Below are 57671 nucleotides of genomic sequence, written 5' to 3'. Positions count from 1 at the left end.
GGCCATGAAGACGCTGGCCATGCTGGATAATACCAGTACCGAGGTGGATGGTGTGCACGGCAATCAGGCCGCTGACGGCTCTCTCTATTACAGCGAGAGGCAGTGGGGGGGGCTGTCGTCCAAAGAGTGGCAGCCTACCCCTGCTGTACCCGGCGGCAACGCCACGCAGGTGACGGACGCCAACGGCTTGGAAGCCGCCTTTGAAAGCGGCTTCACGCCTCCGGCGCTGTCCGACGCGGGTTCCGATACCATTACGGCGGAACGTTCCGCCTCCTCCGGCATCATCTACGGTGACGTGTTGAATACCGACGAGCTGCTGCGTGGGTTGCATACCACTCTTGGAGAGTCTGATCTTGCGAGCACCCTGCCCGCTTACGGTTCCGGTTCCGCAGTGTTTGACTGGCTGGAAAAGAATGCTGAGGCTGATGCACTCGCGAACACCGCCTATGAGGACTGGTCGCAGGACAAGACCAAGGAATATATTCTCCAGCACCATACGGAGCTGGGGTATGAAACCAGAGTGGGTGCCGACGGCAACTTCTATCTGGTGGACCTGGACGGCAATGTCTGGAACCTGGATGGGACGGAGGCAAATGTCAGGCTGGATGATCTGACGGGCCGCGCAGGCGGTGACGACGCCATCACCGGCAGCGCGCACAACGACGTCATCTTCGGTCAGGAAGGCAATGATGTCATTCATGGCGGCGCGGGCCACGACATCCTCCACGGCGGTACGGGCGACGATTTGCTCTTCGGCGACGGGGACACTCTTAACAATGCGAACCTGCTCGACGACCTGGCTACCTATCTGGAAATGTCTTCTGACGACCCGGCGGGCATCATGAGTAAAATCCGTGGGTTGGACGCCCCCTCTCTCGAGGGGCTTGCCAAGAAGGTGGAAGAGTTTGAATCGCCTGCCGACGGCAATGATCAGTTGTACGGCGGGGAGGGCGACGACATCCTCTTCGGCATGGGCGGCAACGACCAGTTGTTCGGTGGTTCCGGCGACGACTACCTTTTCGGGGGCGGCGGCGATGACTACCTGGACGGCGGGTCCGGAGAGGACAAGCTCTACGGCGGTTCCGGCAGCGACATCCTGGTGTACGACTCCAATGACTACCTCGTGGACGGCGGCGAGGGCATCGACTTCCTGGTGGGGAATGGGGCCACGGCTCCAATACTCCACAATAATGGGCAGCAGTATGTGGAAAACATCGAGGTCTTCATTGATACCGGGATGGATCTGCAAAGCATGGAGGATCTGAAAGATCAGCTCGGCATTGCCGTCGAGGATGGAAAGGTCACGGGCCTGGATGCTGACAGTGGCTGGAACCGCTCTACTACTGTTACCGCTCCCGACGGCTATGCGGCCTATGAGCATTCCGGCAGCGGCGGCAGTGTCGATGCGACCATTCTGGTCGCCACGAAGGTCATGGAGAGCGACAACGGCTGATTGCCGGGAAAGGGTCGGGGCGGCCGTTGTCGGCCGCCCCGGCGGATCATCTGATTTTTGGGGACACTATGCGCATCCTCTTTCTCAATGATACCTTTCCGGGCAGGTACGGGACGCTTGCCGCCTGTTTTGCCGCGAACCCTGAAAACGAGGTTCTGTTTGCCTCCAGTTACTGCCGCCAGGGTTTTTCCCTGCCGGGGGTGCGCCGGGTATTGCTGAAAAATACCCGCGAACGCGGACAGGGCAATGGCAGTGATGCGTTCGAGCAGGGGTGGGGCCGGGCTCTGAAGGTGGGAAAACTGACATTTTCATCTCTTCGGAAACTGCGGGAGACGGACTTCACGCCGGATATGGTCCTGTCTTCATCCGCCAAGGGACATGCGCTTTTTTTCAGACGGGTCTTTCCGGAAGCGTTTCTTGTCACCTACCTGGACGACTCTTTTTCCTCCAGCAGCGCGGTGGACCGCTATTCGGACAAAATGCTGCTGCACCATTTCATGCAAAGCGCCAGTCTGACGCAAAGCCAGGCTTTTTTTGTCTTCTGCGAAGGTCAGAAAAAGTATTTTCCAAGTTTTATGCGGAATGCCATTGAAGTCGTTCCCGTTTCTGTGGATACGGATTTTTTTTCCGCAACGCGCGCCGGACCGTTTTATCACGAAGGCGTGAATCTTTCCGCCATGCCGGAGCTGGTGTCTTTCAGTGTGACAAGCAGGAAATCCGCGCAAGATACGGCGCTGTGGTCCCTGGTTATGGCGCTGCTGGTCCACCGCCCGCAATGTCATGTCGTTCTGAGCTGTTGCGGCGCGGAGACCCGTGCGCAGCTTGAGACCGTGGCGTCGCGTCTGTGCGGAAAAGAGGCATCCCGTCTGCATGTCATGGGCTTCCTGCCCCTGCGGGAGTATCGGGATCTGTTGTGCGCGTCCACTGTTCATGTTCGTCTTGAGACGGCGGACGTTCGTGAGGGTGAACTGCTTGAAATCATGAGTTGCGAAACGTTGCTGCTGACTCCTCACCAGGACGGAACCGCCGGACTTCTGAGGCACGGCGAAAATATGTTTATCTGCCCGCCAAGCGACCCGGAAGAGCGATATCGCTGCATTTCCGATCTGCTGGAAAGGCCCGAGATCCTCGGTGTCCTGCGGGCCAACGCCCGCAAGACAGCGCTGGCTTTTCGTCGGCAGGATATTCTGCCGCGCCATGTCACGCGCCTGATAACAGCATATCGGCAGTGGAAAAATAAAAATTTATGCAGCGCCTTCTGAGGCGTCTCCAACTGCTTCACCATACATCGGGGCCTTTCTTACAGGCCGGCCCGGCGGTTGATCAGTGAATCGGCCTGCACTTGTTATGGGAACGGAAGCTGATCTTTTGAGAGAACGGCATCAGTTATTGTAATTTTTCAGCAAAGCGCCTTACTGAAATGTTGATGAACGGCATGCCGTTGCGACGCGGAACTGACGGACCCCGTCTGTTCCGGCGGTAATGTGGGCCATGGGGGTCGGCATGCCATCAGCGGGAAAGCCACCAAACGGTTTTTCCATATAGGAGCGAATCGTGAAGCGACTCTTCCTTTTTCTTTCCGTTCTGATTTTGCTGTTCCCCATTGCGGTCCCGGCGGCGGAAGCCGCCTACCCGCCGCCGCCTCCGCCCGGCCAGCCCATAACCGTCGAGGACACGGTGTACGGCGTTCTGCGCACGCACCGCAGTTTGCGCGGCATGCTGGAAAATCGCCAGGTGCTGGAGCATGAGGTGGACCGGGCCAAAGCCGGTTTCGGTCCGCGCGTGGACGTCACCGGCCGGGCCGGCGGCAGCATTTTGAGCGATTCCACCACCAGAGGCCAGAATCTGGACGAGCAGATGTGGGGCCTGGCCGGTGTCAGCGCCAAGCTGGTACAGCCCATCTGGGACGGCTTCGCCACCCGTTCGCGCGTGCGCAGCGCGCAATCCACTCTCGATTCGGTCAAGTCGCGGGTGTTCGACACCGCCACCTCTCTTTCCCTGGACGGCATCATTGCCCATATTGACCTGCTGCGCCGCCGTACCATCTACGAGTTGTCCGAGAAAAACGTGGCCCAGCACAAGGCCATTCTGGGGCAGGCCCAGGACCGCGCCAATATGGGCGCGGATACGGCGGCCGATGTGAGTCAGGCGCAGTCGCGCCTTCAACGCGCCCTGTCGAGCCTTTCCGAAGCCAGGGCTTCCCTGTTGGTGGCCGAGGAGACCTACACCCGGCTGACCGGCATGCCGGCCATCGGCAAACTGACCCCAGTGACCATGCCGCCTGAAATCTTCAAGGGCCCTGAACCGGTTTTTGAGCTGGCCGAGAAGAACAATCCCAAGCTGGCGGCCTACATGCAGGACATCCGGGCCGCCAGGGCCGAGCGGGAACTGGCGGATTCCGCCTTTTACCCCACCTTCAACCTGGAGGCCGGGCCGGACTATACAGACCGGGGCGGCAGCAGCGACCGCTGGATCTACAGCTTCGACGTGCTGGGCACCGTGCGCTGGAACATCTTTAACAGCGGGGCCGACCTGGCTGAACGGAAGGCCGCTTCGGCGCGCATCCGCCAGTCGCGTCAGGTAATGTACAACTACGCCGATGATCTCAAGCTGGATATCGAGAGCACCTGGACCAACTATCAGGCCGCCCAGGAGCAGTACAAGCATTACTCCAAGGCCATCGAATACAATAAATACACCCGCACCGCCTATCTGGAGCAGTTCCAGATAGGCAGGCGCAGCCTGCTGGACGTGCTGGACACGGAAAACGAGCTGTACAACTCATCCACTCAGGCGGAAACCGCGCGCGGCAATATCCTGGTGGGCGCATACAGACTATGTGCGCTCACCGGCAATCTGCTGCCGCAGATGTCCGTAAACACCGGGCCGCTGGGGCAAAAGCCTCCGGAGGACCGCGAGGATCCGCGCGAGGTGTTCGCGCCCGGTTGGTTCAAGTAAGAGGGATTCAGCCCGGCGGTGCACATCGCCGGGCTGAATCCGGATGTTGCGGGAACGGCCGCGCGCAGCCGATGAATCCGAGGCGTGCGGGCTGGGGTATTGCGCGCCCGCTCAAAGGCGGGCCACGCTGCATTACGTGGTATCGTCTTTCTCCCGAAAGGCGCGGGTTTTCGGCGGGGAGATTGATGGCGTGCGACGGGCATGAAGCGTCGGGAGCGCTTTCGCAAACCAGGCTGCCCAAAATGAAGCAGGCAATCATGACGTATGAAGAGTATTCAGCCCTGGTGATGGATGTCAGCGACTGCATCTGCTATATTGCGGATCCTGTCACCTACGACCTTCTCTATGTCAACCGGAAAGGGCAGAGGCTTCTCGGCCTGCCTGATGGGTTCCCTCAGGACAAATGCTACAGAATCCTTCAAGGCAAGGATTCCGTTTGCGAATTCTGTACCAATGCGCTGCTGTCGCCGGGGCGTTTTCATACATGGGAATTCTACAATCCGAAACTTGCCCGCCATTTTTTTATCCGCGACACCTTGATCGAACATAAAGACAAAAAATTGCGATTGGAGTTCTGCTTCGACATAACCGACCGCAAGCGCGAGGAGATGAAGCTCAAGTCACGCCTGTCTCTGGAAAAAACCTTGGTGCATTGCATTTACACCTTGGCTGGAGAAAAAAATATCCGGCATGCCATGGACAGCCTGTTCTCCATCGTGGGGACATATTATAATGCTCAGCGAGTCTATCTTTTTGAATTCAATGAATCCAAGCAGACCATGGACAATACCTACGAGTGGTGTAGAGCGGGCGCGCCCGGCGAAATCGACAAACTGCAAAGCGTTCCACTGCATTACGCGACCCCTTGGATCAAGCGCCTCGAGACGGACGGGATCATTGTCATCAATTCGCTCAAGGGTGGACACGAATGGAATTTTATGGAGTGCCATGACGTGGAGCAGCAGGGCGTCCACAGCTTGATGGCTGTTCCTCTGCGCGCGGAGAAAAAGATCATCGGCTTTCTGGGGGTGGATAATCCTGCTGCCAATCTGGAGGACACCCGCCTGCTGCTCTCTCTCTTCCTTTCTTTGTGCAGGACCATCTGGAAAAACGTCGGCTGCTGAGCAGCCTGGAGGACATGAGCTATATCGACAAGCTGACCGGCCTCCATAATCGCAATAAGTATATGGCCGTCCTGGAGGCATTGAAAAACGAGCCTTCTTCCGTGGGGATCATCTTTGCGGACATCAACGGGCTGAAGGCAGTTAACGATACTTACAGCCATGAATTCGGCGACAGGCTCATCAAAAGGGCCGCCGAGATATTGCAAGGATTGTTCTCTTCCGACGTCTTCCGCATAGGCGGCGATGAGTTTGTGGTCCTGTGCCGTGGGATGGCGCGTCAGGTCTTTGAAGAAAAAATTAGGGAGCTATGCAGACAGAGAGAAGAGGAGCAAGGGGCCAGCCTGGCTGTCGGCAGCGCGTGGAGCGGGGATGGCCGGGATATTGCCAGGCAGCTCGCGGAGGCCGAGGAGCTGATGTATCAGGACAAGGAGCGTTATCGTCTGTACCGGCAGGGCAATGGGCAAAGATATAGCGCGGACAAGGCGCTGTCGCTGCAAAAGGATATCAGATCCGGCTGCCTTGTCGTGCACCTGCAACCACAGATTTCGCTGCTGGACGGGAAACTGATAGGAGCGGAAGCTCTTGTGCGGCGCAAAGACGCCGCCGGGAATTTTATTTTCCCCTCGCGGCTCATTCGTTTCTACGAAAAGCACGGCATAGTCAGGCATCTGGACTTGTTTGTGTTGGAAACGGCCTGCGCCTATCTGGCCAAATTTAAACGAAAAAACTGTTTTCTTCCGATTTCGGTGAATCTTTCTCATATGACGCTGGGCGAAGAAAATTTTGTGGAAAACATCAAAACGCTGTGCATAACATATGACACAGCGCCTTCGCTACTGTGTTTAGAAGTGACGGAACATATTAGAAAAATAGGAGAAAAACAACTCGAAGAGCTTATTTTACGTTTGCGCGGGGAAGGTTTTTCCATTTCTCTGAGCAACTTCGGTTCCGAATATTCCTCGTTGTCCCTTGCGGCAGGCATAGATTTCAGCGAGATAAAGCTCGACAAAACTCTGCTCAGGCAGATAACAAAATTTTCCAACCCCAGAGCCATGGAACGCTTGCTCAATATCTGTCGCCTTATGGATCAGGCAAAAATCCTGGCGGAGGGAATAGAGTCCGAGAAACAAAAAAATCTTCTGATTGAACATCAGTGTTTGTATGGTCAGGGCTATCTGTTCTCAAGGGCTATTCCAATTGATGACTTTTTGAAAATGTATGATGAACGAAATAAATCTGAACGGATCATCGCTGATTCTCAGAAAGATTAAAGCAAATTTTTTATTTTTGGTATTGAAAGGCCCGTGGTCTGACCAGGGGCATTTTTTTATGGAAGAGGCAGGCTCGAACCCGCACAACTCCGATACGGAGGCATGAAATACTCGAAAAGAGTCACGGCTGCCTTGAAAGTAGAATCATAGAGACGGCAAGTGTGCTTCCGGGTATCCTGCCTGACCCGGGATCAGGCAGATATTTCGCATCCGGCGCATAGAGGCGGGAAAAGATGAGCGTGGGGAACAATGCTGCGGCATAACCAGCCAGTCCTCCCGCGAGATTGCCCACGCCCGGCTGTTGTCTCCTGTCCGGGAACATTGGGAACTAACCGTCTTCATTACATCCGGGACACAGCGTTCAGCGCGATACCGGGGGTAAGCGCAGGGTCTGGCGGCGGTCCGCAATGCGACGATAGCGCTATTGCGCGGCCAGGGCGCGGAGAATATCGCCGAAGCTGTGGAGATTGCGCGGGGCAGCCGGAGCGGGCATTACGCCCCGTGGCATACAGGAGAACGGATTGATCCTGGGACACGAGCGACTGCCTTGAAAATCGTTCTGGTCCCGGCTATCATGATTCTTTACATCCGGGCCAGACGGACGCGCCGTAAGCTATTCCCGCCCGCGCGCCGTGGTCCCAGACTCTGAGGAGCCTATGAGCAACGAACCGGACAAGATTATTTATTCCATGATCCGCGTGTCCAAGCGCCACGGCCAGAAGGAAGTGCTGAAAGACATTTCGCTTTCCTATTTTTACGGGGCCAAGATCGGCGTGCTGGGCCTCAACGGCGCGGGCAAGTCCAGCCTGTTGAAAATTCTGGCCGGTGTGGACCAGGCCTTTGACGGCAAAACCGTGCTGGCCCCCGGCTATACCATCGGTTATCTGGAGCAGGAGCCCCTGGCCGGTGAAACGCGCACTGTGCGCGAAGTGGTGGAGGAGGGCGTCAGCGACCTTGCGGCCATCGCCAGGGAGTTTGAGGAAATCAACGCCAAATTCGCCGAGCCCATGGAGCCGGAGGAGATGGACGCCCTCATCGCCAGGCAGGCCGAAGTGCAGGAGCAGATGGACGCCAAGGGCGTCTGGGATCTGGAATCCCGCCTGGAAATGGCCATGGACGCCCTGCGCTGCCCGCCGGGCGACATGCCGGTGGAGCAGATTTCCGGCGGCGAACGCCGCCGCGTGGCCCTTTGCCGCCTGCTGCTCCAGAATCCCGACATTCTGCTCCTGGACGAACCCACCAACCACCTGGACGCCGAGTCCGTGGCCTGGCTGGAGCGCTATTTGTCCACCTTCCCGGGCACGGTCATCGCCGTGACCCACGACCGCTATTTTCTGGACAACGTGGCGGGCTGGATTCTGGAACTGGACCGGGGCCGGGGCATCCCCTGGAAGGGCAATTATTCCTCCTGGCTGGAGCAGAAGCAGAAACGTCTGGCCGGTGAGGAAAAGGCCGAGGCCGAGCGCCAGAAAACCCTGTCCCGCGAGTTGGAATGGATCCGCATGTCGCCCAAGGGCCGTCACGCCAAGGGCAAGGCCAGAATCAATGCCTACGAGGCCATGCTTTCGCATGAGAGCGAAAAGCGCGCCCCTGATCTGGAAATCTACATTCCGCCGGGACCGCGCCTGGGCAAGAGCGTCATTGAGCTCAAGGACGTGAGCAAGAGCATGGGCGACCGGCTGCTCATGGACAAAGCCGAGGCCCTGATTCCGGCGGGCGCCATTGTGGGCATCATCGGCCCCAACGGCGCGGGCAAGACCACCTTGTTCAAGATGCTGGTGGGGCAGGAGAAGCCGGATTCCGGCAGCCTGAGCGTGGGCGAAACCGTGGAGTTCGCCTATGTGGACCAGGGGCGTGAATCGCTCACGCCCGGCAAGACCGTCTATGAGCTGATCAGCGACGGGCAGGAGGCCATCCGGCTCGGCGGGCGCGAAGTCAACGCGCGGGCCTATTGCACACGCTTCAATTTCCACGGCGCTGATCAACAGAAAAAGGTGGACATGCTCTCCGGCGGCGAACGCAATCGCCTGCATCTGGCCCGCATGCTCAAGTCCGGGGCCAATGTGCTGCTTCTGGACGAACCCACCAACGATATCGACGTGAACACCATGCGCGCCCTGGAAGACGCCCTGGACAACTTCGCGGGCTGCGTGCTGGTTATCAGCCATGACCGCTGGTTTCTGGACCGTGTGGCGACCCACATCATGGCCTTTGAAGGCGATTCCAGCGTGGCTTTTTTTGAAGGCAATTTCACGGAGTATGAGGAAGACCGCAAAAAGCGCCTGGGCAAGGATGCCGAGACGCCGCATCGACTCAAATTCCGCAAACTGACACGATGACGGCCCGTTCGGCGTCTGACTGTAAAAGGCCGGGCGCGACGGCGGAAGCCGTGGAGGATCAATGTATACGACTATGACAATGGTATGGCGGCGGCCCGGCATTTTGTCCCGGGGCCTGCTGTCAGGCCTTCTTTTGGGCCAGCTGTTTTGCCTGTTCCTTGCCGGGCAGGCCGCGGCCGCCGAAAACGCCCCGGAGGTTCAAAACGCCCCGGCCACGTTGGCCAATCCGGTTTCAGCCCTGCTGTCGCCCGGCGGCGGGCTGCTTGACGTGGAGGAAAACGCGCCGGTCACGACCAAAGACGGCGTGAGCGTGCTGCAGTTTGTGATTCCCGGCGACGCGGAGAACCTGCAACTGGCCGTGCCCGGCCAGAGCGTGGCCCGCTGGAGCGCCGCGCCGCAGCCCCTGGAACAGGACGGCGGCCTGGCCCGGCTGCGCGAGGATCTGTTGGCCAAACGCGCCCGCCTGGCCGGGCAGCTGACCGCCGTGAGCGCGCGACTGGCGCTCTGGCAGGCCAAGCCGGAAACCATCACCCTGCAGGAGCTGGAACAGCGCGAAAGAAAAATGCAGGATGTGATTCCCGCCCTGGGCCGGGAACAGGCGGATCTGGAACGCCGCCTGAAGCTCCTGCAGCAGGAAGTGGAACGTCTGCCCGCCAGCCCGGAGCTGGGGCAGCGGATCAGCGTCACCCTGCAAAAGGCCGTGTCCGGCGTGGAGAAACTGCCTGTCCGCTACAGCTATACCTTGAGCAACTGCGGCTGGCAGCCGATCTATAATTTCAATGCCCAGCCGGAAAAGGGCGACGGCGATATCATCGACGTGCGGCTCATGGCCGAGGTCTGGCAGTTCACGGGCATGGACTGGCACAATACCAAGCTGACCCTGGCGACGCGCGGCAACGGCCCGCGCGAGCCCGCCCCCCTGCCGCGCTGGGTGGTGGATTCCTCCCCCAAGCCGGAGCCCAAGCCCGTGCCCATGGTTATGATGGCCCCGCGCAAAGCCGCTACCATGGATCTGGCCGCTGAAGACGGTCCCGCGCAGGCCAACGCGCCGGTGGACCTGGACGCCAGCGGCGTGTATGCCACCTGGACCTTGGCCGCGCGTGGCCTGCCCGAAGGCCGTTCGCGCCTGTTGATCACCGCCGACGCCTGGAAGGCCCCCCTGCAATGGCTGGCCCGGCCCAGCGTGGGCGACAGCCGCGTCTGGCTGATGGCTAAATATGTTCTGCCGCCGCAGCAGGCCTGGCCGGAAGGTCAGGCGGAATACAGCGTGGACGGCCAGAGCGTGGGCCAGGGCCTGTTCCGCCCGCGCGGCGGCGAGGCCACCCTTTTCTTCGGCGCGGACCCGCGTGTCAGCGTAACCACCACGGCGGACAGCAGAAAGCGCGGCGAAAGCGGCTTTATCGACAAAAGCAAGAACTGGACCTGGGCCTGGACCTACACTCTGACCAACAGCCACTCCAAGGCCCTGACCGTGCGTCTGGAGCGCCCGGCTCCCATGATCGTGGACCAGAGCGTTAGTGTGAGCTATGACGATACCCCGCCCTCCCAAAAGGACGAGAAGAAGCATATGCTCTTCTGGGAAGTGAAGGTGCCCGCCGACGGCAAGGCCAGCGTGCATCACAGCGTGACCATTTCGTCGCCGACCAAGCTGCCGTTGTTGCCTGACGCCCCTTAGGGGCTGTGCCTGAATGTGGCAGCGTTTCAAAGGCAATCTGCATTTAGAGCATTTCAACGTTGAAATGCTCCAACGCCGAACACGGTGAGGCGCGCCGCAACGCGGCGTGGATTCCGGAAAAAACCGCGTTTGTTGCCGGAATGATTCCTTTGAAACGTGTAGCGTTTCAAAGGCAATCTGCTTAGACCGATCAGCTTTCTCATTCTGTTTCCCGACGCGCGTCGTCCCTTGTGGGCGACGCGCGTTTTGCGTTTTCAATAGTGCCGGATCTTTTCCTTCGTCTTCCCCGTGACGCTCCCCACCGCCTTACATTTTGTAATCCGGACTTCATCGGAGGTTACAAAATGTAAGATTTTTCCACACCGGGGAAATTATATCTATTTGAAATACAACATAAATTATGTTTGGTACAAGCCTTGCTCAGAGTGGAGACGCGCCGGGCCGACGCCGGGCGCGATCACTGACGTAAGGAGGAATCATGTTTGTCATCTGTTTAGTGCTGGGGCTGACCGTCTTCGCCGGTATGGCCCTGCTGACCCTGGCCTGTGCCAAATTGTAAGAAGAAAATGGAGAGCATCATGTTGTATGTTTCGGGGCTGGCATTGCTGTTCTGCATTGCCTATCTCGTCTGGGTCATTCTGAATACGGAAAAACTGTAGGAGAAGGCGGCCATGCTGTATGTGTTTCTGCTGGTGGCGCTCTGCGTCGTCGTGTCCTGGCCCATCGGCAAGATGGCGACCTGGGCCATGAGCGATCCGGTTTCGGATCGCGGCTTCCGGCGTGCCGTCGAAAACCTGTTTGTGAAGTGCGGCGGCAATGTTGTCAGAGGGCAACAGAATTGGAAGCAGTATGCTTTGTCGATGTTGCTGTTCAACGCCTTGATTTTTACGTTCATTTACCTGGTGTTGGGCACGCAGCAGTGGTTGCCGCTCAATCCCGACGGCAAGGGCGCTCTGGAGGGCAGCCTGATCTTCAACACCACGGCTTCCTTCACCTCCAACACCAATTTGCAGCACTATTCCGGCGAACAGGCGCTCAGTTATATCGGACAGTTCGCCCTGATGTTTCTGCAATACCTGACTCCGGCCACGGGTTTGGCCTGCTTGGCGGCCCTGGCGCGCGGCCTGTCCGGCAAGGTGCTGATGGGCAATTTTTACGCCGACGTGATGCGGGCCACCTTTCTGGTGCTGCTGCCCCTCTGCCTGGTCACGGCCAGCATGCTGGTGCTGGGCGGCGTGATCATGACGTTTGACGGCTCCGTGGTCGCCCAGACCTTGGAGGGGGCCAAGCAGATTATTGCCCGTGGCCCGGTAGCGGCTTTTGTGACGATTAAGCAACTGGGCACCAACGGCGGCGGCTTTTTCGGGCCAAACTCCACGCATCCTTTTGAAAACGCGAGCTTTTTCACAAACTTCATCGAGACCATGTCCATCATCGTCATCCCCATGGCCTGTGTCTGGATGTTCGGGCGGCTTACGGGCCGCATGAAGCATGCGGCCGTGATTTTCGCGGTGATGCTGAGCCTGCTCTGCGTCAAGCTGGGTTGCGCCGTATATTTTGAAAGCGCGCCGTCCGCCGCCTTCCATGGCCTGGATATTGAGAACAGCTCCAATCTGGAAGGCAAGGAACTGCGTTACGGCACCAGCGGGGGACCGGCCTGGAGCATCATCACCACGGCCACCAGCAACGGTTCGGTCAACGCCATGCACGACAGCCTGAACCCGCTGGCCGGGCTCATGCCCATGATCGGCATGTGGCTCAACGTGGTCTTCGGCGGCGTGGGCGTGGGCTTCATCAATATGTTCCTTTACATCATCGTGGGCGTGTTCATCAGCGGCATGATGGTGGGGCGCACGCCGGAATACTTGGGCCGCAAAGTGGAAACACGCGAGATGAAGCTGGCTCTGCTGGCTATTCTGGCCCATCCCTTCTTCATCCTGGGCGGCACAGCCCTGTTCGCGGCCACGTCCTGGGGCGCGGATACCGTGGCCAACGCGGGCTTCCACGGTTTTTCCGAAATTCTGTACGAATTCACCTCCTCGGCAGCCAATAACGGCTCCGGCTTCGAGGGCCTGGGCGACAACACCGTGCCCTGGAATATCGCCACCGGCCTGGTCATGCTGCTGGCCCGCTATATTCCGATCATTCTGCCCCTGGCCATGGTCGGTTCCCTGGCGGCCAAGACGCCCGCGCCCGAAACCGCGGGCACGCTGCGCACCGACACGCTGCTCTTCGGCGGCGTGCTGCTGGGATGCGTGCTCATCGTGGGCGCGCTGCTCTTCATGCCCGTGGCCGTGCTGGGGCCCATCGCCGATCATTTGTCCGTCATGCGTTAGGCGCTGAGAATAGCTACTGTGGAGAAAGACATAATGGATACCGCAATGAATTATCAGACAGCGCAGGCCAAACTGTCCCGCCGCGCCGGACGCAAGGCTTCTCTTTTTGAGGCCGGTCTGGTGCGCACGGCGCTCGGACGGGCCTTTGCAATGCTCAATCCCGCGGCCATGATCCGAAATCCGGTGATGTTCGTCACGGAAATCGGAGCGGCCCTGACCACCCTGACCCTGATTCTGGACGTAACCGGGCAGGGGCCGGCCTTGCTGCCGGTGCCCTATACCCTGGCCGTGACCTTCGTTCTGTGGCTCACCGTGCTTTTCGCCAATTTCGCCGAAGCCCTGGCCGAGGCCAGAGGCCGGGCCCAGGCCGACAGCCTCAAACTCACCCGCGCCCGTACCCTGGCCCGGAAACTGGAAGGCGAAAAGCTGGTGGAAGTCTATTCCGACCAGTTACGTCAGGGCGACCTGGTCAAAGTGGAAGCCGGGGAGGTCATTCCCGTGGACGGCGAAGTGGTGGAAGGCGCGGCCAGCGTGGACGAGTCGGCCATAACCGGCGAATCCGCGCCTGTGGTACGCGAGGCGGGCGGCGACCGTTCCGGCGTCACCGGCGGTACGCGGGTGCTTTCGGACTGCATCCTGATCCGGGTCACGGCCCTGCCCGGCCAGTCCTTCCTGGACAGGATGATCGCCCTGGTGGAAGGCGCGGCGCGTCAGAAGACGCCCAATGAGCTGGCGCTCACCGTGGTGCTGGCCGGTCTGAGCCTGGCATTCGTACTGGTGACCGGCGCGCTCTGGCCCATGGCCCGCTATTTCAATGTCGAGCTGCCCATTCCGTGGCTGATCTCGCTACTGGTCTGCCTGATCCCCACCACCATCGGCGCGCTGCTGGCGGCCATCGGTTTGGCGGGCATGGACCGGGCCCTGGCGGCCAATGTGCTGGCCAAGAGCGGCAAGGCCGTAGAGCTGGCCGGGGACATCGACACCCTGCTGCTGGACAAGACCGGCACCATCACCATGGGCGACCGCCAGGCGTCGGAATTCTTTCCCCTGCCGGGCGTAAAACCCCTGGAACTGGCCCGTGCGGCCATGTACGCCTCTTTCGGCGACCAGACCCCGGAGGGGAAGTCCATTGTTGAACTGGGCGGAAAGATGCTGGCCGACGAGGCTCCGCAGGAAGCGGATGCGACGGCGGGGGCCAGGGTCATTCCCTTTACGGCCCAGACCCGCCTGAGCGGCCTGGAACTGCCCGACGGCAACCTGTACCGCAAGGGCGCACCCGATGCCATCGAACGCCTGTTGACCAAGGAAGGCAAGGCTCTGCCGGACGGCCTCTCCAGTCTGGTGGCGACCGTGGCCCGCAGCGGCGCGACGCCGCTGGTGGTGCTGCACAACAGCAAACTGCTGGGCGTGGTCGCGCTGGCAGACGTGCTCAAACCGGGCATATACGGTCGTTTCGCGCGGCTGCGGGCCATGGGCATCCGCGTCGTCATGGTCACGGGCGACAATCCGCTCACGGCTGAGGCCATTGCCAGGGAAGCCGGCGTGGACGACTTCATCGCTGAAGCCAAGCCCGAGGACAAGCTTAACTACATCAGGAGGGAACAGGCCCAAGGTCGGCTTATCGCCATGATGGGCGACGGCACCAATGATGCCCCGGCCCTGGCCCAGGCGGATATCGGGGTGGCCATGAATTCCGGCACCCAGGCCGCCAGGGAAGCCGGCAACATGGTGGATCTGGACAGCGACCCCACAAAGCTTATTGAAATCATTGAAATCGGCAAACAGCTGATCATGACCCGAGGCGCGCTGACCACCTTCTCCATCGCCAACGACGTGGCCAAGTATTTCGCCATCATTCCGGCCATGTTCATGCTGGCCATTCCGCAGCTTTCGGCTCTGAACATCATGGGGCTGGCCTCGCCGCAAAGCGCGGTGCTTTCGGCCCTGATCTTCAACGCCATCATTATTCCGCTGCTCATTCCCATCGCTATCAAGGGCGTGAAGTACCGTCCCAGGAGCGCGGAGAGCCTGCTGCGGCACAACCTGCTGGTCTACGGGCTGGGCGGCATTCTGGTGCCTTTCGCGGGTATCAAGCTTATTGACATGCTGCTGGCCGGTCTGGGCCTGGCCTGATGTCCGACAATGATTGAGGAGAATGTCATGACGACTGAACTTACGGGAAATTGGGGCGCGCAGTTCGCGGCCTGCCTGCGCCTGATGCTGGTATCCGCTGTGATCCTCTGCGTGCTGTATCCTCTGGCCATCCTGGCCGTGGGGCGGACGTTCACGCCCTGGACCGCCGCAGGTTCCCTGCTGCTCAATGAGCGGGGTCAGGTGGTGGGCAGCGCGCAGATCGCCCAGGCTTTCACCAGGCCGGAATATTTCTGGCCGCGCCCCTCGGCCGTGGACTATGCCGCCAATGCCACGGGCGGCAGCAATCTCTCTCCGGCGGGCGACGCCCTGCGGGAACGCGCGTTGGAAAGCCTGAAAAGCCTGGAGGCCACGCCGCAGCGCAAGGTTCCGGCGGACCTGGTTACGGCCTCGGGCAGCGGCATGGACCCGCACATTACCCTGAAAGCCGCGCACTGGCAGGCGGAGCGCGTGGCCCGCGCGCGCGGCCTGAAACCTTCGGACGTGGTGGAATTGGCGGACAGCCTGGCCGAAACGCCCGGCGGCGTGCTGAACAGCGCGCCCCTGGTCAATGTGCTCAAGCTGAATATGGCTCTGGACCATCTAAGCGGCACGATTGACGCCGGGAGCATGTCCGCTCCGCTGGAGCAGGGACGGTAAGCAGCCTTGTCCGGGGTCGGGAGGTCGGATAGACTGAAATCCGGCCCGGAAGGTTTCCTTTCCGACCCGGCCGTTGATGCGGCATCTCAACGCTGATCTGCTCTGGACATGAAGACCGGAGGGACGGGCCGGCACCCGTCCCTCCGCAATAGTGAAACTCGGAATATCCGGGGGCGCTATGCGGGAATTTTCGGACGTGCTGGCGCGCAAGCGCGAAGGTTCGCTCAAAATATATCTGGGCTATGCGGCGGGCGTGGGCAAGACCTGCGCCATGCTTCAGGAGGCCCACAATCTGTTGCGGCAGGGCTTTGACGTGGTGGCCGCCTATGTTGAGCCGCACGAGCGGCCCGACACCCTGGCCCTTCTGGAAGGCATCGAAACCCTGCCGCCCCTGCGCGTCAGTCAGGGCGGAGCGGCTTTTCCCGAAATGGATGCGGAAGCCCTGATCCGTCGCGCTCCCCAGATCGCCCTGGTGGACGAACTGGCGCACACCAACGCGCCCGGCTCTCAAAGGGAAAAACGCTACCAGGACGTTCTGGAAATCCTCTCCCACGGCATCAACGTCATCGGCACCCTCAACGTGCAGCATTTGGAATCCGTGGCCGAAAGGGTGCAGGAAGCCACAGGCGTGGCCGTGCGCGAGCGCCTGCCCGACGCTTTTCTGGCCCGCGCGGACCAAGTGGTTACGGTGGACGTTTCCAAGGAGGATTTGCGCGAGCGCCTGCGCCAGGGCAAGATATACAAGCCGGAACAGGCCGAACGGGCTTTGAGGAATTTTTTCAGTTACGAAAACCTTTCCTTTTTGCGCGAACTCTGCCTGCGCGAAGCCTCGGGCGACCAGATGCGCAAAATCGAGGCCCAGGCCCTGCTTTCGCCGGAGGCAGAAGGCCATGCCGCCGAGGCTGTGATGGTGGCCATCAGCTCCAACCCCACGGACGCGGAAACCCTGATCCGCAAGGCCATGCGCCTGGCGAGCCAGATGGGATCGCGCTGCTATGTTGTCTATGTGCAGCGGCAGCGGGAGAGCCCAGAGCGGATCAACGCCGCCGTGCAGCGGGGCCTGCAGAACAACCTGCAACTGGCCGTGCGTCTGGGGGCCGAGGTGGTGGAGCTGGAGGGCGAGGACGTGGCCGAAACTCTGGTCAATTTTGCCAGCGCCCGCAATGTGCGGCATGCCTTTTTCGGCAAGTCCCGCCTGACGCCGTTGCGCGAACGCCTGCGCGGATCCTTTATCCTCAATTTTTTGTATGACGCGGTGGGAGTGGACGTGCATATCGTCAATCTGACTCCCAGAGAGGTTTGATGCGGAAAAGTCGGATCTTCCCGTGTGAATTATGTCCCCAGGCGGAAATGTAAAGCGTAAAAAGCATCTAACCAGTTGACGGCAATGGATATAACAGTTCTACCCACTCTGCACCGCCGCATCAGCCAGGCCACCCTCAAACTGGTACTGGCTTTTGGTCTGGTGGGCGTGCTGCTTTGCACGGGCTTTTTCTTTGCCGGGCGCGCGCCCGACTCGCTGGTGAGCCGGAATTACGATTCCGTGGCCCTGGCCAGGCAGATGTCCACGGCTCTGGCCGGTTGGCGTTTTCCGGAACTCTATGTCGGGAAGGACCGCGCTGCCTGGCAGGCCGAGTTTGAACTGGCTCTGGCCGGAGCGCGGGCCAATGTGACCGAAACGGGTGAACAGGCGGCGGTGGACGCCGTGGCCCGGAGCTGGAGCGAACTGTTGCTTGCCGGGCCGGAAGACGCGGATATGGGCTACAATCACGTGCGCATGCAGCTCAACGCTCTGGTGCTTCTCAACGAAGAGGGTATCCGGCAAAGGATCGCCGAGGGGCGCTGGTGGCGCGACATCGTGTTCACGGCGGGCGTTGCCCTGTTTCTGGCGTGCACGCTCTGGGCCTTTTTTCAGACCGACGCCATTGCCGCGCGCATTGCCCATCCACTGCGCCGCGCGGCCGAAGTGCTTCAGGCCCGTCCTCCCCTACGCAAACCCCTGCGCCTGCCCGCGCCGCAGACCTTGGAAGTGCGTATTCTGTTCGAGGAATTCACACGGCTCTGGGCGCGGCTCAGCCAACTTGACGCCGTGAATCTGAGCCGCCTGATTGCGGAAAAAAACAAGTTGGCCGTGCTGCTGGACGCCGCTGAAGACGCTGTGCTGATGCTTGGCCCCGGCGGCGCGGTGGAGCATGCCAGCAGCCGCATGCTGGCGCTGCTCGGGCTCACGTCCAGGGATGTGCTGGGTAAAGTCTGGGCGGATCTTTCAAGCACGGCTCCCAACTATCTGGCCCTGCGCGCCGTTCTGCACAGTGGTCTGACCGGCAGCCGGGACATTGCCCTCGCCGATCCGGAGCAGCCGGGCGACGCGCGCGGCACGGGGAGCGAGCGCTGGTTCTCGGCCCGGAGGCGGGTGGTGGAGGAGCCGGGCCGGGGTGCGCGTGCCGTGGCCGGGCCGAAGCAGACCCTGGGACAGGTGTTTTTGCTCACTGAAATCACGGAAAAGAAGCGGCGCGACGCCCTGCGCGCGGAAATGATGGATTGGATTTCCCACGAATTGAAAACGCCGGTGCAATCTCTGGGACTGGCCGCTGATTTGCTGGCCCGACGGCCTGAAAGCGCGGCGGACCCTGATCTATCCGCCCTGGTGGCGACCGTGCGGGAGGATGCCGCGCGTCTGCGCACTGTGGCGGCCCAGTTTCTGGATATCGCCCGCATGAGCCCGCACGCTCTGGAGCTGCGGCCCGCGCCGCTGGATCTGCGGGACTGCCTGCCGCGCTGGCTGCAACCCTTTGAACCGGCGGCCCGCGAGGCGGGCGTGACCTTGCACTGCGACGTTGCGCCGGGTCTTCCGCCTGTGTTCCTGGATCAGGAGCGTTTTGCCTGGGTGCTTTCCAACCTTGTGTCCAATGCCTTGCGCGCCGTGCCTGAGGGCGGCGCGGTCATGGTGGGCGCGGAGCTGGAAGGGGAGGGCCTTCTGGCCTTGCGGGTGGCGGACAACGGGCCGGGCATCGACGCGGAGCTGGCCGGACGCCTTTTCGAGCCCTTCTCGCATCGGCGCGCTGCCGGGCGGCGATTGAGCATCGCTGGTCTCGGTCTGGCCATCAGCCGGGCCATTGTGGAAGGGCACGGCGGCACACTGCACTACGCGCCCGCTCCGGAAGGCGGTTCCATTTTTACGGTATGCCTGCCTCTGCCGGAGCGGGAGGCCGAAACCGACGGAGGACGGGCATGACCGGAGATGACTCGGAACTGAGCGTCCTGGTGGTGGACGACGATGCGGCCATCCTGCGCACTCTGCTGCTGACCCTGAAAAGCCTGGGTTGTCGGGCCGTGGGCGAAAGCGGAGGCGAAGCGGCGCTGGCCGCTGTGGAGAAGCAGGCGCCCGACCTGCTGCTGACCGATATGCGCATGGAAGGCATGAGCGGGGTGGAGCTGACCGCCGCCGCGCTGGAGCGTCGCCCGGATTTGATCTGCGTGCTGATGACGGCCTTCGCCTCCTATGAAAATGCGGTGGAAGCCATCAAGGCCGGGGCATATGACTATCTGCCCAAACCCTTTTCCGCCGGAGAGCTGGAGCATCTGCTGCGTCGGGTTGGGGATCTGGTGCGCCTGCGGCGGGAAAACACCCGCCTGAGGCAGGCGCGGCACGGCTGGTTTGAGGGATTGACCTCTCCCGCCGCGCTGGACTTGCAGCGTTTGATGGACAAGCTGGCGCAAAGTGACGTTTCCGTGCTTTTTCAGGGCGAAACGGGCACCGGCAAAACTTCGCTGGCCCGCGAGCTGCACCGCTGTTCAGCCAGAAGCGACAAGCCCTTTGTGGAAGTGGTCTGTTCGGCTATCGCCGAACCCCTGTTCGAGTCCGAGGTCTTCGGGCATGTACGCGGGGCCTTTACCGGCGCGGTGCGCGACCGGGCGGGCAAATTCGAGGCCGCCGAGGACGGCACGCTCTTTCTGGACGAGGTGGGCGAGCTCTCGCCTTCCAGCCAGGCCAAGCTGCTGCGTTTTCTGGAAGACCGGGTCATTGAGCGGGTGGGGGACAACAAGCCCCTGCGCCTGGACGTGCGGGTGCTGGCGGCCACCAACCGGGACTTGCGAAGTCTGGTGGCTGAAGGGCGCTTCCGTGAGGATCTCTATTACCGCCTGAACATTTTTGAATGCCGCCTGCCGCCTCTGCGGGAACGCCGGGAGGACATTCTGCCTCTGGCGCAACGTTTTTTGCGGCAGGCCGCCGGAGAAAAGGCGGTTCCCGTGCTTTCCGGCGAAGCGCGCGACGCCCTGCTGGTTCATGCTTGGCCCGGCAATGCCCGCGAACTGCGCAATGTCATGGAGCGCGCCCTGCTGCTGGCCGAAGGTTCTGCGGTGCGGCGTGACGACCTGCCCCCGGCCCTGCAGGGCGTAGGCGGCGCGGCGAGCGGGGGCGCAACGGCGGATGAGACACGCATCCTGACGCTGGCCGAGGTGGAGGAGGCCCAGATCCGCAAGGTGCTGGGCCTGGGCGTGAGCATGGACAAGGCCGCGGCCCTGCTCGGCATCACCACGGTCACGCTCTGGCGCAAACGCAAGGAGTTGGGCCTGGATTGAGCCGGCCTGAACGGAGCGGGGCGGAAGCACGTTTCTCACGCGCTTCCGCCCCGCTTCAAAACCTTGTGGGGAGATACGGTTAAGCCTGTTTGGCGGCGGCCAGCTCGGCTTTAAGCTCCCTGGTCCGCAGGGCCACCTGCTTTTTCAGCTCATTCTGCCAGAGCCAGTTCAGGGCCAGGCAGAGCAGAATGGATTCCACCACAAAGAAGAATATCCACTGAAGATGGCGTTCCTGTCCGGCGGGCCGCTCCTGCTGGAGCCACTTCTGGGCCAGCATCTTCTGCTCGTCGGGCGTGATCTGGGCCAGGGCCGTGGAAATCACGCTGAACAGTTCCGGCCAGTCCTTGCGCACGGCAATGGCGTGGCCATAGGAGGAATCCACCTTGCCGGCGGGCTGAATCTGCATGATGCCGCCAGTCTGGATTTTTTCCAGCAGGTTGAATTCATAGTCGATGACGGCATCGGCTTCGCCGCTGGCGACCCGTTGCAGGGCCTCCAGGGTGTTGGTTACCGGCACGGCGATGATTTCAGGATGGAATTCCTTCAGGAAGTCATGCCAGGAATAGTTGTTGACCACCGCCACTTTTTTGCCCTTGAGATCCTCAAGGCCGATCTTGTCCAGGCCGCTGCCGCGACGGGTCATGATGATGCCCGGCATGTTGATGTAAGGCGTGGTGAACAGCATGTATTCGCTGCGGCGTCCCGTTTTGGCCGCGGCCATGAAGACGTCGATGAGCTTCTGGCGGGCCTGCTCTTCCGTGCTGGCCCAGTCCGTCAGCCTGCGCACCCGGAAGTCAAGGCCGGTCAGCTTGCTCAGCAGACGCAGGTAATCCCCGCCAAGGCCGGTGTAGCGGCCCCGCTCGTCGAACATTTCCAGCGGGTAGAAGTTGGGGTCCACACCCACGACAATGGCGGGATGTTCGGTGACCCAAGCCAGCTCCACCGGGGGAATCTGGTCCAGTATGGATTTTTTCTGCTCCATCAAGGCGTCCACCACGTCGGTCTTGTCGGCATAGGCGTCGGGAAAGAAAGCCTTTACCCCCAGAACGACCTGAATGGCGATGATGCACAGACCCAGGCAAAGTGTGAGCAGCAGACGCATATGGCTCTCCGCTTTTCTTTAGAGCATTTAACACTCTAGAACATTTCAACTTTGAAATGCTCTAACGCCGAACACGGTGAGGCGCGCCGCGAAGCGGCGTAGATTCGGGCAAAGCGACCGAAGGCAGCCCGAAGGGCTGTCCCCGTTGGCGACAACGGAAGCATACGGGGATCGACAGCAGCGATAACCGCGTTTTTTGCCGGAATGACCCCTTTGAAACGTGTGGCGTTTCAAAGGTAATCTGTTCTTGTTCGGGCGCGCGCCCCCGGCAGGGACAACCCCGCCGGAGTACGTTTCGCGCAAAAACACGGTTACGCCCTGAGGCGTTTGGCTACTGCTTGGTCACGGCTTGCGGCGTGACCATGTCTATATACTTGGACGTCACATAGGAACTGCCCTGAATTTCTTTGAGATTCTTCTCCGTGATCAGGCCCACGGAAGCGAAGAATTCGGCCAGTTCGCTCTGCCACTGCTGCACCTGGCTGGGGCCGGCCGACGTGCTGAACAGCTTTTTCTGGGCTTCAAGGTTGAAGAATTCATAGGTGTCGAAGTTGAGGTTGATCAGGTCCGCGCTGTAATCCTGACCGGCCCAGTCCAGATAGAATTTCTGGAACTGCTTGACGACCTCCTCGCGCGGGGCGGTCTGCAACCATTTGACGCCGCGCAGATAAAGGGCAAGGAAGTTCGTGGTCACGTCGGGATACTGCGTGGCGTAGGCGGTATTCGCCACCAGCACGATGGGCAGATGCTTGCCCAGGTCCTTGGGAGTGCCCACGGTTTTCCAGCCGCGCTTGTCGCCCACGAAGGTGAAGGGCGCCCAGAGCACCACGGCGTCGCCGATGTTGTAGTCAAAGGCGGTCATGGCCGGAGCCTGTTCCAGATTCTTGAGGACGATGTCCGATTCCTTGAGGCCCAGAGCGTTCAGCCAGAGGTGCAGGGCATAGTCGGCGGACGTCACGCGGGTGCAGAGGATGGTCTTGCCGCGCACGCTTTCAGGGCTGCCGTAGATATTGGGATATTCCTTATTGTAGCCTTTGGTTTTCAAGATGGGGCTGTCCGCGCGCACCATGACCGCATTGGCCATGGCTTCGTCGTTGCCCAGGCCGATGACGCTCATATTGTAGCGCAACGCGCCCAGCATGGCGGGCACGGCCCCGAGGCCGCCGAAAATCCAGCTTTTGGCCGGAAAGGCGCGCAGAGCATCGGCGCCGGAATCAAAAGCGTAGATCTGCAGGTCAATGCCTGCGGCCTTGTCCCAGCCCTGCTGCTTGGCGTACCAGATGGGGAAGGCTTCCTGACCGGGCAACCAGGCCGTGGGAACCTTGACCAGGTCGGCGGCTGCGGCGGGCAGGGCCGCGCCCAGACAGAAGAGGGACATCAGGACCAAGCTGAGACATTTTTTCAACCGCATAGACGTCTCCGTGTGGTAAAATGTTTTGCGGAAGTCGGTTATTGAACGGAGGCGGAAGGTTCCGACTCTTCTTCGTCAGCTTCCTTGAACAGCACCGGATAATCGCTTTTGCCGAACAGCAGGTAGCGCAGCCGGGAATGGGGAATATGCAGTAACTCCTCACGTCTGTTCAGATAGAACAGGCCGCCCAGACCCACCCAGATAAAGAGCATGATCCACGACGGCACGCTGATGGCCGCCGGAGAACTGGGGAAGACCAACAGAATAAAGCAGATGATGGAAGTGGCCGCGCCGATCAGGCAGACGGGCTTGCCCCAGCGGGCTTCGGGGATGTCGGGATTCTGGGCCAGATATTTGAAGGCGGTCAGGCTGGTGAACAAGTAGGCCAGGGCCGTGCCGATGGCGGACATGTCCACGATCCAGATCAGGGCGGCGCGGCCGAACCACGGCACGATGAGGCAGAGCGCCAGGGTGAAGATCACGCTCTTCCAGGGCGTATTGTAGCGGGGATGCACAGCGGCAAAGAAGTTGGGCAGGAATTTGCTGCGTCCCATGCTGAACAGTAGACGGGTGGTGGCCATGAAAAAGCCGTTCATGCCCGTCAGAATGCCCGCCAGCACCGGCACAGTCAAGGCCACGCCGCCCCAGCGCCCGAAGACCTGATCCGCTACCCAGCCGGTGGCCCAGGCGTGATTCTGGGCCAAAAGCTCCTTGTAAGGGATGAGCCCGGCCACGCACAAGGTTACAAGGGCGTAGATAATGGCGCCGCAAATGATCGAAAGCAGCATCAGATCCCGTGCCTTGTGCGGGGAAAAGGTGAATTCCTCGGCGGTCTGGGGGATGGTATCGAAGCCCACGTACAGCCAGGGGGTCAGGGCCAGCACCATCAGCACACAGGCCAAGGGAGAGCGGTCTTCGGCGAAGAATGGCTCAAGGTTGCTCCAGATGGAGGTCTCGGCCTGGATGGTGCCGAAGGTCAACACCAGCACACCAATGGTCAGGGCAAAGGCCAGAAAGACCTGGATGGCGCTGGCCGCGCTCATACCCCTGAAATTCATCCAGCCGAACAGCACCAGCACCGCGGAAACAAAGGCCAGCTCTCCCGCGTTGATGTCCCAGCCCGCGATAGTATAGAGGTAACCCACGTCGAAAACGCCGGGCAGGAGATAGCGTGTCAGGAGGATCATGGCCATGGCGTTGGCCGCGATGACGCAGATATAGCTGAGCACCAGGGCCCAGCCGCAGATGAAGGCGCCCTTGGTGCCGAAGCCCGCGTAGGCGTACGCGAACGCGCCACCGGCCACGGGGTAGGGTTTGATCAGAAAACTGTAGCTCAGAGCCACAATGCACTGGAACAACGCGCCAACAAAGAAAGCGATGATTGTTCCGATGGGACCGGCATCGGGCAGAAAGCGTATCCCCGGCAACACAAAACAGCCCCAGCCCACAATGGCACCCAAAGCCAGGGCCAGCACTTCGACGGGGCGAAGCGTTTTTTCAAGTTCTTCACGCCGCTCGCCCGCATGACAGTGCTTTTCTGAATCACCCATGCGCTTCCTCCTGCTCATTGTCTGGTTTTTAGGGCCAGTGTTTTTTCCGGCGCGGACGGGGCCGTAAAGCCCGGCCAAGCTCCGGCCGGATACGCTGCGGACGCCGCGACACGCTTTCAGCGTGGGCGTCGGCAACGCCGTTTTGCCATCTGGAACTACGCTCCATCCTGTAGGTTTATAACTATCTATTCTTCTATCTGGACGATCCGCCTTTGAAAACGGCAAATCGCTCTGCGCGGACTTTCGAAAACAGCGCTGTAACTTGTCCCCAGACGAATCCGCTTCGGTCGTTGCGATGAAGCAAAGGCAGCCGCAGGGCTTGCAAGCCATATGGGCAAAGACGGCATGGCTTCACGGCGGCTGAAGGCCGCACGACCGCGTCGCCGTTGAACAGTGATTTTCAGCGCGGCATACTTTCAAGTGCTGCGACGCCGTATTCTCTTTGAAGGCAGCGCCGGGATTCTGGGGAAAACGGATACGTGCCAAGCGCGGCCACTGATAATCTATATAAGCAATCCTTGTGCCAAATTGGACATGGCCCGGATGCCGTGCAATGGCGGCGGGTTATTCCGCCGGGCCTGTGCGGCGGGCGGATTTCCCGCGGCAAGAGTTGAGTTGATTCTGACTTATTTCCTTTCAAAGCCGTATTTTGCTGCGAGTCTATATTGACTTGTGATGCATAATTGACTTGTCCGTGCGGGCTGTTGTTGGGCGGATGCCCGCAAACGCGCCCAGCAAGCTGCCACGGATACTTTTTTTCTTTCTATGTACCCTCATAGCTGCTTTCCGGGCAAACAGCAATGCCGACGCCGATTCGTCCTGGACATGCCCGTATGCATGTATGTCCCGACAGGGAAGATTGCCTTCCGGCCATTTCTTGGGGGGATGATCGTCGCCCGGCTTGCGCCACAAGGCACTCGCCTTTTTGCAGGAACAGCATCAATGGAAATGTTCAGAACCGGCTGTGGCCATATGGCGCCGGTCGGAACAGCTCTGCGGGGATGAGGGACGCGGCCGTGCAAGAGCAGCCCAAGTGTTAAATGCTCTCATCGGATGCAGCGCGAATGAAAAAAAGAACATACTGGGCCGGAATTCCGACAGCCGCGCTACGGACTTTTTGCGGCAGGCATGCAAGTCGCGCGGGGAGGCGTTCCCCAAGAATACGGGCCGCGCATGCCGGTGAGCCGTCCACGGGGCGCGGCTCAACCCATGCGCAGAATCATGGCCCCGCCCATGACCAGCAGGATGGCCAGCACGCGGACGGCGGAAAGCTTTTCGCCCAGAAACAGCACAGCCATGATCATGCCGAAAATGACCGACGTTTCGCGCAGGGCGGCCACCAGGGCGATGGGGGCCACGGTCATGGCCCAGATGGCGATACCGTAGGAGCCCAGACCGGCCAGGCCGCCGCTGATGCCCACCACGGCCCGCTTGCGCAGGTAGCGCAGGTATTCCGTGCCATAGCGGGACAGCACGTAGAGGTGCAGGGGAAAGATGTTCAGGAAGAATATCCAGCAGGTGTAGCTCACGCCGTTGCCGCTGGCGCGCGCGCCGTAGCCGTCGGCAAGGGTGTAGCCCATGATGACGAAAGACGTGCGCAGGGAGTAAAGAATGCCTTTGAGGCTGGCTTTATGGCTGAATTTCTGTTCCAGGGCCAACGCCAGAATGCCCGAGCAGAGCAGCAACACGCCGCCCCAGCCGGTGAGGCTCAGCGGAACCCCCATAAAGCAGAGCACCAGGGCCGTGAGCATGGGCGCGCTGCCGCGCATGATGGTGTAGCCCAGGGAAAGGTCCGTCACCTTGTAGGCTTCGGCAATACAGATGTAATACGTCAGGTGGCAGCAGCAGGAAAGCGCCAGGAGGCCCCAGGCGCTTTTGTCCGGCACGGGCAGGAAAGGCAGAATGCAGAGCGCGCCCAGACCGCCGCCCAAGGCATTCATGGCGGACTCAAAAAGCTTGTTGTCCCCGCCTTTGACGATGATGTTCCAGGATGCGTGCAGCAGGGCCGCGCCGAGCACAAGAAGGATGATCTGGCCGGACATGGGAGGCGCTCCAGTAGGGGGATGGAACAAAAAAACAGCGGCGGGCCGGACAAGACCCGCCGCCGGCAGCGTGTTGCCGTCTAGTACCATGTACCACTTAAAACTTCGTTTTAGGTGGTAAGATCGCTTCGCTGAAAACGCGGTTTTCAGCTCGCTCACGGCGGCTTCGCCGCCGCGCCAGGCTTGCGCCCGGCGGTTAGTACCGTGCAACTTTAAGCGTTACACGGGACTAGATTTTTTCCAGCTTGTATTTGCGGCTGCCCATGCCGAGTTCCTCGCCGTAACTCAGCTGGACGTCGCCACGGGTGTTGGGCCAGCGCGCCGTGAACTTGTCGGGCGCGTCGCCGTCCAGTTTCGGGTCCAGGCTGGGGGCCTTGTTCACGAGGTCGAAACAGGCCTGATCCAGCGCCACGGGGTCAGTGGAGGCCAGAATGCCCAGATCCGGCACCAGGGGGGCGTCGCTCCAGGCCACGCAGTCGCAGTCCGGGGTGACGTTGAGCACGAAGTTGATGTAGCAGATCCGCTTCTGACGGCCTTTGACCACGCCGTAAGCGTATTCGGTCAGGCGTTCCATGAACGGGGTCATTTCCGTGGCCCAGTCAAGGCTGATGGCCTTGACCGGGCAAACCGTGATGCACTCGAAACAGCCGATGCAGCGGTTCACGTCCACCTGGCTTTTTTTCTTGCGCAGGCTCAGGGCCTTTTGCGGACAGGCTTTGACGCACTTGCCGCAGCCAACACAGGTTTTTTCGTCCACCTGCACGTGGGTGGCGTGCTGGTCCTTTTTGCCGGGTACCGAAGCGCCGCCCATAGCCAGATTTTTGATGGCGCCGCCGAAACCGGCCATCTCATGGCCCTTGAAGTGCGAAAGCACCACCATAGAGGGCGCGCGACGGATTTCAGTGGCGATATGAACGTCCTTGAAATGCTTGGCCTTGATACGCACGGGCACGTCGTTCTCGCCGTACAGGCCGTCGGCTATGATGACCGGGGCGCGCACCACCGAAGGGGCGAAACCGTGCAGATAGGCGGTCTGAAGATGATCCACGGCATTGTGGCGGCTGCCGGAATACAGGGTGGTGGTGTCCGTCAGAAAGGGCTTGCCCCCGGCGTCCATGACCTTGTCCACCACCTGGCGCACCAGGGAGGGATTGAGATGGGTGTCGTTGCCGTATTCGCCGAAATGGAGTTTGATGGCCGTGAGGTCATTTTTTTTGATGACTTTTTTCAGGCCCACGGCGTCGCAGAGGCGGGCCACCTTGGCGATTTTGCTGTCCTCAAGTGAACGGCTGTGCATATCCGCATAATAGACGGTGGCTGGCATACTATCCTCCCTCCATTGTTATGTTTGTTATTCTGGCATGATCGCCTGTTCCAGGCAAGCGAAGCGGAGAGGCGCGACGTGCCCCGGCGCGGGATCACCAGCCCCGGCAGCGGGGCCAGACAGCCGTGATTTCCCGCCCCCGGCAAACGTGGTAGGCGTCAAAAGCGGCGGCCGTGGCGCAGGCGTGCACGGGCAGAATACGCAGCAGGGTGCCCACAGGCAGAGGCGGGCACTGCCCCGCGCACGCGGCGATGATGCCGTGTTCCTGATTGGTTTCCTCCACGCGCAGTCCGGGCAGCGGCTTGCCGTCGGCATCGCAGACCAGGCCATACCCCTCCCGGGCGAAGCGCCCCGGCAGGCCCGTATCGCGCGACAGAGCCATCCAGCCCGCGTCCACCACCAGATTGCCGCTATCTTTCCGGCGGCCGATGACCGTGCAGAGCACGGACAGGGCGATGTCTTCCGGGCGGCAGACACCCAGACCGGCCATGACCAGATCCTGAAACATGTAGACTCCGGCCCGCACTTCGCTGACGCCCGTGAAATCCTCGCCGTAAAAAGCCGTGGGCGTGGAGCCCACGCTGACCACCGGGCAGGCATGCCCGGCCTCGCGCAGGCGTTGCGCCGCGCGCACGGCCGCGTCGCGCTCCTGCTCGGCCAGGGCCGCGAAAACCTCAGGGCCGGGATTGGGCAGATCGTAGGCTGAACCGGCGTGTGTCAGCACGCCCAGCAGGTTCTGCCCGGCCCCGGCCAGCAGGGCCGCAGTCTCCGTCAGCTCCGGGTCGTCCGGGCGCAGGCCGGAACGGTGGCCGTCGCAGTCGATTTCCAGCAGCAGATCAAAAATGTGTTTGCGCTCCCGGGCAAAGGCGGCCAGTTGGCGGGCGCTCTCCGCACTGTCCAGCAGCAGGGAGAGGCGTACCCCCCGCTGACGCAGAGCCAGAGCGCGCGCCAGCTTGCCCGGCGTGACGCCCACGGCGTAGCAGATGTCCGTGACGCCGTGTTCCGCGAAATATTCGGCCTCCGCCAGGGTGGAGACGGTGATGGGTCCCTGCGGGGAGACCATGCAGAGCCGCGCCACGTCCATGCTTTTGCAGGTTTTGCAGTGCGGGCGCAACGCCACGCCCAGAGCGCGCAGACGCTCGTCCAGGCGGGCGATGTTGCGGCGCAGGCGGGCTTCATCCAGGAGCAGGGAAGGGGTGGGCAGATGATGTAGTTGCACAGGCGCTCCTTCGGGGAAATCCGTTTTGAGAGACCGTGGGTACTCTGAGTGCGCTTTGCTCGTCAGGCGTCGGGCAGCGTGAATGATCGGGTTTTTACCTGGCGGGAGTTTTGAAACAGCCCCGGCGTAAACGGCTATCGCAAAAGTCCGCGCCTGTAAACCGGGACGGGGAACCGTAGAAAAGAAGGGAAGTTCCGCGTCGTGCGGGCTTGACACGCTTTCACTGACGGCATAGGCTTAACAAGTTAAGAATTATAGTAAAAACAATCCATTATCATCACTTCAACCTCTTGACAGGAGATCTGCATGGCCGTCTACGTGGTTGATCATCCTCTCGTGCGCCATAAGCTGGGCATCCTGCGCATGGAGTCCACCTCCACCCGCGAATTCCGCACCGTAGCCAACGAAGTGGCCCGCCTGCTGATCTATGAAGCCACCAAAAATTTCCGTACGGAAAAGCACGTGGTGCAGGGCTGGGCCGGGCCGGTGGAAGTGGAGGCCATTTCGGGCAAAAAAGTGACCGTGGTGCCTATCCTCCGGGCGGGGCTCGGGCTTATGGACGGCGTGCTGGACATGATCCCCGGCGCGAAGATCAGCGTGGTGGGCCTGTACCGCAATGAAAGCACGCTGGAGCCGGTGGAATACTACGTCAAGCTGGCCAAGGATCTGGAACAGCGCCTGGCCATCATCCTGGACCCCATGCTGGCGACAGGCGGCTCGCTGATCGCCACCATCGACCTGTTGAAAAAGCACGGCTGCCGCCGGATATGCAGTCTCAATCTGGTCTGCGCGCCCGAGGGCATTGCCAGGGTCGAGGCCGCGCACCCGGATGTGGATATCTACACCGCCGCCATCGATGACCACCTCAATGAAAATGGTTACATTATTCCGGGCCTGGGCGACGCCGGAGACCGCATTTTCGGCACCAAGTAGAGCGGACCGGCTTTCTCAGGCCGGGCCGTTGTGACGGACCATAACCGGGAGCGGGCGCATGCATGCGGACAGCGGGCAACATGGCGACATGGACACGAACTATAATCTGCGTCTGCGGGATTGCCTGCTGGGCGCGCAAATGCTTTTTGTGGCCTTCGGCTCTCTGGTGCTGGTGCCGCTGCTCACCGGCCTGAACAGTAACGTGGCCCTGTTCACCGCCGGTGTGGGCACCCTGATCTTTCAGATCTGCACGCGCGGCAAGGTACCCATTTTTCTGGCCTCGTCCTTTGCCTTCATCGCGCCCATCATTTACGGCGCGCAGACCTGGGGCATGGCCCTGACGCTGGGCGGGCTGTTCTGCTCCGGTCTGGTCTACGTCCTTCTGAGCCTGCTGATCCGCTGGCGGGGCATGGGCATCATTCTGCGCCTGCTGCCGCCCATCGTCACCGGCCCGGTGATTGTGGTCATCGGCCTTGTGCTCGCGCCCGTGGCCGTGAACATGGCCCTGGGCAAGAGCGGAGACGGCGCGCAGCAGCTCGTGCCGGAAAATACGGCCATGATCATCTCCATGGCCTCCCTGGCGGCCACGGTGCTGGTTTCCCTGCTGGGCCGGGGCTTTTTGCGCCTGGTGCCCATTCTCTGCGGCATTACCGTGGGGTTCAGCACGGCCCTCTGGCTGGGCGTGGGCGGCTGGGACAAAGTACTGGCCGCGCCCTGGCTGGCCCTGCCCGCCTTCACCTTTCCGGAATTTTCCCTGGAGCCCATTCTTTTCATTATTCCCATCACCCTGGCCCCGGCCATTGAGCATTTCGGCGACATCATCGCCATCAGCTCAGTCACGGGCCGGGATTATCTCAAGGATCCGGGCATCAAAAAAACCATGCTCGGCGACGGCCTGGCGACCATGGCCGCCTGCGCCGTGGGCGGCCCGCCCAATACCACCTATTCCGAAGTCACCGGCGCGGTGACCCTGACCCGCGCCTTCAATCCCGCCGTGATGACCTGGGCCGCGCTCTGCGCCATTCTGCTCTCCTGCGTTTCCAAGCTGGGGGCCTTTTTGGCCTCCATTCCCACGCCGGTCATGGGCGGTATCATGATTCTGCTTTTCGGCGCCATCATGGTGGTGGGCCTGAACACTCTGGTGCGGGCCCGCGAGGATCTGATGGAAGCGCGCAATATGGTCATTGTGGCACTGATCATCATTTTCGGCGTGGGCGGCATGCAGTTCAGCATCGGCAGCTTCAAGCTGGGCGGCATCGGCCTGGCCGCCGTGACCGGGGTGCTGCTCAACCTGTTTCTTCCCCAGCGCCGGGAATAACGAGCGGCAGGCGGCGAAGGGCTGAAATCAGGGCTATGTCTTTTCCGTTAAGCGTGCTACACTTCTTTCAACGCTGATTCAGCAGCGTACATATATACGGAGGTACGCACCATGACGGAAAAAAGAGATGATGGATACACCACCTGCCCGGTTTGCCACGGCAGCGGTAAGAATAACGACGGTTCCGCCTGCTATGAATGCAGCGGCACCGGCCAGCGGCAGAATGCCTGCCAGGTTCCCGAAGGGCCGGAGCACACCGGCGTGTGCGATTAGCACGTTTTCATGCTAGAGCATTTCAACATTGAAATGCTCTAACGCCGAACACGGTGAGGCGCGCCGCGAAGACCGGCCCGACGGGCGGCCCGTTGGGCCGTGCCTGTAGCCCAAAGGGCGTACAGGCATTGAGAGCAATGCGGCGTGGATTCCGGGAAAGCGACCGAAGGCAGCCCGAAGGGCTGTCCCCGTTGGCGACAACGGAGCCATACGGGGATCGACAGTAGCGATAACCGAGCTTTTTGCCGGAATGACCCCTTTGAAACATGTAGCGCTTCAAAGGTAATCTGCTCTAAGTTGACGGAATACGTATGCCAGAAAAAAACGGCGGGGAAACCCGCCGCTTTTTGTGTCGCGGGCTTCCCCCGCTGATGCGGGGGAAGCCCGCTTGTTCCGGCCGACTCTTCGTCAGCGCAGCAGATCGGGCAGGAAGGTGATGATGGACGGGAAGTAGGTCAGCAGCACCAGGTCCACCAGCAGCATGATCAGATAGGGCATGACCTTGGCCGTGACCTTGTCGATGGACAGGCCGGTGATGGAGGCCACCACAAAGAGGTCCAGGCCCACGGGCGGGGTGATGCAGCCGATAGCCAGGTTCACCACCATGAGCACCCCGAAGAACATGGGGTCGATGCCCATGCCCGTGGCCACGGGCAGCAGAATGGGCGTGAGAATGACCACCGCGGCCGAGGCGTTGATCAGGGTGCCGATGAAGAGCAGCAGCACGTTGACCAGCATGAGGAAAACAATGGGGCTGTCGGTGAGGGTGGCGAAGCTCTGGGCCAGCATGTGCGGCACCTGGGCGTTGGTCAGAATCCAGCCGAACAGATTGGCCGCGCCCACCACGAACATGATCATCGTAGTGTTGTAGGCCGCGCTGAGCAGGGTTTTGGGCAGATGGGCCAGGGTCAGCTCCCTGTAGATGAAAAAGCCCACCAGGGCCCCGTACACGGCGGCCACGGCGGCGGCCTCCGTGGGCGTGAAAATGCCCGTGTAAATGCCGCCGAGAATGATCACCGGCATCATCAGCGCCCAGAAGCATTCCCTGAAGGAACGCAGAATGCGCATGACCGAGAAATGCCCCTCGCCCTGATAGCCGTTTCTTTTGGAAATGACCCAGCTCACCACGCACATGCTCACGCCCATGAGAATGCCGGGCGCGAAACCCGCGATGAACAGGTCGGCAATGGAGGTGTTGGCAATGGAACCATACACCACCATGGTGATGGACGGCGGAATGACGATGCCCACCGTGCCGCCGCTGGCCACCACGGCCGCCGCGAAGGAGCGGGGATAACCGCGCCGCTCCATCTCGTCGATCATGGACGCGCCGATGGCCGCTGTGGTGGCGGCCGAGGAGCCCGAGAGAGCCGCGAAGAACATGCCCGCCACGGCCACCACCAGGGCGAGGCCGCCGGCCAGCGCGCCCACCAGGGCCATGGAAAAGTCGACGATGCGGCGGGTCACGCCCCCGTCGGACATGAAGGCCCCGGCCAGCATAAAGAAGGGCACGGCCATGAAGGAAAAGGAATCCACCGAGGTGAACATGCGCTGCACCACCACGATGAGCGGCATATCCAGCACGGCGTAGAGCACAATGGCCGAAGAAAGGCCCAAAGCCACGCCGATGGAGGCTCCGGTGGCCAAAATCAGCACAAAGGACGTCAGGATAACCCACAATGTCATGGCGGCCTCCTACTTAAGTTCCGCGGCGGGCGTTTTGAGGACGCGCATGAGGTTGCCGAGAACATACAACAGCATGACGCCGCAGCCGAACGGAATGACCACATACACCCAGGACATGGGGATCATCATGGCCGGCGAGGTCTGAAAATCGGCCAGCATGACCATGCGAACGCCGTTCCAGACCATGATGGACAAAAAGGCGATGGAGAAAATGTCGGCAAGGATATTCAGCGTCTTCAGCGTGGCGCCTTTGACGCGGCTGGTCAGGGTTTCGATGCACATATGCCCGCCGTAACGGGCCACCAGGGGCAGCGAAAGAAAAACCACCCAGACGAAGAGATAACGCGCCAGCTCTTCCCCGAAATGCGGGGTCCAGCCGAACACATAACGCGTGATGACCTGCCCGAACACCAGCAGCAACATGGCCGCATTGGCGACGATCACCAGGGCCTTGAGCATCTTTTCTAAAAATCTGGACAATGCGATCATAGGAACCCTCCGGCTGTCGCCGCGCCGCGTCCTTTCCCCGTCCGGCGACAGCCTCCCCCGGAGCAAAGTAACTTTTCAAAGTTACTTTGCTCCGGGGGAGGCCGCCGTAAAAACGAGAAATGTCCGCTTACTTCACGGCCAGAACGGCCTTGATGTTGTCGTCGCCGAAGCGCTTGGTATAGATGTCCCACACGCTGCGCGTGGCCCTGGCAAAGGCTTCCTTGTCCACACCCTCGTTGACCTGGCATTTGCCGCTGTCCTGGATGGTCTTCAGGAATTTTCCTTCCAGGTCGCGGCAGAGCTGGCGCTGCCAGTCGCGGGTGTCCTCGGCGGCCTTGCGCACGATCCGCTGCTGTTCGGGGCTGAGCTTTTTCCAGGCGATGGTGCTGATCAGCACGGGCTCGGAGGCATAGGTATGCCCGGTGAGGGAGAGGTATTTCTGCACCTCATAGAAGTGCTTGGTGGCGATGTGGGCCAGGGGATTTTCCTGCCCGTCGATGACGCCCTTCTGCAAGGCGGTGTACAGCTCGCTCATGGCCATGGGGGTGGGGCTCGCGCCCAGGGCCTTCATCATTTCAATGTACACGGGCTGTTCCATGACGCGGAATTTGAGGCCCTTCATGTCTTCGGGGGTCTTAATGGGGCGGACGTTGTTGGTCATGTGGCGCACGCCGTTTTCCCAGATCGCCAGGGTAATCATGCCCCGGGCCTCGCCCTTTTTGCACAGATCCATGCCCACGGTGTCCAGGGCCTTGTAGGCGTGCTGCACGTCGCGGAAAATGAAGGGCAGGTCAAAGACCGCCACTTCGGGCACGAAATTGCCCAGCACGGCGGTGCCGGTGAGGGTCATGTCCACCGTGCCGAAGGTCAGGCCTTCAACAAGGTCGCGCTGATTGCCCAGCTGGCTGGAGGGGTAGACCTTGATTTCCACTTCGCCGTTGGTGCGCTCTTTGACCAGTTTGGCGAAATGGTCGGCGCCCTGGCCGTAGGGATTTTCAGGCTCGGCAATGTGCCCCAGTTTCAGGGTGACGGGCGCGGCCAGAGCCAGGGATGCGCCGAACAGCAGAATGGCGGCGGCGGACATGATGGTGCGGAACATACACAACTCCCTTGTAAGAATGCGGATTATGACTCCGGAACCGGGCTTGCGCAGGCGTTTCGAGAGTCACCGCAGCCCCCGCAACGGTTCCTCCGCGTGTGAAGAAAGCCACGCTCCACCCAATTTATATGCTTACCTATGTAGCCTTGCTCCGGGTATCTGGCAAGAAAATTCCCTGTATGTTGTTTGCATGCTCAATGAATATCTCCGCGACGTGCTGCCATATTTCTTTTACTGTGTGGAATAATAGTCTTTTTGCCCGCCACGGCGTTAGAGCAATTTCACTTTGAAATTGCTCTGCTGACGCGAAGGCGGCAGCCGCCACGAAGTGGCGTGGATTCTGGCGAAAACCACGTTTTTCGCCAGAATGCCAACTTTGAAATTTGTAAAATTTCAAAGTTAATCTGCTCTAGGGCCTGTTTGCGCCGCTTCCGGCGGCCGGTGCGGGGGGAAAGCAGCCTCTGTCGTGGCAAAAGAAAATTGTGTAGGCTGGCGTTGACGCCATGGGGACCGTTGCCCCACATATCCCATGTCGCCGGAGGTGGCTGCGCTTATGACTGTGCATGCGGAACAATGGCAAAAACTGCTCGCCCCGCACCGGGTAACCAGTACGGGAACCTGCTGTTATGAGCTGTCGGACGACAGGAATCCCTTTCTTCAGGATTACGACAGAATCGTATTTTCCAGTTCGTTCCGCAGGCTTGCGAAAAAGACCCAGGTGCATCCCCTGAGCCGGAACGATCACATCCACAACCGGTTGACCCATTCCCTGGAAGTAAGCTGCGTGGGGCGCTCGCTGGGCATTCTGGCGGGGCAGGCGATAGCCGGGCGGGGAGACATGCCCCAAGGTTTCACGCCGGTGCATTTCGGACAGATCGTGCAGGCGGCCTGCCTGGCCCATGATATCGGCAACCCGCCGTTCGGGCATGCCGGGGAATCCGCCATCCAGGACTGGTTCAAGGACGAGCAGAACGGCGGCAACTATCTGAAGGAACTCAGGGAATACGAAAAAACCGACTTCAAGACCTTTGACGGCAACGCCCAGGGCTTCCGGCTGATCAACCGGATTGAAAATAACAAGGATCACGGCGGGTTCCGCCTGACCTTTCCGGTCATTGCCGCCCTGGTCAAATATCCGAACTCTTCCTATGAGGCTGTGGGGAGCGATTCAAAAAAATTCAACTATTATGCGGCTGAAAAAAGTATCTTCTGTCAGGTGTTTGAAACGCTGGGCCTCAGTTGCGGCGGGTTTCGCCGCCATCCGCTTTCCTATCTGCTGGAGGCCGCTGACGATGTCTGCTACCGCATTATTGACATGGAAGACGCGCGGGAGCTGCGGATCATCTCGTATGAGGACATTCTCGACGTGCTGGAGCCGTTGAAGGCGTCCCTGAACATTGACGAGGAAAAGCAGAAGACCATGGATTCCGACAGGCGACGGGCGGGCTTTCTCCGCGCGCAACTGATTTCGCATATCGTGCGCTCGCTGGGACGGACCTTTGAGGACAAGTACGCTGAGATCATGGAGGGCGGCCTGAAGGGGAGCCTGCTCAAGCACGCGGAAGGCGACGTCGCCGCCTATCTGGAGCGGGCGAAAAGGATTTTTACTGAAAAGATCCTGAACAATAACCAGAAGATTTCCCTGGAGGTGGGCGCGTACAATCTGTACCGGCGGCTTCTGGACGTCTTTATTCCGGCCTGCTTCAAGGTCAAAATGAACCGCAGTCTCACCTATCAGGAGGAACGGGCGCTGCATCTCATGGGCGTGAACGCTCCGACGCACGACGACGATCTCTATCAATCATATCTGCGCGTCCTTGATTTCATTTCCGGCATGACGGACGATTATGCCACGTTCATTTCCAGGCAGTTTTCCGGCACGGCCAGTTGACGCGCAAGCGCGGCGGGAAAGTGGGCGGGTCTTTTCCCGTTCCGAGCGGACTTGACCTTTGATTCTTAGTGTGCTTCTTTCCCAAAAGGTGCTCAAAACACCTTCCAGTGACGGTTTCCCACCCCGAAAGCTTGTGGGTTTTCTTGTGCCCTTTTGGGGCCTGCTTTTCTGCATTGATGTTTCCGGGTGTGGGCGAAATACAATACCGGCTTGCCGGGAAATAGCCCGCCGCTCACTGGCGGTTTTGAGCACCCGGAGCTTTTCATTTTGAGGGCTCAAATCAAAAAACCAGTGAGGTGCCTTATGTCCCAATCTCTCTCCACTCCCGCTCCTTCCCTACGCCCAAATCTTCCGGATTTCAGCGCGCTGGCCGCAAAGCTGCAAGAAACCGCCCAGGCCCTGCTGGCCTTTTGCCCGGCAGGCCGGGACGGCGGCAATGCGGCGGACACGTCTTCCCCCACGCCGGGAGGGGCGCCCGGCGTGATCCGTACCTACCTTCTTCCGGACTTCGCCGTGAAAGAGGAAAAGTGCCTGTTGGAGGAGTGCGGCGCCGGAGACTGGCAGGAAGCCCTGCATATGGTGCGCGGCAAACTTGAAATTCTTTCCTGCCTCATGCGCCACTTTGATGAGGAAGAAGAGGTGGACGGCTTTTTTCTCAACCAGATTGTTGAAAACCTGATGGCCCAACCATTGGATATGTTGAACAGGCTTTGTTCGCTGGTGGCGGATTTCCAGGAGCCGGAACCGGAAGACAACTAGAATAATTCACTCTTGAAATGAGTGGATTGCTCTGATGTCCGCTCACGGACGACGTAGGGTTTGAAATGTGCAACATTTCAAACGCAAAATGCTGTAAAAAGATGAAGAGCGCCGGGATTCAAAACATTCCGGCGCTTTCCGCATGAAAAGGCCCGGCGGAGAGCTTACCACCGGGCCTTTTCGGTCTGTTACGAACAGCGCCGCATGCGCTTAACTGTCCGACCTGTTCGTATCGCTTTTTTTGCGGCTGATATCTATTTCATCGGGTTCGTTGACGGCCTGTTTGAAGTTTTTGATGGCCTTGCCGAGCCCGGCACTGATTTCAGGCAGCTTTTTCGTGCCGAACAGCAGCATCACAACCAGCAGAACCATGAGCAGATGCGGTATACTGAATAAATCCAACATGGCGGGACTTCCTTTTTGGGGTACAAGCGACGCGGGGCCGGAATCGGCCCGGCTTTTTACCTATCCTGCCTTACCATACCCGCCTTCATTGTAAAAGCAAGCTGTCTGGAAGAAGGCTTTCACGGCCTGGAAGGGCGGCGTAGCGCCCTTATTCGCGGGATTTGTGCGGGAAAGGTTGGGGAGACACGGCCGGAAAATTTTCTGAGGCAACGCGGGCCGTGTTGTGCCCGAAGCTGAGAAAAGCCGTTCCATGAAAAATGGCCGCGCGCTGTTGCCGGCGATCACGGCCATGGCCAATTCTGAAATTGCTGCCGGAAAATGAATGCAGCGTGTCGTGGAATCAAAGGCCGCCCTCCTTCGGGGAGAGCGGCCTTTGACGGGAACGTTTTACTTGTTTTCCTGGGCCGGTTCGGCATCTTGCTGGGCTGTGCGGGCGCTGTCCAAAACGGCCTGCAATTTGGCCTGGTCTTCATGCGAAAGCGAAGATTGCAGGATGGTGCCGCCGGTGCCGCGCAGTTCGTCGAGCACCTTGTCCGTCAGGGTGGAATCGACCAGCACAAACAGGGCGGACGTGCCGGGGGTCAGTTTTTCCGCAAGCTGTTTCATGAAGTTGTCGTTGATGCCTACGTCGCTCAGGGCCCCGGCAACCGCACCGGCTCCGGCGCCGACCACAAGGCCGAGCAGCGGATTCATAAAGATCAGGCCGATGAGCGTTCCCCAGAAGCCGCCGCCGACCGCGCCGCTCGCCGTCAAATTGTACATCTGGTGCAATTTGATTTTGCCGTTCGGCTTCTTTTCAGCAATGACGGCATCCTCAAGCGAAACGAGGTAGGACTTCTGCATTTTAATGAAGTCGAGACGAACTTCCTCAGCCTTGAATTCCGTGTCGTATACCACGACTATTAGATTACGCATGTTAATCTCCTATATGATATCGGGCTATATATTCGGGTGTAACGTCAACCGGGTCCGAATCTACGCATTGATGCACGGTTTGCGCTCTTCCGGGCAAACATTTCGCCCGTGGGCGGGCGCGGGATCATCCGTGCTGATTTCTTATAAACGGATTCGTCGTTCCCGGCAATGTCTGAGGGGGCAGCACCGTGCCCGGCCGGAATTATTTTCGCGCCTGCCAGCGGCAGGGCGGTTTACAGAGCCCTGCTCCGGCGGGGCGGGCGCCTGTAAGCCGCTGACGCGGCAAGGGCCGACGCCTTCGGCAGAGAACAAAAATCCTATTTAGAGACAAGCCCAGGTCAACAGGTTGAAAACCCGACAGGGGCGAAGTGTCACGGTCTGACCGCCGGGTACGGCTTCATGAAACGCGCACCCGGCGGTCAGCCTGTTGTTTTGCTTACGGTTGCGTCTCCATCAGCTTGTCCACGTTACTGTTTCCGAAAACGCGCGGATCCGGGAAAAGGGACTTGTCCCCACGAACTTTGCGCACGTCTTCAGCGCTTACAGCGGGAGCATGATTCCCCCAACTGCCGCGGATAAATGTCACCACATCGGCAAGCTGTTGGTCATCAAGCCGCCAGCCGAAGGGCGACATGGTTATGGAGGAAGGGGCGGCCTTGAAACCGGGCAGGGTTTGCCCCTGAAGAACAATGTGAATGAGCGAGACGGGATCCCGGCTCAGCAGAACCGGGTTGCCGCGCAGTTCCGGGAAGAAACGGGCATAGCCGCTTCCATCGGTTCTATGGCAGCTTGCGCAGCTGTCCACATAGGTGCCCGCCCCTGGCTTGCTGTCATCGCCTTTCCACAATTGCCGGGCGACCGTCTTGTCTTCCCTGAAAGGCGCTTGGGACGGATCCTTGGCGGGAAGGGATTTCAGAAAACGCGCCATGGCAACGGCATCGTCGCGGGTCAGATAGTGCGTGCTGGTTTCAACCACCTCGATCATCTTGCCGAAGGCGGCTGTAGGATCATTGCGCCCGGTCAGGAAGAACTCCGTCAGGTCCTCCACGCTGCGTCCGGCCAGCCCGTCCTGATTGTCTCCCCGCAGATTGATGGCTATCCAACCGGCATAATTGCCGCCGCCGGACAAAAAGTCCTTGCCCTGGCTCGCCCATTGGGCCTTTTCGACCCCCTGCGCATTTCTGGGCGTATGGCAGAAGCCGCAGTGGCCCAATCCTTCCACCAGGTAGCGGCCACGCGCCACCACCGGGTTTTCGCCGGGGGCGGGGGCAAAGGGCCTGACCTCTCGCGGAGCCGCTTCGCTCACCGGCTTGTCGGGCTGACTGACCTTATTGTCGATGGGCTGAACGCCGTGCATGAAGAAGTTATACAGGTCATGCACGTCTTCATCGGTCATGATCGCATACGAGGGAGGCATCATGACCGACATGGGGCCTCTTGGCGAGATGCCCTGCCGCACCGCCTTGTCAAAGGCGGCGAAGTCGAATCTGCCGATGCCTGTTTCCTTGTCCGGGGTAATATTGGGGCTGTTGACGATGCCGAAAGGAACGCCTCCGGCATAGGGACCCTTGTGATAGGTGTGACAGGCAATGCAGTTTGACGCGCGGGCGACATATTCGCCGCGCCTGACGCTCTGCTCAAGATCGCTTGCGGCTGCCCGCGCCGTTGCGGCCACGGCAAAAACACCCAACGTCAGAACGATAAGTAGTTTTTTCATGGTTGCTCCTTACGCCAACGGTCCGGGCTTTTTGAGATAATTTTCGCGAATGGCTTTGGCGGACCAGTAGGTCAGGGCCGCCACCAGCCCGGTGGGATTATAGCCCAGGCCCTGCGGAAAAGCGGATGCGCCGGGAACGAAAACATTGTGCACATCCCAGTTCTGCAGAAAGCGGTTGACGGCGCTGGTATTCGGATCAGTGCCCATGACGGCTCCGCCGTTCAAATGCGTCGTCTGGTATGTGCCGAGATTGAAATGTTCTCCGGGATGTTTGGGGCTGCCGGTAATGAATTTGGGATGCAGCGCCCTGGCAATGATTTCCAGCTTCTTGAACATGAACTGGTTCATTTTGATGTCGTTGTCCTGCCAGTCAAAGGTCATGCGCAGGAGAGGCTGGCCATGGACCGATTTGTACGTCGGGTCCAGATCCAGATAGTTGACCCTGTAGGACTGATGCGCGCCGTGCACGTCCATGGAAAGATGGTGGGTATAGTTTTCCGCCACGTCGGCTTTCCATTTGCTGCCCCAGTTGGGAGTGCCCGGCGCTGTGGGCAGGCCGGAGATCGGCTTTGTTCCGGCCTGGTTTACCCAGAACGGCGCGCCGCCCACAAAGCCGTACGGGGCGTGGTCGAAGTTGTCGGCGTTGAAGTCGTCTATGGCGACACCCGCGCCGCCCGCGCCGATAAAGGGATTGGTATGAACATTCTTGTCAAAGAAGGCTTTTATGGTGGTCATGTTCTGATACGAAAAGTTCCGGCCCACGACGCCCGTATTGGTGGCGGGATCATACGGCTTGCCGATGCCGGACAACAGCATCAGGTGCACGTTATGGAACTGGAAAGCCGAAATGACGACGATATCCGCGGGCTGTTCGACCTCGTTGCCCTGTGAGTCCACATAGGTGACGCCCGTGGCCGTTTTTTTGTCTTTGCTGAGGTTGACCTTGAGAACCCAGGAGTCGTTGCGCAGCTCGAACCCCGGTTCCCGGCGCAACGCGGGCAGGATGTTCACATTGGGAGACGCCTTGGAGTACATGTAACAGGCGTACCCGCTGCAAAAGCCGCAGAAATTGCACGGCCCCATCTGGGCGCCGTAGGTATTGGTATAGGTTTGCGAGGTGTTGGCCGAAGGCAGGTCATAGGGATGAAAGCCGGCGGATTCAGCCGCCTTGTAATAGAGCCGGGCCGAATAGGTGCGCTTTTGCGCCGGGAGCGGAAAGGGATTTGAGCGATCCGGAGCGAAGAAGTTGCCGCCCTTGCCCTTGCCGACGATTTTACCGTTGACGCTCCAGGCTGTGCCGGATGTTCCGAAGACCTTTTCCGCCTTGTCGAAAAAAGGCTCCAGCTCGTCGTAGGTGACGCCGAAATCCTGAATGGTCATTCCTTCAGGGATGAAGTCTTTGCCGTAGCGTTCCTCATAATGGCTGCGCATGCGCAATTCCATGGGGGCGACGCGAAAATGGACGCCCGACCAGTGCAGCCCCGCGCCGCCGGTGCCTGTCCCGGGCAAAAATGCCGCGAGTTTGCGGTACGGCACGGCTGTCTGATCCTTGGCATGCCTGAATGTTACTGTACTCTTGGAAAGGTTCTGAAATATTTTATGACGAGTGTTATAGGTCAGCTCGTCAATGCTCTGGGGATAGGAACCCAGGGGATAGGTATCATGGGCCGGTCCCCGCTCAAGGGCGACCACGCTCAGTCCGGCTTCGATCAGCTCTTTGGACATAATGGCTCCGGTCCAGCCAAAGCCGATCACAACAGCATCCACTTTTTTCATTACTTTTGCCATAACCTACCCCCTTTCTCCGCTGATGGACACCGGCGGGAAAGGATATTTCTCGTTTCTTTCCACCCAATCCATAAAGTCGGCCCTTGCCCCGGGAAAACCGATGAGCTTCCAGCCGGTCAACCGCTGATTGCCCCCATGGACGGGATCACTGAAGAAACCTTCGCGGGTGTTCTGGAGCAGGGCGGCAAAAAAGACGTTGGAAGGCAGTTTTTCAAACTCCGCCTTTCCTGATTCCATCTGCTCAAGCAGGGCATCCTGCTGTGCGGCTGATACTTTGTTGAAGGGTGCATTGTGTCTTTTGCGAGCGAAATTGTTCGCTTCCGCAATGCCGAGGCGGTAAATCTCCTGTGGCGTGAGCGGCAGCTGGTAGCCGAGATCCGGGGATGCATCCGGCTGGAAGGGGCCCTGCATATACATTTTGGCGCCGACGCCATACGGCGTCTGCATCTGGCGGTCAATAAATTCCGGAACACCGGCTTCCAGCGCGCCGGGGCCCAGCGTGTCCTCGGGTATAAGCCGAGCGACAGCCGCCTTGATGAATTCAAATTCCTCTTGGTTAAAGAACGTCGGCTGATAGCCGCCCGCGCTCTCTGCCACGGCCTGCGATGAGGACGCGGCCCTGGCGTCAAGCGCAATGCCGCCAAGCGCCAGAACGGGAGCAACGGCTATGCTCTTTATCAGAAAATCTCTGCGAGATCTTTCAAGCGTATCTTTCGACATACATGACTCCATATATTGGGGTTAACGTCACCCCTCGAAAAACAAACCACCTTGCAACAACTCGGAACTACGCAATAGAGTTGCGGAGACAGCGCCACAACCGCAAAGGGCCGGGCGCCTATTTTCTTGTCTCTTGCTGATTTTTGGTAGGGAAGGCGCTGAACTTTAGGCTTGGGGAAATCCGAACAGAGGCTTTTGGAAGGCGTGCCGAGGGATTTTTGAAGTGTGAAGTCCAGACGCTGTAAATACCATATTACAGCAACGTATATCGGCTTATGCCTATTCTCTTCATGGTGTCAATCTGGCAACTGATTTTTTTACTAAGATTAAATCCCGTCCGAAGGCGGTAGATATCTTCAAAAAGCTGCGCAAAAGGGAAAGAACTTTTTACCGTTCTCGTCAGGGATGCTTGCGTATCGGTCCCATAGAGTATAGAATTTCCTAATGGGGTAGAGGGCAGGGTGTTTCTATTGAGCGCGCATGAGCCAGACAACAAGTCTCTTGGCTGGGGCTGATCAGGACATCCTGCCAGGAACTATTCCTGAAAGTGCGGACCATGTTCCGCCGTTCGCCCGTTCCTTGGGCACATTGCTGCGCCTTTTGGGCCGTCCCGTCTCCATGCCCTTGCTGCTGAGCGGCATTCTGGGCGGTCCCAGCGTCAACTCGCCGGAAGCCTGCCTGCGCGCGGCCCGGCGTTGGGGGCTAGACGGCCGCATTGTTCACCGCAAATCCCTGAGTGATATTTCCTCTCTGGTGCTGCCCTGCATTCTGCTGCTGGCCGGCGGCCGCAGTTGCGTGCTTCTGAGCCGCGACGCGGAGACGGCGGAAGTGGTCCTGCCCGAAGAGGGCGAACATGCCAAGCGCGTGCCCCTGGCCGACCTTGAGGTGGAATATACGGGCTACACGGCCTTCGGCAGCCTCGCCGGGCGGCTGGACGCCCGCGCCAATCTGCGCCTGCCCGTGACCAGACGCTGGTTCTGGGACGTCATCGCCCACTACCTGCCCCTGTATAAGCACGTCATCATCGCCACCGTGATCATCAACCTGCTGGGCGTGGCCAGCTCCCTGTTCGCCATGAACGTCTATGACCGGGTGGTGCCCAACCAGGCCGTGGAAACGCTCTGGGTTCTGGCCACGGGCGTGCTTTTCGCCTACCTGGTGGACTTCATCCTGCGCAATGTGCGCGGCTATTTCGTGGATATGGCGGGACGCAACGCGGACGTGGTGCTTTCCAGCAAGCTGATGAGCAAGGTGCTCAGCCTGCGCATGGAGGCCAAACCCGATTCCACGGGCGGGCTCGTCAACAATCTGAGCGGGTTCGAGGCCCTGCGTGAGTTTTTCAGCTCCGGCAGCCTGGTGGCCCTCGCGGACATGCCGTTTCTGGTCATTTTTCTCTGGCTCATCGCCTTTATCGGAGGGCCGCTTGTCATCGTGCCTCTGGCGGCCGTGCCCCTGATGATCGGCCTCGGGCTGCTGCTGCAACTGGCGGCCCGGCGTTCGGCGGCTCAGAATTACCTTTTGAATATGCAGAAGCACGCGCTTCTGGTGGAGGTCGTCCACGGCCTGGAAACCGTCAAGATCACCGGTGCGGAAAGCCGCCTGCTGTATCTCTGGGAACAGCTTTCGGACATGTCCGCCGAAACCACGCGCCAGTCCCGCCGCTATGCCACGCTGACGCTGAGCGTGTCCGGCGGCATCAGCCAGCTGGTTTCCGTGGGGGTCATCGTCTGGGGCGTGTATCTGATCATGGCCGGTTCCCTGACCATGGGCGGGCTCATTGCCTGTAATATCCTCGCGGGCAGGGCCATGGCTCCGCTCATGCAGCTGGCGGGCATGATCTCGCGCCTGCAGCAGTCGCGCCTGTCCCTGAGCGCCCTGAATACCATCATGGAACTGCCCACTGAGGACGACGGGAACGAGGAGCATGTGGACTTCGGCCTGTTGCAGCCGGCCTTTTCCTTTGAAAACGCGGAATTCAGCTATCCCAACGCCAAGAAAAAGGCGCTTGAGGATATTTCCTTCAGCATCCGGCCCCATGAGAAGGTGGGCATTGTCGGCAGAATGGGGTCGGGCAAGTCCACCCTGGGTCGCCTCATGGCCGGGCTCTATGCGCTCCAGGCCGGGACGGTGCGTTACGGCGGCGTGGACATCCGCCAGATGGACCCGGCCAACCTGCGGGGGCGCATCGGTTTTCTCCCCCAGGATGTGACGCTCTTTTACGGCAATATCCGCGACAATATCGCCCTCGACGATCCCGGCATTGAGGATCAGATGGTGCTGCGGGCCGCGTATCTGGCCGGAGCTTCGGATTTCATCCGCGCTCTGCCCGGCGGCCTGGGCGCCCAGGTCGGGGAGCGGGGCATGTCCCTTTCCGGCGGGCAGCGCCAGTCCGTGGCCCTGGCCAGGGCCCTGCTGCATGATCCGGAAGTGCTGATCCTCGACGAGCCCACCAGCAATATGGACAAGGGCACGGAACGGCTGATCCGGGACCGCCTGGCGAAAATCACAGCCAACAAGACCCTGGTGCTCATCACCCACCGGCCCGGCCTGTTGGACCTGGTGGACAGGCTGATCGTCGTTGAAGACGGAAAAATTATTGCCGACGGGCCCCGCGAGGCTGTTTTGCGGGCCCTGAACGGGCCGCCGCCCGTCCCGAAGCCGGAAAGCGGGCAGCCGCTTTCCCCGGCCGCCGGAGGCCAGGCATGAAAAAGCTCCTGCACTCTTTCCGAAGCCGGGCGGGCCTGGGCGGCAAACAGGAAGACCTGCCCTATATGAACCGGGTGGACGCGGCCCTGCAGCGCCGGGGCGGGATCGGAGCGGTTTTTCTTTCACTGGGCACGGTTGGCTTGGTTGCCCTTCTGGTTGCCTGGGCGGCCTGGGCGGAACTGGACGAGGTGACGCACGGCCAGGGGCAGGTGGTGGCCGCGCAGCGCACCCAGGTCATCCAGAACCTGGAAGGCGGCATCCTGCGCGAGATCCTGGTCAGGGAAGGCGATGTGGTGGAGAAAAACCAGCTCCTGGCCCGTCTGGACAATCTGGGCGCGGCCAGCCAGTATCGCGAAGCCATGAACAAGGCCCTTGAAAATCAGGTGGCCCTGGTCCGCCTGGAGGCTGAAAAAAACGGAACAGAACCCGTGTTCAGCGCGGAACTGAGGGAGAAAGCGCCGCAGATCGTGAGCGACCAGGAAGAAATGTTCCAGACCCGCCGCGACAAGTTCATTTCGGAAGCGCAATTGCTGGAGTCACAGTACAAGCAACGCCTGGAAGACGTGGATGAGCAGCAGGGCCGTAAGGTGCAATTGGAGAAAACCCTCGCTCTGGCCGAAGAACGCCGCGACATCGCCAAGCCTCTGGTGGACCGTAAGCTCTTTTCCAAGGTGGATTATCTGGATCTGGAGCAGAGGGTGGTGACCTTGGGCGGGGATATCGAAGCTCTTTCCTCCACCATGTCCAAAGCGAAAGAAGCGGCCGAGGAGGCCCGGCGCAAGCTCGCCCTGCGCAAGGCCGAGATGGAGGCGCAGATTTCCGAGGAAATCAACAAACGCCGCACGGAGCTGACCTCCCTGCAGGAAGTGCTTTCCGCCGGAGGCGACCGGGTAACGCGCACGGAGCTGCGCTCGCCGGTACGCGGCACGGTCAAGCGGGTGGTCGTCAATACTCTGGGCGGCGTGGTGCGCCCCGGCGACCCGGTTATGGAAGTGGTGCCTCTGGACGACACGTTGTTGGTGGAGGCGCGTATCCGCCCGGCGGATATTGCCTTTATCCATGCCGATCAGAAAGCCATGGTCAAAATTTCGGCCTATGATTTTTCCATTTACGGCGGCCTTGAAGCGCGTGTGGAGCAGATCAGCGCCGACACCATCGAAGACAGGAAAGGCGAGTACTACTATCTCGTCAAATTACGCACTCAAAAGAACGCCATCAACTACCGCAACGAGCAGTTGCCGATTATTCCCGGCATGGTGGCGAGCGTGGATATTATCTCGGGCAAGAAATCCATTCTTGATTATTTGCTGAAACCTATTCTCAAGGCACGTCAGAATGCCCTGAGAGAACGTTAATAATTTTACCATAAGGCGCTGTCATGCCTACAACACATATATTGCATCTGCCGGCGGCAGGACAAAAAACGGTTCTCGCAGGGTTTTCACCACAATCGCGGATGGTGTTGGATTTTCCCACCCGCGGCGTCTTCGCGGGAAGGGAAGGCAATGATCTGGTTTTCTCCCGTATTGACGGAACCCGGCTCGTGCTCAAGGACTATCATGCGCCTCAGAACGTGCCCGAGGATGTGCCGCAAAATGCTCCGGCAGACGGCGCGCCGCGGGACGAGGGTCCGCCCGCCATTGTGGTGGACGGCCGGGAAATGACCCATCAGGCCTTTTTCGACGCGCTGGGCGAGGACGACATGCCGCAGGCAGGCGTGGTCCAGGCCAGAAACAGCGCGTATCACGAATATTCCGAGAGCGAGCTGAGCAAGGGAATTTCCGAGCTCAGCGCTCTTGACGATCATGAGACTGAATCCGATACGAATAAGCCCTTAGGCAGCAGAGAGGGCAGGCAGGACGATTTTGCGGCGGAGCGGGGCGGAGTGCTTGGCGGTACGGATACCGCAGGCAGCGGTTCAAACGGGAGCGGCAGCGGCAGCCCCGGCGGAAGCCAAGGCGGCAATGGAGGAAGCGGCGGCTCAGGCCACGGCGGCTCGGGCGGAACCGGCGGCACAGGCGGGAACGGATCGGGAGGAACCGGCGGAACCGGCAACAGCAATCCCAGTGTGGCTTCAGCTACGGTAACTATTGCCGAAGATACGATCAGCGTCAGCGGCGCATTGCCCTCGCCCACGGATCCGAATGCCGGAGATATTTTATCGTTCATCGCCAAGGCCAATGCGGCGGGCCTGTATGGCACGCTCAGCGTGGACGCCAACGGCAACTATATCTATATTTTGAATAATGCCTTGTCTGCGGTGCAGGGTCTGGGCGTGGGTGAGAGTCTGACCGACACCTTCACCTTTACGGTGACCGACAATCACGGCGGCACGGCCAACAATACTTTGACCGTGACCATCACCGGCACCAACGATGCGCCGGTGCTTGCAGCCACCACCGTGAACGTCTCCGAAGACAGCAACATTACCAGCGGCATCTTGCCCACTCCCACAGACGTTGATGTGCATGATGTGGTGAGTTTCGTGCCGCAGACAAATACAGCGGGCCTGTACGGCACGCTCAGCGTGGACGCCAACGGCAACTATACTTATGTTCTGAACAATACGCTGCCCGCTGTGCAGGGCTTAGGCGCGGGCGAAAACCTGACAGACACCTTTACGGTAACGGTGACTGATAACCACGGCGGCACGTCTTCCGCGGTTGTGACCGTGAACATTAACGGCAGCAATGACGCGCCCATCGTGTCTGCGGTCGCGACTTCCATTTTTGAAGATACGGCCAGCGTCAGCGGTACGCTGCCCGCGCCGGTTGACCCGGATCTGCACGATGTCGCGAGTTACCTTCCGCAGACAAACACGGTCGGGCTCTATGGCACGCTCACCTTGGACGCCTCGGGCAACTATACTTATACCCTGAACAACAGCCTGTCCGCTGTGCAGGGCCTGGGCGTGGGCGAGAGTCTGACTGACACGTTCACATTCACAGCCTCCGACGGGCACGGCGGCACATCCTCAAGCACCCTGACCGTGACCATCAACGGCAGTAACGACGCGCCTGTGCTGGCCGCCACAGTCGTGGGCGTTGACAAAGACGATGTCATCACCAACGGCACATTGCCCACGCCCACGGACGTGGATGTGCATGATACGGTCAGCTTCACGCCCTTGACCAATGCGCCGGGCAGTTACGGCACGTTCAGTGTGGACGCCAACGGCAACTATACCTATGTCCTGAATACCTCGCTGCCCGCAGTGCAGGGCTTAGGACCCGCGGACAGCCTGACCGACACATTCACAGTCACGGTGACCGACAATCACGGCGCCTCATCTTCCACGGTAATCACCGTGAGCATCAACGGCAGCAGCAATGACGCGCCCACCGTGGCTGCCGCTCTGGCTTCCATTGGCGAGGATACGCCCAGCGTCACAGGGGTGCTGCCCACGCCTGGGGACCCGGACCCGCATGACGTTGTGACGTTCGTTCCGCAAGCGGGCACCGCCGGGCTCTACGGCACATTCAGCGTGGATGCCTCGGGCAACTATACCTATACCTTGAATAACAGCCTGCCCGCGGTGCAGGGCCTGGGCGCGGGCGAAAGCCTGACCGAGACCTTCACCTTCACGGTATCCGACGGGCGCGGCGGCACGGCCTCCAACACCCTGACCGTGACTATCGACGGCAGTAACGACGCGCCTGTGGTCACCGCAGCCACGGCTTCTATTGTTGAGGATACGGCCGGCATCAGCGGCACGTTGCCCCCGGCGGTTGATCCGGATCTGCATGATGTTGCGACGTTCATTCCCCAGACAAACACGGCGGGCCTGTACGGCACGCTCACACTGGATGCTTCGGGCAACTATACCTATACCCTGAACAACAGCCTGCCCGCAGTACAGGGCTTGGGCGTGGGCGAAAGCCTGACCGAGACCTTCACCTTCACAGCCACCGACGGGCATGGCGGCACGTCCTCCAATACCCTGACCGTGACCATCAACGGCAGCAATGACGCGCCGGTGCTGGCCGCCACTACCGTGAACGTCGCCGAAGACAGCGCCGTCACCACCGGCACGTTGCCCATGCCCACGGATGTGGATGTGCATGATACGGTCAGTTTCGCGCCGTTGACCAATGCCCCGGGCAATTACGGCACCTTCAGCGTGGACGCCAACGGCAATTATACATATGTGCTGAATACTTCTCTGCCCACAGTACAGGGCCTGGGCGCGGGCGAAAGCCTGACTGACAGTTTTACTGTTACGGTCTCGGACAATCACGGTGGTTCGTCTTCCACGGTGATCACCGTGAGCATCAACGGCAGTAACGACGCGCCCACTGTTTCTGCGGCCGCGACTGCCATTGACGAGGATACGGCCAGCGTCAGCGGTACGTTGCCTGTCCCGGTCGATCCGGATCTGCACGATGTGGTCAGTTTCGTTCCACAGACCAATGCGCCGGGCGGTTACGGCACGCTCAGCGTGGATGCTTCGGGCAACTATACCTATACCTTGAACAACAGCCTGCCCGCAGTGCAGGCCTTGGGCGTGGGCGAGAGCCTGACCGACACCTTCACCTTTACAGTGACGGACAATCACGGCGCCACAACTTCCAATACCCTGACCGTGACCATCAACGGAACCAATGATCTACCCACAGTGAGCGCGGCAGCGGCCTCCATTGCCGAGGATACGGCCGGCATCAGCGGCATGCTGCCCACGCCCGTGGATGTGGATGTCCATGATACAGTGACCTTCACTCCGCAGACCAATACCGCGGGTCTCTACGGCACGCTCAACGTGGACGCCGACGGCAACTATACCTATACCCTGAACAATGCCTCGCCCGCGGTGCAGGGCCTGGGCGTGGGGGAAAACCTCACCGACACTTTCCCCTTTACGGTGTCCGACGGACACGGCGGCACGGCCACCAATACCCTGACCGTGACCATCAACGGGACAAACGACGCGCCCATCGTGGCCGCTGCCACAACCGCCATTGCCGAGGATACGGCCGGCGTCAGCGGCATCTTGCCCATGCCCACGGATGTGGATGTTCATGATACGGTCAGCTTCACGCCTCAGACCAATGCGCCGGGCAGTTACGGCACGTTCAGCGTGGATGCCGACGGCCACTATACCTATACGCTGAACAATGCGCTGCCCGCGGTGCAGGGCCTGGGTGCGGGCGAAAGCCTCACCGATACCTTTACCTTCACGGTATCCGACGGGCGGGGGGCACGGGCTCCAATACCCTGACCGTGACCATCAACGGCAGCAACGACGCGCCTGTCGTCACCGCGGCCACGGCTTCCATTGTTGAGGATACGGCCAACATCAACGGCACGCTGCCCGCGCCTACGGACCCGGATCTGCACGATGCAGTGAGTTTTGTGCCGCAGGCAGGTTCGGCCGGGCTCTATGGCACGCTCACATTGGATGCCTCGGGCAACTATACATATAGCCTGAATAATGCCTCGCCCGCGGTGCAGGGCCTGGGGGTGGGCGAAAGCCTCACCGATACCTTTACGTTCACGGTGACCGACGGGCATGGCGGCACGGCCTCCAGTAGCCTGACCGTGACCATCAACGGCAGCAATGATGCGCCGGTGCTGGCCGCCGCAACCGTGAATGTCGCCGAAGACAGCGCCGTTACCAGCGGCACGCTGCCCATGCCCACGGATGCGGATGTGCACGATGTGGTCAGTTTTACGCCCCAGAGCAACGCTCCGGGCAGCTACGGAACGTTCAGCGTGGATGCGAACGGCAACTATACCTATACGCTGAATACCTCTCTGCCCGCGGTGCAGGGCCTGGGCGCTGGCGAAAGCCTGACCGACACGTTCACGGTCACAGTCTCGGACAACCACGGCGACTCGTCTTCCACGGTCGTGACCATGAGCATCAACGGCAGCAATGACGCGCCCACCGTGGCCGCTGCCACGGCCGTCATTGCCGAGGATACGCCAACGGTCAGCGGCACGCTGCCCATGCCCGTGGACGCGGATATCCATGATCTGGTCAGTTTCACGCCCCAGACCAATGCATCCGGCAGCTACGGCACGCTCAGCCTGGACGCCAACGGCAACTATACCTATATCCTGAACAATTCCCTGCCCGTGGTGCAAGGCCTGGGCGTGGGCGAAAGCCTCACCGACAGCTTCACCTACACGGTGACCGACAATCACGGCTCCACGGCCACCAATACCCTGACCGTGACCATCAACGGTACCAACGACGCGCCCGTGCTGGCCGCCACAACCGTGGACGTCGCCGAAGGAAGCGTCGTTACCAGCGGCACCTTGCCCACGCCCACGGACGTGGACGTGCACGATGTGGTCAGCTTCATGCCATTGAGCAATGCGGCGGGCAGCTACGGCACGTTCAGTGTGGATGCCGACGGCAACTATACCTATACGCTGAATACCTCTCTGCCCGCGGTGCAGGACCTAGGCGCGGGCGAAAGCCTCACCGACAGTTTTACGGTTACGGTATCGGACAACCACGGCGGCTCGTCTTCCACGGTCGTGACCATGAGCATCAACGGCAGCAATGACGCGCCCACCGTGGCCGCGGCCGTAACCGCCATTGCCGAGGACACGCCTACGGTCAGCGGTGCACTGCCTGCCCCGGCGGACCCGGATCTGCATGATGTGGTGAGTTTTGTTCCGCAGACAAATACGGCGGGCCTCTACGGCACGCTCAGCGTGGACGCCGCCGGCAACTACACCTACACGCTGAATAATGCGCTTCCCGCGGTACAGGGCCTGGGCGTTGGCGAAAGCCTGAGCGAGACCTTCACCTTCACGGTGACCGACAATCACGGAACCACAGCCTCCAACACCCTGGCTGTGACCATCAACGGCACCAACGACGCGCCCGTGCTGGCCGCCACAACCGTGAATATTGCCGAAGGCAGCACCATTACCAACGGAACCCTGCCCACGCCCACGGACGTGGACGTGCACGATGTGCTCAGCTTCACGCCATTGAGCAATGCGGCGGGCAGCTACGGCACGTTCAGTGTGGATGCGAACGGCAACTATACCTATACGCTGAATACCTCTCTGCCCGCGGTGCAGGGCCTGGGCGCTGGCGAAAGCCTCACCGACAGTTTTACGGTTACGGTATCGGACAACCACGGCGGCTCGTCTTCCACGGTCGTGACCATGAGCATCAACGGCAGCAATGACGCGCCCACCGTGGCCGCGGCCGTAACCGCCATTGCCGAGGACACGCCTACGGTCAGCGGTGCACTGCCTGCCCCGGCGGACCCGGATCTGCATGATGTGGTGAGTTTTGTTCCGCAGACAAATACGGCGGGCCTCTACGGCACGCTCAGCGTGGACGCCGCCGGCAACTACACCTACACGCTGAATAATGCGCTTCCCGCGGTACAGGGCCTGGGAGTGGGGGAGAGCCTGACTGACAGCTTCACCTTCACGGTGACCGACAATCACGGAGCCACAGCCTCCAACACCCTGGCCGTGACCATCAACGGCACGAACGACGCGCCTGCTGTAACAGCGGCCACGGCTTCCATTGTTGAAGATACGGCCGGCATCAGCGGAGCGTTGCCCACTCCGGCGGACCCGGATCTGAACGATGTGGTGAGCTTCGTTCCGCAGACAAACGCGGCGGGCAGCTACGGCACGCTCAGCGTGGACGCCGACGGCAATTATACCTATACCCTGAACAATGCCCTGCCCGCAGTGCAAGGACTAGGCGTGGGGGAAAGCCTCACCGACAGCTTCACCTTCACGGTGACCGACAATCACGGCGCCACGGCCACCAGTACTCTGACCGTGACCATCAACGGCACCAACGACGCGCCCGTGCTGGCCGCCGCAACCGTGAATGTCGCCGAAGACAGCGCCGTCACCAGCGGCACGCTGCCCATGCCCACAGATGCGGATGTGCACGATGTGGTCAGCTTCACGCCATTGAGCAATGCGTCGGGCAGTTACGGCACGTTCAGCGTGGATACCGACGGCAACTATACCTATGTGTTGAATACCTCACTGCCCGCGGTACAGGGCCTGGGTCTGGGCGAAAGCCTGACCGACACCTTTGTTGTTACAGTGTCGGATAACCATGGCGGCACATCTTCCACGGTCGTGACCATGAGCATCAACGGCAGCAATGACGCGCCCGTTGTGACCGCTGCCACGGCCGTCATTGCCGAGGATACGCCAACGGTCAGCGGCACGCTGCCCGCGCCCATGGACGCGGATATCCATGATACAGTGACCTTCAGCCCGCAGGCCAATGCGCTTGGGAGCTACGGCACGCTCAACCTTGATGCTTCCGGTAACTATACCTATACCCTGAACAATGCCTTGCCCGCGGTGCAGGGCTTGGGAGTAGGGGAGAGCCTTACCGAGACGTTCACCTTCACGGTGACCGACAATCACGGCGCCACAGCCACCAGTACTCTGACCGTGACCATCAACGGCACCAACGACGCGCCCGTGCTGGCCGCCACAACCGTGAACATCGCCGAAGGCAGCGCCGTTACCAGCGGCACGTTGCCCACGCCCACGGATGCGGATGTGCACGATGTGATCAGTTTCACGCCCCAGAGCAATGCTCCGGGCAGCTACGGCACGTTCAGCGTGGATGGCGACGGCAACTATACCTATGCGCTGGATACCTCACTGCCCGCGGTAAAGGGCCTGGGCGCGGGCGAAAGCCTGACCGACACATTCGTTGTTGCAGTGTCGGACAACCATGGCGGCACGTCTTCCACGGTCGTGACCATGAGCATCAACGGCAGCAATGACGCACCCTCCGTGGCCGCGGCCACGGCTTCCATCGCCGAGGATATGGCCGGCGTCAGCGGCACGTTGCCCGCGCCTGTGGACCCGGATATCCATGATACAGTGACCTTCAGCCCGCAGGCCAATGCGCTTGGGAGCTACGGCACGCTCAACCTGGATGCCTCGGGCAATTATACCTATACCCTGAATAATGCGCTGCCCGCGGTGCAAGGCCTGGGTGTGGGCGAAATCCTCACCGACAGCTTCACCTTTACGGTGACCGACAATCACGGCGCCACTACCACCAACACCCTGACCGTGACCATCAGCGGTACCAACGACATACCCGTGCTGGCCGCCACAACCGTGAACATCGCCGAAGGCAGTGCCGTTACCAGCGGCACGTTGCCCACGCCCACGGATGCGGATGTGCACGATGTGGTCAGCTTCACGCCATTGAGCAATGCGCCGGGCAGCTACGGCACGTTCAGCGTGGATGCCGACGGCAACTATACCTATACGTTGAATACCTCACTGCCCGCGGTAAAGGGCCTGGGCGCGGGTGAAAGCCTGACCGATACCTTTACGGTTACGGTGTCGGACAACCACGGCGGCACGTCCTCCACGGTCGTGACCATGAGCATCAACGGCAGCAACGACACGCCCACCGTGGCCGCGGCCACGGCTTCCATCGCCGAGGATACGCCTGTGGTCAGCGGCACGCTGCCTACGCCGGTGGACCCGGATCTGCATGATGTGGTGAGTTTCGCCCCGCAGGCAAACGCGGCCGGGCTCTACGGCACTTTTACCGTGGATGCCTCGGGCAATTATACCTATACCCTGAATAACGCGCTGCCCGCGGTGCAGGGCCTGGGAGTGGGGGAGAGCCTGACCGACAGCTTTACCTTCACGGTGACCGACAATCACGGAGCCACAGCCTCAAACACCTTGATCGTAACCATTAACGGCACCAATGACGCGCCCACGGTGTCCGCTGCCGTCAACTCCATCTTTGAGGATACGGCCACTGTCAGCGGCACGCTGCCCACTCCGGCGGACCCGGATCTACACGATGTAGCGAGCTTCGTGCCGCAAACCAATACGGCGGGCCTCTACGGCACGCTCAGCGTAGATGCCTCAGGCAATTACAGCTACACCCTGAACAACGCACTGCCCGCGGTGCAGGGCCTGGGCGTGGGCGACAAGCTCACCGATACCTTTACCTTTACTGTCTCGGACGGTCACGGCGGCACGGCCTCGAACACCCTGACCCTGACCATCAACGGCACTAATGACGCGCCTTCGGTGGGGGCCTCCACAGCCTCGATTGCCAAGACGGATGTTCCCTACTCGGGTCATCTCGTCACTCCCACGGACCCGGATATCAGCGACACCGTGACCTTCATTCCTAAAACCAATGAGCTCGGCAGCTACGGCAGGTTGACCCTCAACGCCGACGGTTCCTATGTGTATACGCTGAATACCGGTCTGCTCGCCGTGATCAATTTGCTGCTCAACCAACATCTTACCGAAACATTCACCTATACCGCGACGGACGGGCATGGGGGCACAGCCTCCAATACCCTGACCATCACGATCTCCGGGGGCGGCGGCAGCCTCAGCGTGGAAGCGGCCGTGAATGTGATCGCCGAGGACAGCATCAATGTTTCCGGCCTGTTGCCCTCGCCGACAAACACCGGTCTGCTCGATGTCATAAGCTATTTGCCCCAGACTGCCACAGTGGGGCTCTACGGCACGCTCACGGTGAATGCCTCGGGCAGCTACGTCTATACCCTGAACAATGCGCTGTCGGCAGTGCAGGGCCTGGGCGTCGGGGAACATCTCACCGACACCTTCACCTTTACGGTTTCCAACGGGCTTGGCGGCACGGTCTCCAGTACCCTGACCGTGACCATCAACGGCACCAACGACATCCCCACGGTCGGCGTGGCCGCAGCCGTGATCGCCGAGGATGCGGTCTCTGTCAGCGGCGCGCTGCCCGTGCCCACGGATGTGGATCTGCACGATGTGCTGACTTTTCTCCCGCAGGCGGGCACAGTGGGTCTGTACGGCAAGCTCACAGTGGACGCCAACGGCAATTATACCTATATCCTGAACAATGCGCTGCCCGCGGTACAGGCCTTGGGCGTCGGGGAACATCTTACCGACACCTTCACCTTTACCGTGTCGGACGGCCACGGCGGCACGGTCTCCAACACCCTGACCCTGACTATTGACGGCACCAACGACATACCCACGGTCGGCGCGGCCACGGCCGTGATCGCCGAGGATGCGGTCTCTGTCAGCGGCACGTTGCCCGTGCCCGTGGACGTGGATGTGCATGACGTGCTGGCCTTTCTCCCGCAGACGGACAAGGCGGGCCTGTACGGCACGCTTACCCTGGACGCTTCGGGCAATTACACCTACGTTCTGAACAATGCGCTGCCCGCGGTGCAGGGCCTGGGCGTGGGTGAAAAACTCACCGACACCTTCAGCTTTACGGTGTCGGATGGGCACGGCGGCACGGTTTCCAATACCCTGACCCTGACCATCAACGGCACCAACGACATCCCCACGGTCGGCGCGGCCACGGCCGTGATCGCCGAGGATGCGGTCAGCGTCAGCGGCACGCTGCCCGTGCCCGTGGATGTGGACGTGCACGACGTGCTGGCCTTCCTTCCTCAGGCAGGCACAACAGGCCTGTACGGCACGCTCACAGTGGATGCCTCGGGCAACTACACCTACATTCTGAATAATGCGCTGCCCGCGGTGCAGGGTCTGGGCGTGGGTGAAAAGCTCACCGACACCTTCAGCTTCACGGTTTCCGACGGGCACGGCGGCACGATCTCCAATACCCTGACCCTGACCATCAACGGCACCAACGATCTGCCCAGCGTGGGCGCGGCCGCAACCGTAATCGCCGAAGGCACGGCCAGTGTCAGCGGCACGCTGCCCGTGCCCGTGGATGTGGATCTGCACGATGTGCTGACTTTTCTCCCGCAGACGGACAAGGCGGGCTTGTACGGCACGCTCACCCTGGACGCCAACGGCAACTACACCTACGTTCTGAACAACGCCC

At 60.4% G+C, this 57671-nt stretch carries 37 protein-coding genes (1 of these 37 only partly in view); 22 read left to right on the top strand and 15 right to left on the bottom strand.

Annotated elements, in window-relative coordinates:
• The 13 genes from HMPREF1022_RS02970 to HMPREF1022_RS02915 all read left to right on the top strand — a co-directional run.
• Positions 1 to 1453: the end of a VWA domain-containing protein gene (locus HMPREF1022_RS02970; RefSeq protein ID WP_009301809.1), read on the top strand. Its footprint begins 3350 nt before the window's first position; 1453 of the gene's 4803 nt are visible here — the last part of the coding sequence; its start codon lies off the left edge, out of view; the stop codon is at positions 1451 to 1453.
• A gap of 68 nt (positions 1454 to 1521) precedes the next feature.
• Positions 1522 to 2715: a glycosyltransferase gene (locus tag HMPREF1022_RS02965; protein ID WP_009301807.1), complete on the top strand. Its 1194-nt coding sequence runs from the start codon at positions 1522 to 1524 to the stop codon at positions 2713 to 2715.
• A 292-nt stretch (positions 2716 to 3007) separates the two neighbouring features.
• Complete coding sequence (locus HMPREF1022_RS02960) at positions 3008 to 4411, top strand: TolC family outer membrane protein (protein ID WP_008684658.1); 1404 nt, start codon at positions 3008 to 3010, stop codon at positions 4409 to 4411.
• A 242-nt stretch (positions 4412 to 4653) separates the two neighbouring features.
• Complete coding sequence (locus HMPREF1022_RS16460) at positions 4654 to 5535, top strand: GAF domain-containing protein (protein ID WP_198005304.1); 882 nt, start codon at positions 4654 to 4656, stop codon at positions 5533 to 5535.
• Positions 5536 to 5549: 14 nt separating this feature from the next.
• Entirely contained in the window at positions 5550 to 6806 is a 1257-nt protein-coding gene (locus HMPREF1022_RS16455; protein ID WP_156802808.1) for a bifunctional diguanylate cyclase/phosphodiesterase, read from the top strand.
• A 656-nt stretch (positions 6807 to 7462) separates the two neighbouring features.
• Positions 7463 to 9145 (top strand): energy-dependent translational throttle protein EttA, encoded by a 1683-nt coding sequence (gene ettA / locus HMPREF1022_RS02950; protein ID WP_009301804.1) that lies wholly within the window; start codon positions 7463 to 7465, stop codon positions 9143 to 9145.
• 133 nt (positions 9146 to 9278) lie between these two features.
• Complete coding sequence (locus tag HMPREF1022_RS02945; protein WP_232221533.1) at positions 9279 to 10820, top strand: DUF4139 domain-containing protein; 1542 nt, start codon at positions 9279 to 9281, stop codon at positions 10818 to 10820.
• Positions 10821 to 11491: 671 nt separating this feature from the next.
• Complete coding sequence (gene kdpA / locus HMPREF1022_RS02940; protein WP_009301801.1) at positions 11492 to 13156, top strand: potassium-transporting ATPase subunit KdpA; 1665 nt, start codon at positions 11492 to 11494, stop codon at positions 13154 to 13156.
• A gap of 33 nt (positions 13157 to 13189) precedes the next feature.
• Positions 13190 to 15289 (top strand): potassium-transporting ATPase subunit KdpB, encoded by a 2100-nt coding sequence (gene kdpB, locus HMPREF1022_RS02935; RefSeq protein ID WP_009301800.1) that lies wholly within the window; start codon positions 13190 to 13192, stop codon positions 15287 to 15289.
• A gap of 27 nt (positions 15290 to 15316) precedes the next feature.
• Positions 15317 to 15946 (top strand): K(+)-transporting ATPase subunit C, encoded by a 630-nt coding sequence (gene kdpC / locus HMPREF1022_RS02930; protein WP_008684648.1) that lies wholly within the window; start codon positions 15317 to 15319, stop codon positions 15944 to 15946.
• A 178-nt stretch (positions 15947 to 16124) separates the two neighbouring features.
• Entirely contained in the window at positions 16125 to 17249 is a 1125-nt protein-coding gene (locus HMPREF1022_RS02925; protein WP_009301799.1) for a universal stress protein, read from the top strand.
• Between the two features lie 84 nt (positions 17250 to 17333).
• Positions 17334 to 19181, top strand: coding sequence for a sensor histidine kinase (locus HMPREF1022_RS02920; RefSeq protein WP_009301798.1), 1848 nt, complete (start codon positions 17334 to 17336; stop codon positions 19179 to 19181).
• Positions 19178 to 20530 carry a sigma-54-dependent transcriptional regulator gene (locus HMPREF1022_RS02915; protein ID WP_009301797.1) on the top strand — a complete coding sequence of 451 codons (1353 nt, stop codon included), beginning with the start codon at positions 19178 to 19180 and terminating at the stop codon, positions 20528 to 20530. The genes HMPREF1022_RS02920 and HMPREF1022_RS02915 overlap by 4 nt, the downstream gene beginning before the upstream one ends.
• 79 nt (positions 20531 to 20609) lie before the next feature.
• Here HMPREF1022_RS02915 and HMPREF1022_RS02910 read toward each other — a convergent pair whose 3' ends face one another.
• The 6 genes from HMPREF1022_RS02910 to HMPREF1022_RS02885 all read right to left on the bottom strand — a co-directional run bounded on the left by HMPREF1022_RS02910 (position 20610) and on the right by HMPREF1022_RS02885 (position 29178).
• The gene (locus HMPREF1022_RS02910; protein ID WP_008684640.1) at positions 20610 to 21632 is read right to left on the bottom strand and encodes a transporter substrate-binding domain-containing protein; all 1023 of its coding nucleotides are present in this window, start codon (positions 21630 to 21632) and stop codon (positions 20610 to 20612) included.
• Positions 21633 to 21963: 331 nt separating this feature from the next.
• Positions 21964 to 23043, bottom strand: coding sequence for an ABC transporter substrate-binding protein (locus HMPREF1022_RS02905; protein ID WP_009301796.1), 1080 nt, complete (start codon positions 23041 to 23043; stop codon positions 21964 to 21966).
• 38 nt (positions 23044 to 23081) lie between these two features.
• Complete coding sequence (locus HMPREF1022_RS02900; protein WP_008684638.1) at positions 23082 to 24593, bottom strand: APC family permease; 1512 nt, start codon at positions 24591 to 24593, stop codon at positions 23082 to 23084.
• 1202 nt (positions 24594 to 25795) lie between these two features.
• On the bottom strand, positions 25796 to 26635 hold the full coding sequence (locus HMPREF1022_RS02895) for a DMT family transporter (protein ID WP_008684636.1): 840 nt from the start codon (positions 26633 to 26635) through the stop codon (positions 25796 to 25798).
• A 229-nt stretch (positions 26636 to 26864) separates the two neighbouring features.
• Positions 26865 to 27959 (bottom strand): DUF362 domain-containing protein, encoded by a 1095-nt coding sequence (locus tag HMPREF1022_RS02890; RefSeq protein WP_008684633.1) that lies wholly within the window; start codon positions 27957 to 27959, stop codon positions 26865 to 26867.
• A 94-nt stretch (positions 27960 to 28053) separates the two neighbouring features.
• Positions 28054 to 29178, bottom strand: coding sequence for an alanine racemase (locus HMPREF1022_RS02885; RefSeq protein WP_009301795.1), 1125 nt, complete (start codon positions 29176 to 29178; stop codon positions 28054 to 28056).
• Between the two features lie 306 nt (positions 29179 to 29484).
• Between HMPREF1022_RS02885 and upp the strand changes: the two genes are divergently transcribed.
• From upp to HMPREF1022_RS02870, 3 genes are all read left to right on the top strand, one after another.
• Positions 29485 to 30111: a uracil phosphoribosyltransferase gene (upp, locus tag HMPREF1022_RS02880; protein ID WP_008684626.1), complete on the top strand. Its 627-nt coding sequence runs from the start codon at positions 29485 to 29487 to the stop codon at positions 30109 to 30111.
• A 58-nt stretch (positions 30112 to 30169) separates the two neighbouring features.
• The gene (locus tag HMPREF1022_RS02875) at positions 30170 to 31429 is read left to right on the top strand and encodes a uracil-xanthine permease family protein (RefSeq protein WP_009301794.1); all 1260 of its coding nucleotides are present in this window, start codon (positions 30170 to 30172) and stop codon (positions 31427 to 31429) included.
• Positions 31430 to 31540: 111 nt separating this feature from the next.
• Entirely contained in the window at positions 31541 to 31702 is a 162-nt protein-coding gene (locus tag HMPREF1022_RS02870; RefSeq protein WP_008684623.1) for a hypothetical protein, read from the top strand.
• 408 nt (positions 31703 to 32110) lie between these two features.
• On the opposite strand, the gene HMPREF1022_RS02865 is transcribed toward HMPREF1022_RS02870, so the two are convergent.
• The 4 genes from HMPREF1022_RS02865 to HMPREF1022_RS17925 form a co-directional block, all read right to left on the bottom strand.
• Positions 32111 to 33388 (bottom strand): TRAP transporter large permease, encoded by a 1278-nt coding sequence (locus HMPREF1022_RS02865; protein ID WP_008684621.1) that lies wholly within the window; start codon positions 33386 to 33388, stop codon positions 32111 to 32113.
• 9 nt (positions 33389 to 33397) lie between these two features.
• Positions 33398 to 33877, bottom strand: coding sequence for a TRAP transporter small permease (locus HMPREF1022_RS02860; RefSeq protein ID WP_009301793.1), 480 nt, complete (start codon positions 33875 to 33877; stop codon positions 33398 to 33400).
• A 127-nt stretch (positions 33878 to 34004) separates the two neighbouring features.
• Complete coding sequence (locus HMPREF1022_RS02855) at positions 34005 to 34976, bottom strand: TRAP transporter substrate-binding protein (protein ID WP_009301792.1); 972 nt, start codon at positions 34974 to 34976, stop codon at positions 34005 to 34007.
• Between the two features lie 136 nt (positions 34977 to 35112).
• Positions 35113 to 35373, bottom strand: coding sequence for a hypothetical protein (locus HMPREF1022_RS17925; RefSeq protein ID WP_156802807.1), 261 nt, complete (start codon positions 35371 to 35373; stop codon positions 35113 to 35115).
• A 156-nt stretch (positions 35374 to 35529) separates the two neighbouring features.
• Here HMPREF1022_RS17925 and HMPREF1022_RS02850 point away from each other — a divergent pair, with 156 nt between their 5' ends.
• Together HMPREF1022_RS02850 and HMPREF1022_RS02845 are read left to right on the top strand one after the other, a co-directional pair.
• The gene (locus HMPREF1022_RS02850) at positions 35530 to 36867 is read left to right on the top strand and encodes a deoxyguanosinetriphosphate triphosphohydrolase (protein ID WP_009301791.1); all 1338 of its coding nucleotides are present in this window, start codon (positions 35530 to 35532) and stop codon (positions 36865 to 36867) included.
• Positions 36868 to 37170: 303 nt separating this feature from the next.
• Complete coding sequence (locus tag HMPREF1022_RS02845) at positions 37171 to 37626, top strand: hypothetical protein (protein WP_009301790.1); 456 nt, start codon at positions 37171 to 37173, stop codon at positions 37624 to 37626.
• 210 nt (positions 37627 to 37836) lie between these two features.
• Here HMPREF1022_RS02845 and tatA read toward each other — a convergent pair whose 3' ends face one another.
• From tatA to HMPREF1022_RS02820, 5 genes are all read right to left on the bottom strand, one after another.
• Positions 37837 to 38031: a twin-arginine translocase TatA/TatE family subunit gene (tatA, locus tag HMPREF1022_RS02840; protein ID WP_008684610.1), complete on the bottom strand. Its 195-nt coding sequence runs from the start codon at positions 38029 to 38031 to the stop codon at positions 37837 to 37839.
• A 387-nt stretch (positions 38032 to 38418) separates the two neighbouring features.
• Positions 38419 to 38946, bottom strand: coding sequence for a DUF1269 domain-containing protein (locus HMPREF1022_RS02835; protein ID WP_009301789.1), 528 nt, complete (start codon positions 38944 to 38946; stop codon positions 38419 to 38421).
• A gap of 436 nt (positions 38947 to 39382) precedes the next feature.
• Entirely contained in the window at positions 39383 to 40663 is a 1281-nt protein-coding gene (locus tag HMPREF1022_RS02830; protein ID WP_009301788.1) for a c-type cytochrome, read from the bottom strand.
• Positions 40664 to 40672: 9 nt separating this feature from the next.
• A complete protein-coding gene (locus HMPREF1022_RS02825) occupies positions 40673 to 42451 on the bottom strand; it encodes a GMC family oxidoreductase (protein WP_009301787.1) in 1779 nt (592 codons plus the stop codon).
• A gap of 3 nt (positions 42452 to 42454) precedes the next feature.
• A complete protein-coding gene (locus HMPREF1022_RS02820) occupies positions 42455 to 43171 on the bottom strand; it encodes a gluconate 2-dehydrogenase subunit 3 family protein (protein WP_009301786.1) in 717 nt (238 codons plus the stop codon).
• 480 nt (positions 43172 to 43651) lie between these two features.
• Between HMPREF1022_RS02820 and HMPREF1022_RS02815 the strand changes: the two genes are divergently transcribed.
• From HMPREF1022_RS02815 to HMPREF1022_RS02800, 4 genes are all read left to right on the top strand, one after another.
• A complete protein-coding gene (locus HMPREF1022_RS02815; RefSeq protein ID WP_009301785.1) occupies positions 43652 to 45877 on the top strand; it encodes a type I secretion system permease/ATPase in 2226 nt (741 codons plus the stop codon).
• Positions 45874 to 47232, top strand: a complete 1359-nt coding sequence (locus HMPREF1022_RS02810) for an HlyD family type I secretion periplasmic adaptor subunit (RefSeq protein ID WP_008684593.1) — start codon at positions 45874 to 45876, stop codon at positions 47230 to 47232. The genes HMPREF1022_RS02815 and HMPREF1022_RS02810 overlap by 4 nt, the downstream gene beginning before the upstream one ends.
• 107 nt (positions 47233 to 47339) lie before the next feature.
• Positions 47340 to 51092, top strand: coding sequence for a VCBS domain-containing protein (locus HMPREF1022_RS02805; protein WP_232221532.1), 3753 nt, complete (start codon positions 47340 to 47342; stop codon positions 51090 to 51092).
• Positions 51093 to 51094: 2 nt separating this feature from the next.
• The coding region (locus HMPREF1022_RS02800) for a VCBS domain-containing protein (protein WP_009301783.1) at positions 51095 to 57671 on the top strand (6577 nt) is incomplete at its 3' end.

The organism is Desulfovibrio sp. 6_1_46AFAA (assembly GCF_000224635.1).
In the GTDB taxonomy this organism is placed as follows: domain Bacteria; phylum Desulfobacterota; class Desulfovibrionia; order Desulfovibrionales; family Desulfovibrionaceae; genus Desulfovibrio; species Desulfovibrio fairfieldensis.
The sequence above is the reverse complement of the archived record's forward strand: the minus strand, read 5'-3'. Positions and strand labels throughout refer to the sequence as shown.

What these genes read in the sequence shown, in the direction of transcription:
- HMPREF1022_RS02845 (WP_009301790.1), top strand. Translation starts at nt 37,171, where the DNA reads ATGTCCCAATCTCTCTCCACTCCCGCTCCTTCCCTACGCCCAAATCTT.
- HMPREF1022_RS02925 (WP_009301799.1), top strand. Translation starts at nt 16,125, where the DNA reads ATGCGGGAATTTTCGGACGTGCTGGCGCGCAAGCGCGAAGGTTCGCTC.
- kdpA (WP_009301801.1), top strand. Translation starts at nt 11,492, where the DNA reads ATGCTGTATGTGTTTCTGCTGGTGGCGCTCTGCGTCGTCGTGTCCTGG.
- HMPREF1022_RS02855 (WP_009301792.1), bottom strand. Translation starts at nt 34,976, where the DNA reads ATGTTCCGCACCATCATGTCCGCCGCCGCCATTCTGCTGTTCGGCGCA.
- HMPREF1022_RS02895 (WP_008684636.1), bottom strand. Translation starts at nt 26,635, where the DNA reads ATGTCCGGCCAGATCATCCTTCTTGTGCTCGGCGCGGCCCTGCTGCAC.
- kdpB (WP_009301800.1), top strand. Translation starts at nt 13,190, where the DNA reads ATGGATACCGCAATGAATTATCAGACAGCGCAGGCCAAACTGTCCCGC.
- HMPREF1022_RS02890 (WP_008684633.1), bottom strand. Translation starts at nt 27,959, where the DNA reads ATGCCAGCCACCGTCTATTATGCGGATATGCACAGCCGTTCACTTGAG.
- HMPREF1022_RS02905 (WP_009301796.1), bottom strand. Translation starts at nt 23,043, where the DNA reads ATGCGGTTGAAAAAATGTCTCAGCTTGGTCCTGATGTCCCTCTTCTGT.
- HMPREF1022_RS02860 (WP_009301793.1), bottom strand. Translation starts at nt 33,877, where the DNA reads ATGATCGCATTGTCCAGATTTTTAGAAAAGATGCTCAAGGCCCTGGTG.
- HMPREF1022_RS16460 (WP_198005304.1), top strand. Translation starts at nt 4,654, where the DNA reads ATGAAGCAGGCAATCATGACGTATGAAGAGTATTCAGCCCTGGTGATG.
- HMPREF1022_RS02830 (WP_009301788.1), bottom strand. Translation starts at nt 40,663, where the DNA reads ATGAAAAAACTACTTATCGTTCTGACGTTGGGTGTTTTTGCCGTGGCC.
- HMPREF1022_RS02915 (WP_009301797.1), top strand. Translation starts at nt 19,178, where the DNA reads ATGACCGGAGATGACTCGGAACTGAGCGTCCTGGTGGTGGACGACGAT.
- HMPREF1022_RS02965 (WP_009301807.1), top strand. Translation starts at nt 1,522, where the DNA reads ATGCGCATCCTCTTTCTCAATGATACCTTTCCGGGCAGGTACGGGACG.
- HMPREF1022_RS02835 (WP_009301789.1), bottom strand. Translation starts at nt 38,946, where the DNA reads ATGCGTAATCTAATAGTCGTGGTATACGACACGGAATTCAAGGCTGAG.
- HMPREF1022_RS02850 (WP_009301791.1), top strand. Translation starts at nt 35,530, where the DNA reads ATGACTGTGCATGCGGAACAATGGCAAAAACTGCTCGCCCCGCACCGG.
- HMPREF1022_RS02810 (WP_008684593.1), top strand. Translation starts at nt 45,874, where the DNA reads ATGAAAAAGCTCCTGCACTCTTTCCGAAGCCGGGCGGGCCTGGGCGGC.
- HMPREF1022_RS02865 (WP_008684621.1), bottom strand. Translation starts at nt 33,388, where the DNA reads ATGACATTGTGGGTTATCCTGACGTCCTTTGTGCTGATTTTGGCCACC.
- HMPREF1022_RS02815 (WP_009301785.1), top strand. Translation starts at nt 43,652, where the DNA reads ATGAGCCAGACAACAAGTCTCTTGGCTGGGGCTGATCAGGACATCCTG.
- HMPREF1022_RS02910 (WP_008684640.1), bottom strand. Translation starts at nt 21,632, where the DNA reads ATGCGTCTGCTGCTCACACTTTGCCTGGGTCTGTGCATCATCGCCATT.
- tatA (WP_008684610.1), bottom strand. Translation starts at nt 38,031, where the DNA reads ATGTTGGATTTATTCAGTATACCGCATCTGCTCATGGTTCTGCTGGTT.
- HMPREF1022_RS02820 (WP_009301786.1), bottom strand. Translation starts at nt 43,171, where the DNA reads ATGTCGAAAGATACGCTTGAAAGATCTCGCAGAGATTTTCTGATAAAG.
- HMPREF1022_RS02920 (WP_009301798.1), top strand. Translation starts at nt 17,334, where the DNA reads ATGGATATAACAGTTCTACCCACTCTGCACCGCCGCATCAGCCAGGCC.
- HMPREF1022_RS02900 (WP_008684638.1), bottom strand. Translation starts at nt 24,593, where the DNA reads ATGGGTGATTCAGAAAAGCACTGTCATGCGGGCGAGCGGCGTGAAGAA.
- ettA (WP_009301804.1), top strand. Translation starts at nt 7,463, where the DNA reads ATGAGCAACGAACCGGACAAGATTATTTATTCCATGATCCGCGTGTCC.
- HMPREF1022_RS02870 (WP_008684623.1), top strand. Translation starts at nt 31,541, where the DNA reads ATGACGGAAAAAAGAGATGATGGATACACCACCTGCCCGGTTTGCCAC.
- upp (WP_008684626.1), top strand. Translation starts at nt 29,485, where the DNA reads ATGGCCGTCTACGTGGTTGATCATCCTCTCGTGCGCCATAAGCTGGGC.
- HMPREF1022_RS02875 (WP_009301794.1), top strand. Translation starts at nt 30,170, where the DNA reads ATGCATGCGGACAGCGGGCAACATGGCGACATGGACACGAACTATAAT.
- kdpC (WP_008684648.1), top strand. Translation starts at nt 15,317, where the DNA reads ATGACGACTGAACTTACGGGAAATTGGGGCGCGCAGTTCGCGGCCTGC.
- HMPREF1022_RS16455 (WP_156802808.1), top strand. Translation starts at nt 5,550, where the DNA reads ATGAGCTATATCGACAAGCTGACCGGCCTCCATAATCGCAATAAGTAT.
- HMPREF1022_RS02825 (WP_009301787.1), bottom strand. Translation starts at nt 42,451, where the DNA reads ATGGCAAAAGTAATGAAAAAAGTGGATGCTGTTGTGATCGGCTTTGGC.